This is a genomic window from Staphylococcus sp. HMSC14D10 (assembly GCF_001808125.1).
Lineage (GTDB): Bacteria > Bacillota > Bacilli > Staphylococcales > Staphylococcaceae > Staphylococcus > Staphylococcus haemolyticus.
Map to the genome: position 1 here is coordinate 1 of NZ_KV792265.1, position 57,671 is coordinate 57,671.

Genomic DNA, 57,671 nt, shown 5'->3' on the forward strand with positions numbered 1-57,671 from the left:
ACTCATCAGTCCGATTTGACGTAGAGCCTTTTTTATATGGAGCTAAACTTTCATTTTCTTATAAGTGATTTAAGTGATAAAAATATTAAAATTTTAATAGTATTTTTTATGATGTTTAGTATAAAATATATGTATATTAAATATTAGGAGAATACTTATGGGGAATTTATATTTAGTATTTATTTGTCTTGTTATTAGTCTTATGTTACTCCTTTTTAAAAAGAAGGTTGCCATTGCAAGTTTGTCGATTTTAATAGCGTTTACCTCATTATTAGTAGTAATGCCACAGCACATTGTTAATGCGCAAAGTAATGTATTAACGAAAGAGAAAGTTAAATTTGTGAAGGGTATTGACGGAGATACTGTTCAACTACTTTACAAAGGGAAGAAATCGACTTTTAGATTGTTGCTTATCGATACACCTGAAACTAAAGATCCACGTAAACCTGTTCAAAAATATGGTCCAGAAGCTAGTCGTTTCACGACAAATATGTTAGCGAATGCTCGTACTATTCAAGTGCAGTTTGATAGAGGGCAACGCACAGATAAATATGGTCGTTATTTAGCGTATGTTTATGCTGATGGTAGAATGGTTAATGAAGCCGTTGTAAGACAAGGATTAGCACGAGTAACATACATTTATCCACCTAATAATACGTTCGAACAGATGTTGAAGGTGAGTCAATCGAAAGCTCAAGCTGAAAAGTTAAATATTTGGAGTACGACAACATCGAACTCTAAAACCAAGACAGGTCAGACATCTACTGCCAACTCTACTGTGAAGCCAACAACACCAAAGACCTCACCTTCAAAAACAACAAAAAAGCAATCTAAAGAATATTATAAAAATTGTACTTTGATGAGAAAGAAATATCCCAATGGAGTTAAAAAAGTACATCCTGCTTATCAATCTAAGTTAGACCGTGATAAAGATGGATGGGCATGTGAAAGATAAACATTAATCATATAGTGAATTAGGGTGCGAAACAATGAATTCGTAATGAATATTGTTTCGTACCTTTTTTATAGTGCAAAAGGCGTAACAATCAATTAATCAGCCTAATCATGATAAAATAAAGATTAATATTACAAATACTAGGTGAGAAGTTATGACTAAAGTCAATTTAATAGAAAGTCCGTATCCGCTTCAAAGTATCAAAGGACTAGGACCAAAAAGAATTGCTTTATTGCAAGAACTGAATATTAACACGGTTGAAGACTTAGTACTCTATCTACCGACTCGTTACGAAGATAATACAGTTGTAGATTTAAATATGGCTGAAGATCAATCTACAGTCACAATTGTCGGAGAAGTTTATTCGATGCCAACTGTCGCATTTTTCGGCAGAAATAAATCAAAGTTAACAGTACACTTGATGGTAGATAACATCGCGGTCAAGTGTATCTTCTTTAATCAACCATACTTGAAAAAGAAAATTGAACTTCATGGGACGGTAACTGTTAAAGGAAAATGGAATCGTGCAAAACAAGAAATAAATGGAAACAGGATGTTTTTTAATGAAAAATCACAAGATACAAATGAAATTAAGTTAGAACCTGTTTATCGTATTAAAGAGGGCATTAAACAAAAACAAATGCGGGATATGATTTATCAAACTTTAGATGATGTTACAATCCATGAATGGCTTACAGAAGAACTTAAACAGAAATATAAATTAGAATCTTTAGAGGATACACTATATGCCTTACATCGTCCCAAGGATCGACAGGACTTATTACGTGCTAGAAGAACATATGCCTTTACTGAGTTATTTATGTTTGAATTAAGAATGCAGTGGTTAAATCGTTTAGAAAAGTCATCTGACGAAGCTATTGAGATAAATTACGATATTCAAAAAGTGAAAGATTTTATAGAAACTTTACCTTTTGAATTAACTGATGCACAAAAAAAGAGTGTGAATGAAATCTTTAGAGATTTAAAAGCGCCGATACGTATGCACCGATTACTACAAGGTGATGTAGGATCAGGTAAAACAGTTGTTGCAGCAATATGTATGTATGCGTTGAAAACAGCGGGCTATCAATCAGCATTAATGGTCCCTACGGAAATTTTAGCTGAACAACATGCAAATAGTTTAATTAAACTGTTCGGTGAGTACATGAATGTAGCATTGCTGACAGGTTCTGTTAAAGGTAAAAAAAGAAAAGTTCTATTAGAGCAATTAGAAAATGGTACTATTGATTGTTTAATAGGTACACATGCGCTTATTCAAGATGATGTAACATTTCAAAATGTAGGACTTGTCATAACAGATGAACAACATCGTTTCGGAGTCAATCAACGTCAACTTTTAAGAGAAAAGGGTGCGATGACGAATGTACTCTTTATGACAGCAACACCAATTCCTAGAACACTTGCTATATCTGTATTTGGTGAAATGGATGTGTCATCCATTAAGCAACTACCTAAAGGGCGCAAGCCAATTATTACAAATTGGTCAAAGCATGAACAATATGAGCAAGTGCTATCACAAATGACGTCTGAACTTAAGAAAGGACGTCAAGCCTATGTAATATGTCCGTTGATTGAGAGTTCAGAGCATCTTGAAGATGTGCAAAATGTAGTCGAGTTGTATGAATCACTTAAACTACATTATGGAGAGGAAAAAGTAGGGTTATTACATGGTAAAATGTCAGCTGAAGAAAAAGATGAGGTTATGATGCGATTCAGTCAACATGATATAGATATACTAGTTTCAACAACTGTAGTTGAAGTTGGCGTCAATGTACCAAACGCGACATTTATGATGATATATGATGCAGACCGCTTTGGTTTATCAACGTTGCATCAATTAAGAGGTCGTGTAGGACGTAGTGAACACCAAAGTTACTGTGTCCTTATCGCATCTCCCAAGACAGAAAATGGCATAGAACGCATGACTATTATGACGCAAACAACGGACGGTTTTGAATTGAGTGAGCGTGATTTAGAAATGCGTGGTCCTGGTGACTTCTTTGGAGTTAAACAAAGTGGTTTGCCTGAATTTATGGTAGCGAACATTGTTGAAGATTATCGAATGCTTGAAGTAGCTCGAGACGAGGCGGCAGAGTTGATACAATCAGGTGAATTTTTTACAGAAACATATCAGCACTTACGTGAATTCATTAATCAGAACTTGCTACATATGAGTTTTGATTGATACTTAAAAGTCACTATTGTCAAAAAATAAAATATAGCACTATGATATTTGTTGAGCTTATCAAACGGAAAGTGTTATGATATGTGAGGAATGTTTAAGACTTGGTACTAATTTCACTTTTAAGGAGGGATTTAATTGAAATTGAAAAAAGCAGAACGTCGTCAGGCGATTCAAAAAGCAATTGAATTAAATCCCTTTATTACGGATAGTGAATTATGTGAACAGTTTGAAGTTAGTATTCAAACCATACGGTTAGATAGAACAAACCTAAGTATTCCAGAACTACGAAAGCGTATTAAATTAGTAGCTGAGCAAAATTATGAACAAATTCGTGCTCTAGAGGCAAATGAAGTGGTTGGAGATTTAATTCAAGTTGAACCAAATATATCCGCTCAATCCCTCATTGAAATTACTGAAGAATCCGTTTTTACGAAGACTCAGATAGCACGAGGTCATGTGTTATTTGCTCAGGCAAATTCGCTTTGTGTAGCCTTAATACATAAATCAACAGTGTTAACACAGGAAAGTAATGTAGCATTCATTGAGAAAGTTAAACTTAATGATACAGTAAGGGCAGAAGCACACGTTGTAAATAAAACTTCGCACCATTTTGTTATAGAAGTAAACTCATACGTAAGAGACACAATAGTGTTTAAAGGAACGTTTAAAATGTTTTATATAAGCGAGGATGAATGACATGGTTAAAATTGCTATTGATATGATGGGTGGAGATGACGCACCCGGTATCGTCTTAGAAGCTGTTGAGAAAGCAGTTAATGATTTTAAAGATTTAGAGATTATTTTATTTGGTGATAAAAATCAATACACACTCAATCATGAACGTATAGAATTTAGACATTGTTCTGAGAAAATAGAAATGGAAGACGAACCTGTAAGAGCTATTAAACGTAAGAAAGACAGTTCAATGGTAAGAATGGCAGAAGCAGTGAAAAATGGTGAAGCGGATGGATGTGTGTCTGCAGGTAATACCGGTGCGCTTATGTCAGCAGGTTTATTCATTGTTGGTCGTATTAAAGGTGTGGCAAGACCAGCACTTGTAGTCACTTTACCAACAATTGATGGAAAAGGATTTGTATTTTTAGATGTGGGTGCCAATGCAGATGCGAAACCTGAACATTTATTGCAATATGCACAACTTGGTAATATTTATGCTAAAAAAATACGTGGCATTCAAAATCCTAAAGTATCATTATTAAATATCGGTACAGAACCAGCTAAAGGTAATACATTGACTAAGAAATCTTACCAACTACTTAAAGGCGATCAAAGCTTTAACTTTGATGGTAATATTGAAGCTAAAACGTTAATGGAAGGTAATACTGATGTAGTAGTAACTGATGGATATACGGGTAACATGGTACTTAAAAATATCGAAGGTACTGCAAAATCAATAGGTAAAATGTTGAAAGAAACATTTTTAGGAAGTTTAAAAAACAAACTAGCAGCTTTAGTATTAAAAAAAGACTTAGATACATTTACTAAGAAGATGGATTATGCAGAATACGGTGGATCAGTATTATTAGGTCTTGACGGAACGGTTGTTAAAGCGCATGGTGGATCTAATGCTCGTGCGTTTTATTCTGCGATTCGACAAGCTAAAATTGCTGGCGATGAAAAGATTGTCGAGATTATGAGAGAGACGGTAGGTGGTAAGGATGAGTAAGGTAGCAATTATTTTCCCAGGTCAAGGTGCACAAAAAGTTGGCATGGCAAGTGATTTGTTTAATAAGGATACGAAAGCGACAAATATTCTAAATACAGCTCAAGAAGCAATGGACTTTGATTTATTGGAAACGATGTTTACAGATAATGAGAACAAACTAGGTGAAACTGAACATACACAACCAGCTTTATTGACGCATAGTATAGCGTTATATAGTGCATTAGATAATATTAATGCTGATTATACTATGGGACACAGCTTAGGTGAATATTCTAGTTTAGTTGCTGCAGGAGTATTAAAATTTGAAGATGCAGTTAAGATTGTTCGCAAACGTGGTCAATTAATGGCTCAAGCTTTTCCAAATGGTGTTGGTAGTATGGCTGCAGTATTAGGTTTGAGTTATGAAGAAGTAGACCGAATATGTAAAGAATTATCTACAAATGATGAATTGGTCGAACCAGCAAACATTAATTGTCCGGGTCAAATTGTAGTTTCAGGTCACAAATCACTTATTGATAAATTTGTTGAAGAAGGAAAATCGTTAGGTGCTAAACGTGTCTTACCTTTAGCGGTTTCTGGACCTTTCCATTCTTCAATGATGCAAGTGATTGAAAAAGACTTTGAGTCATTCATTAATCAATTTGAGTGGCATGATGCATCGTTACCGATAGTTCAAAATGTTAATGCACAGGGTGAAACTGATGCAGCAACAATTAAGTCCAATATGATTAAACAATTATATGCACCCGTTGAATTTATCGATTCAGTAGAATGGTTAATTGCGCAAGGTGTAAATCATTTTATAGAAATTGGTCCTGGTAAGGTCTTATCTGGTTTAATTAAGAAAATAAATCGCGATGTTAAATTGACATCAATTCAAACATTAGAAGATGTGAAAGGATGGAATAATCATGACGAATAAAAATGCATTAGTGACTGGTGCTTCAAGAGGTATTGGTCGTAGTATCGCATTACAATTGGCTGAAGATGGTTTCAATGTAGCCGTAAACTATGCAGGTAATAAAGAAAAAGCTGAAGCAGTTGTTTCTGAAATTAAAGCTAAAGGTGTTGAAAGTTTTGCGATTCAAGCAAATGTAGCTGAAGGCGACGAAGTTAAAGTTATGATTAAAGAAGTCGTTAGTCAATTTGGTTCGTTAGATGTACTTGTAAATAACGCTGGTATCACTCGGGATAACTTATTAATGCGCATGAAAGAACATGAATGGGATGATGTTATCAATACTAATCTTAAAGGTACATTTAATTGCATTCAAAAGGCTACACCTCAAATGCTTCGTCAACGTGGTGGTGCAATCATTAACTTATCAAGTATTGTAGGTGCCATGGGTAATCCAGGACAAGCTAACTATGTTGCTACTAAAGCAGGCATAGAAGGTTTAACGAAATCAAGCGCACGTGAACTTGCATCACGTGGTATTACTGTCAATGCGGTAGCACCTGGTTTCATTGTTTCGGATATGACAGACGCACTGAGTGATGATTTAAAATCACAAATGTTAGAACAAATACCTTTATCTCGATTTGGTGAAGATACAGATATAGCGAATACAGTAGCATTTTTAGCATCTGATAGAGCGAAATATATTACTGGCCAAACAATCCATGTCAATGGTGGCATGTACATGTAATTGAAGTACTTGAATTTTATTATCAGTGTTTAAGAAATGCTTGTATTTTACCCATTAAAATGGGAAAATATAGTAGTCTATGGATAGACACTTTTAAAGGAGGTGAATCGACGTGGAAAACTTCGATAAAGTAAAAGATATCATCGTTGACCGTTTAGGTGTAGATGCAGATAAAGTAACTGAAGACGCATCTTTCAAAGATGATTTAGGCGCTGACTCACTTGATATCGCTGAATTAGTGATGGAATTAGAAGATGAATTTGGTACTGAAATTCCTGATGAAGAAGCTGAAAAAATCAATACTGTTGGTGATGCAGTTAAATACATCAATAGTCTTGAAAAATAAAAACTTACATCTGAGTCGTCTACAAGATGGCTCAGATTTTTTTCTTAAGAATCAAACAAAGTATAAACATATGGGAGGTTCTAATGTGACTAATCCAAAAAAAATAGAAATGGTTAATGACTTTCAACAACAGTTTGCGAAGAAAATGAATGAGTTGGGATTTACATATTCAAATATTGACTTGTATCAACAAGCTTTTTCTCATTCAAGTTTTATCAATGACTTTAATATGGATCGTTTGGCACATAATGAGCGACTCGAATTTCTAGGCGATGCGGTATTAGAATTGACGGTATCACGCTACCTTTTTGATAAACATCCGGATTTACCAGAAGGTAATTTAACAAAAATGCGTGCAACAATTGTATGTGAGCCCTCACTTGTAATATTTGCTAACAAAATCGAGTTAAATCAACTTATCTTATTAGGTAAAGGTGAAGAAAAAACGGGTGGGAGAACACGCCCTTCATTAGTGTCCGATGCCTTTGAAGCTTTTGTCGGGGCTTTATATCTTGATCAAGGATTAGATATAGTTTGGCAATTTGCTGAGAAAGTGATTTTTCCATTTGTTGAGGATGATGAATTGGTTGGTGTTGTTGATTTTAAAACACAATTTCAAGAGTATGTTCATAGTCAAAATCGTGGAGATGTGATTTATCGTTTAATTAAAGAAGAAGGTCCAGCGCATCATCGATTGTTTACGTCGGAAGTCATTTTAGAGAATGAAGCAGTAGCAACAGGTCAAGGTAAAACTAAAAAAGAATCAGAACAAAAAGCGGCAGAGAGCGCTTATTCAAAATTAAAAAGCAATAATAATCTTTAACATATATTAAAGAAAACCATTAAACGGTAAAATATTGTCCTCCTCTCAACTAGAATGAGTGGAATGATTAACAAGGAGAATAGTATGGTGTATTTAAAATCAATTGATGCCATAGGTTTTAAATCATTTGCAGATCACACAGATGTTCAATTTGACAAGGGTGTAACTGCAATTGTTGGGCCTAATGGTAGCGGAAAAAGTAATATCACTGATGCCATTAAATGGGTATTAGGTGAACAGTCCGCCAAATCATTACGTGGCTCTAAAATGGAAGATATTATTTTTTCAGGAGCAGAACATCGAAACGCTCAGAATTATGCAGAAGTACAATTGAAACTTGACAATAAAGCTAGAAAGTTACAAGTTGATTCAGATGATATCGTTGTGACACGTCGTTTATATCGTAGTGGTGAGAGCGAATACTACCTTAATAATGATAAAGCGCGTTTAAGAGATATCACTGAATTATTCCTGGATTCTGGTTTAGGAAAAGAAGCATTTAGTATTATATCTCAAGGTAGAGTAGATGAAATTTTAAATGCTAAACCTATTGATAGACGACAAATACTTGAAGAATCAGCTGGTGTATTAAAATATAAGAAGCGAAAAGCTGAATCATTACAAAAGTTAGACCACACTGAAGATAATCTTACACGCGTAGAAGATATTTTATATGATTTAGAAGGACGCGTTGAACCATTAAAAGCTGAAGCATCAATTGCAAAAGAGTATTTAAAATTGTCTGAAGAGATGAAACAAAGTGATGTTATTGTTACTGTACATGATATCGACCAATATTCAGAGGATAATCGTCAACTGGATCAAAAATTAAATGATTTAAAAAGCCAACAAGCAGATAAAGAAGCAAAACAAGCTCAGATTAATAAATATATTCAAAAGCAAAAGTCTCAACGTCAACAAATTGATAATGACATTGAACAATTAAACTATGATTTAATCAAAGCTACTGAAGAATATGAAAAGTTCACAGGTCGATTGAATGTTTTAGAAGAAAGAAAACGAAATCAATCAGAAACGAATGCTCGTTTTGAAGAAGAGTTAGATAATTTACATCAAGAATTAAAAAATGCTCATAATGAAAAAGCTGATATTACTCAACAAATTACTGCCTTACAAGAAAAACAAAAAGAGTTGAATAATAGTATTCATCAATTAGAATCAAAACTGTATGTTTCTGATGAACAACATGACGAAAAATTGGAATCAATCAAAAATGAATACTATGAATTAATGTCTGAACAATCAGATGTAAATAATGATATTCGCTTTTTAGAGCATACGATTAAAGAGAATGAAGCGAAAAAATCACGCTTAGATTCTCGCTTGGTTGAAGCGTTCAATCAACTTAAAGCGTTGCAAAGTGAAATTTCTAATACAGAACGCAACCATCAAGCTACTGTTAAACAATTGAGCGATATTGAGACTCAAATAAGTCAACTAGAACAGCAGTTATCAAAAGCTAAACAAACTCAAACTGAATATGAAGATAAACTTTATCAGGCTTATCGATACACTGATAAAATGAGAGCTAGAATAGAGAGTTTAGAAACTCAAGAAGAGGATTATACTTATTTCTTTAATGGTGTTAAACATGTGTTAAAAGCTAAAAATAATTACCTACAAGGTATTCATGGTGCTGTTGCAGAAGTGATAAATGTGCCATCTGAATTGACTCAAGCGATTGAGACCGCATTAGGTGCTTCATTACAACATATCATAGTTGATAGTGAAAAAGATGGACGCCAGGCAATACAATTTTTAAAACAAAAGGGTCTTGGTAGAGCCACATTCTTACCATTAAATGTTATAAGATCGAGACAATTATCTAATAATATTAGACACATCGCTGAAAATACAAATGGATTTATCAATGTAGCTTCAGATGCGATTAAAGTTAATTCACAATATCAAGCTGTAGTTGAAAATTTAATAGGTACTACTATTATCGTAGACAATTTGAAACATGCTAATGAACTGGCAAGAGCTATCCAATATAAAACACGCATTGTAACTTTAGAAGGAGATATTGTTAATCCTGGTGGTTCTATGACCGGTGGTGGTGCGCGCAAGACGAAGAGTATTCTTTCACAAAAAGATGAACTGACAACTATGCGTAATCAATTAAAAGATTATGAATCACAAACACAAGATTTCGAGAAACAGCTACAAAAACAAAAAAATGAAGTTGAACATCTCAGCGAAACTTATTTTAAAATGAGTCAGAAATATAATGAAGTAAAAGAACAATCTCATAACGAAGCGTTAGAATTAGATCGACTTAAAACACAAGAAGCGCACATTAAAGATGAACATGAGGAATTTGAGTTCGAGAAAAATGATGGCTACCAAAGTGAAAATAGTCGCATTACTTTAACTGAAAAACAAGAGCGTTTAACTATTATTCAAGGTAAGTTAAAACAACTTGAAACAGATATTGAACGTTATACTCAATTATCTAAAGAAGGTAAAGAGAATACCACTCAAGTGCAACAACAATTAAACCAAAGACGTTCTGACTTAGCTGTAATTAAAGAACGAATAAATGCTCAAAAAGCGTCATTAGAACGTACAGATAAACAGATAGAGACGATTAACAAACAATTAACAAATGTTGACGATAAAATTAAACTCTTCAATTCTGACGAAATGATGGGGGAACAAGCATTTGAAAAATTACAACAACAGATAAAATCTAAAGAAAATGACCGACAATCCATCACTGATCAGTTAAAACAATTGAAAAAAGAACGTATTGATGTCAATGAACATGTTGAGTCACATGAAGCTACATTGCAAGAATGTCATCAAGATTTATTGTCAATTGAAAGTTTTTATCAAGATATAAAAGCACAACAATCGAAATTAGATGTATTGATTAACCATGCAATTGATCATTTGAATGATGAATATCAACTAACCGTTGAGCGGGCTAGAAGTGAATTCTCTTCAGAAACGCCAATTGATGCGTTGAGAAAGAAAGTCAAACTAACTAAAATGTCAATTGAAGAACTAGGGCCAGTAAATATAAATGCTATTGAGCAATTTGAAGAATTAAATGAGCGTTATACTTTCTTAGATGAACAACGTACAGACTTGCGTGAAGCGAAACAAACACTTGAACAAATTATAAGTGAGATGGACCAAGAAGTGAAAGGTCGTTTTAAAGAAACGTTTTTACAAGTGCAATCTCATTTTACGACAGTATTTCAGTCGTTATTTGGAGGTGGACATGCTAAATTAGAGTTAACAGATGATGATTATTTATCAGCTGGTGTCGATATTATTGTTCAACCACCTGGTAAGAAATTGCAACACTTATCTTTATTAAGTGGTGGTGAGCGTGCATTAAGTGCTATTGCACTACTATTTGCTATCTTGAAAGTAAGATCTGCTCCATTTGTTATACTAGATGAAGTAGAGGCTGCACTCGATGAAGCGAATGTAATTCGATACGCTCAATTTTTAAAAGAATTATCTATTCAAACTCAATTTATTGTTATTACACATCGAAAAGGAACTATGGAATATTCAGACCGTTTATATGGTGTGACGATGCAAGAGTCAGGTGTTTCAAAATTAGTAAGTGTCAACTTAAATACAATTGATGAGGTTATGAAGGAGGAACAAGCATGAGTTTCTTTAAACGATTAAAAGACAAATTTTCAACGAAATCTACTGAAGATATAGAACAAGAATTATCAGAAGAAGAAGGTTATCAAAGTAGCGCAACTCATGATGACAATGATGAAGTACAGATAGAACCGAAGAAAAAACCACGTAAATTAAGTGAAGCGGACTTTGATGACGATGGATTAATTTCAATTGAAGACTTTGAAGAAATTGAAGCACAAAAAATGGGTGCTAAATTTAAAGCGGGACTTGAAAAATCACGTCAGAACTTCCAAGAACAACTTAATAATTTGATCGCGCGTTATAGAACAGTAGATGAAGATTTCTTCGAAGCACTTGAAGAAATGTTAATCACTGCAGATGTTGGTTTCAACACAGTGATGCAATTAACAGAAGAATTACGTACTGAAGCTCAACGTCGAAATATACAAGAAACTGAAGATTTACGTGAAGTTATTGTTGAAAAGATTGTTGAAATTTATCATCAAGAAGATGACCAATCAGAAGCAATGAATCTCGAAGACGGCCGTTTGAATGTCATTTTAATGGTTGGCGTAAATGGTGTTGGTAAAACAACTACAATCGGTAAATTAGCACACAGATATAAAATGGAAGGCAAAAAAGTAATGCTTGCTGCTGGAGATACATTTAGAGCTGGTGCAATTGATCAACTACAAGTTTGGGGAGACCGTGTAGGTGTTGAAGTAATTCGTCAAAGTGAAGGTTCAGATCCTGCTGCAGTTGTATATGATGCAATTAATGCCGCTAAAAATAAAGGTGTCGATATATTAATTTGTGATACTGCAGGACGTTTACAAAACAAATCTAATTTAATGCAAGAATTGGATAAAATGAAACGTGTCATTAGCCGAGCTGTACCAGATGCACCACATGAAGCTTTATTATGCTTAGATGCAACAACAGGTCAAAACGCATTATCTCAAGCACGTTCATTTAAAGAAGTTACAAACGTATCAGGTATAGTATTAACTAAATTAGATGGTACTGCTAAAGGTGGTATTGTACTTGCGATTAGAAATGAACTTCATATACCTGTGAAATATGTAGGATTAGGTGAGAAACTTGATGACTTACAACCATTTAACCCAGAAAGTTATGTATATGGCTTATTTGCAGATATGATTGAACAAAATGAAGATATTCCAGATGAAGTTGCTGAATTAGATTTTAATAATGAGGATAATCCAAATGGGGAAAAATGATTTAGTTAAAACTTTGCGAATGAATTATTTGTTTGATTTTTATCAAACATTATTAACTGAAAAACAAAGAAATTATATGGAACTGTTTTATTTGAGAGACTATTCACTAAGTGAAATTGCAGAGACATTTGATGTGAGTAGACAAGCAGTTTATGATAATATAAGAAGAACTGGCGATTTAGTAGAAGATTATGAAGCTAAATTGAATTTGTATGAAAAATTTGAACAACGTCGTAAAATTTATGACGATATGAAACAAACATTAAATGATTCTAAGAAGTTAGAACAATACATTAATCAATTAGAAGAATTAGAATAAATAGAGATAAAGGAGGGCAATTGATATGGCATTTGAAGGATTATCTGATCGTTTGCAAGCTACGATACAGAGAATGCGTGGTAAAGGTAAAGTTACTGAAGCGGATATTAAAGCAATGATGCGTGAAGTACGATTAGCATTATTAGAAGCCGATGTAAACTTTAAAGTAGTTAAAGAATTTGTTAAGACAGTGTCAGATCGTGCCTTAGGATCAGATGTAATGCAATCATTAACACCTGGTCAACAAGTCATTAAAATTGTACAAGATGAATTAACTCAATTAATGGGTGGCGAAAACTCAACGATTAAAATGGCAAACAAGCCACCTACTGTTGTTATGATGGTTGGTTTACAAGGTGCAGGTAAAACAACAACAGCCGGTAAACTAGCATTATTAATGCGTAAAAAATATAATAAAAAGCCAATGTTAGTTGCAGCGGATATTTATCGTCCAGCGGCAATTAACCAATTACAAACGGTAGGTAAACAACTTGACGTTCCTGTTTATAGTGAAGGGGACCAAGTTAAACCGCAACAAATCGTTGAAAATGCATTAAAACATGCCAAAGAAGAACATTTAGATTTTGTAATCATTGATACAGCAGGTCGTTTGCATATTGATGAAGCGTTAATGAATGAACTTCAAGAAGTTAAAGAAATTTCTAAACCTAATGAAATCATGTTAGTTGTAGATGCTATGACTGGGCAAGACGCTGTTAACGTTGCTCAATCATTTGATGACCAATTAGACGTTACGGGTGTTACGTTGACTAAATTAGATGGAGACACTCGTGGTGGTGCTGCTTTATCTATTCGTTCAGTAACTCAAAAACCAATTAAATTTGTTGGTATGAGTGAGAAGATGGATGGACTTGAACTGTTCCACCCAGAGCGAATGGCTTCTCGTATACTTGGTATGGGAGATGTTTTAAGTCTTATTGAAAAGGCACAACAAGATGTTGACCAAGAAAAAGCTAAAGATTTAGAACAAAAAATGCGTAATTCTACGTTCACATTGGACGATTTCCTTGAACAATTGGATCAAGTTAAAAATCTTGGCCCACTTGATGACATCATGAAAATGATTCCAGGAATGAATAAGATGAAAGGCATGGATAAGTTAAATATGGATGAAAAGCAAATTGACCATATTAAAGCAATTATCCAGTCTATGACACCAAGTGAAAGAGAAAACCCAGCAGTACTAAATGTTTCAAGAAAAAAACGTATCGCCAAAGGTTCTGGGCGTTCACTACAAGAAGTGAATCGCTTGATGAAACAATTTAATGATATGAAGAAAATGATGAAGCAATTCAGTGGTGCTGGCCGTAAAGGTAAAAAAGGCAAACGTAGTCAAATGGAAAATATGTTAAAAGGTATGAACTTACCATTTTAATTAAGTGAAAATATCGAACGCTTCTCAAATAGTGTTCGATATTTTGATGTTTATTGAAAAAATAAATGTACTACCAAACATTTAGCAAAAGGTTCGGCCTAGCTAAAGCTAGTCCATAACCAAATCTACGGTTTTAAAAAAACCTAGATTTGGTAAAGAAAAAAGTCTTTACAAAATATCAAGTTACTGTTAATATTATTTCTTGTAGAAAATAAAAAGTAAAAGATATAAAGGAGAGTTTTATATATGGCAGTTAAAATTCGTTTAACTCGTTTAGGTTCAAAAAGAAATCCATTCTATCGTATCGTAGTAGCAGACGCACGTTCACCACGTGATGGTCGTATTATCGAACAAATCGGTACTTACAACCCAGCTAGTGTTAATGCTCCAGAAGTTAAAATTGATGAAGAATTAGCATTAAAATGGTTAAAAGACGGTGCTAAACCAACTGATACAGTTCATAATATCTTATCTAAACAAGGTATTTTAAAAACTTTTGATGAACAAAAACACGCTAAATAATTAGCTTAAACTTTATAAGTAAAGTAATAGAGGCGCCAACTGATGGCGCCTTTTTAAATACTGAAAAATCATGATATGATAAACAAAATGACATTAATGGATTAAATGAGGTGCAAATATGCAAGTTGAAGTTGGTCAAATCGTAAATACACATGGAATTAAAGGTGAAGTTAAAGTGAAATCTAATTCCGATTTTACGGATACCCGTTTCCAACCAGGTGAAGTATTGACGGTAAATCATCAAAATCATGAAGAACAATTGACGGTCTTATCTTACCGTGTTCATAAAGGATTTCATATGTTGAAATTTGAGGGAATAAATAACATTAATGACGTCGAACAATATAAAGGTGACTATTTGTACCAAGAACGCGATCATGAAGATATTGAATTAGCTGAAAATGAATATTACTACTCTGACATCATTGGAAGTACTGTATTTGATAATGACAATCAACCTATCGGCAGAGTTATCAATATTTTTGAAACAGGTGCAAATGATGTTTGGGTTGTTAAAGGAGAAAAGGAATATCTCATTCCTTATATAGCTGATGTAGTTAAAGAAATTGATATTGAAAATAAAACGATTCGTATAACACCTATGGAAGGGTTGTTAGATTAATGAAAATTGATTATTTAACTTTATTTCCTGAGATGTTTGATGGCGTACTCAATCACTCCATTTTAAAAAGGGCACAGGATAAAGAAATCATTAGTGTGAATACTGTGAATTTTAGAGATTATGCCATTAATAAACATAATCAAGTGGATGATTACCCATTTGGTGGTGGACAGGGTATGGTCCTAAAACCTGAACCAGTCTTCAATGCTATGAAAGATTTACAACGAACTGATCAAACGCGTGTCATTTTAATGTGTCCTCAAGGTAGACCTTTTTCACAAGAAATTGCACAAGAATTAAGCGAAGCTGAGCATATCGTATTTATTTGTGGACATTATGAAGGTTATGATGAACGTATAAGAACGCACCTAGTGACGGATGAAATTTCAATTGGGGATTATGTATTAACTGGAGGAGAATTGCCAGCGATGACGATGACAGATGCGATTGTGCGATTAATACCAGGTGTATTAGGAAATCAACAATCACATCAAGATGATTCGTTCTCAGATGGTCTATTAGAATTCCCTCAATATACGCGTCCAAGAGAATTTGAAAATATGACCGTTCCAGATGTATTATTATCAGGTAATCATGCAAATATTGAACAATGGCGACATGAACAAAAATTAATCCGTACTTATCATAAGCGACCGGACTTACTTGATCGATATCCTTTAACAGAAGACGATGAAAAATTTATAGAAAGCTATAAAAAGCAATTGAAAAACAATTAGTATTATGCTAATATATATCAAGTGTGAAAAGACACTAATTATCACTATGATCCGCTGCTATATGAATGTCTAGGCAAGAACATAGGTTGAAGGAGAGTATATCAATGAGTAATCATAAGTTAATCGAAGCAGTTACAAAATCACAATTACGTACAGACTTACCAACATTCCGTACTGGTGATACTTTACGTGTACACGTACGTATCGTAGAAGGTTCACGTGAACGTATCCAAGTATTCGAAGGTGTTGTAATCAAACGTCGTGGTGGAGGAATTTCTGAAACTTTCACAGTTCGTAAAATTTCTTCAGGTGTAGGCGTGGAACGTACATTCCCATTACACACTCCAAAAATCGAAAAAATCGAACTTAAACGTCGTGGTAAAGTACGTCGTGCTAAATTATACTATTTACGTAGTTTACGTGGTAAAGCTGCTAGAATCCAAGAAATTCGTTAATCAGCAAACTGAGTATAATAATAAGACAGAGATTAGATACAACGTTTGTCTTACAAATAAAGCTTCCAATCTTCTTCTTTCAAGTTGAGATTGGAAGCTTTATTATTTTTATTCACATTTAAAACAATTAAAGTTTAATTTATTAACTATCTTAATTTATCGTTTTTTCTTAACCCATAAACTAAATAATATACTACCGATAACACCAATGAAACTCATAATAGCAAGTAGATAGAATTGAGGAGGGGTGTATGTGAGTTTAATCACTTTATCTCCTTTATTAACTGATATTGCTGTCATGATACCATTAGCTTGGTGAACAGGTATTTCTTTCCCATCGACTTTCGCATGCATACCATTTGCATATACTGTTGGTAAAATGACATAGCCTGTTGCGTTCTTTGGTTTCTTGACGACATAACCATTTCTCATGTCTTTAACTTTCACAGGTGTTAATTCTTTTGAAGCTTTTTTAAGTGTGCTGTAGTCCTCACCATAAATACCTTTTACAGATAAACGATAATTCCCTTTAGATAGATGAATATTTAGCTTATCAGACGCTTTAACACGCATTGTAACTGGTGTAACTAAGCGACGATATTTGTAGCTCAGTTCATTTCGATTTTGCGAATATTCATTAACACCTACTGAATGCGCTTTGTCAGGCGAAAGTAGTTCAACATCCATTTCTACGTACATATCTTTATACTGATTAGCGACAGATTCAGGTAATTTTAATGTAACCCCACCATTATCTTTGTGTACTTTAAGATGATTTTGATTTTTCCAAGTCGCATTTTTTGTAGACATTTTTGACTTGTTTAAAAGGTTTTTATTAGCTTTAAATGAAGTATTTGCTTTTTCTGAATTGTCGTTTAATACGATCCCTTTTAACATAGCTTGTTCACGATCTAAAGGTGACTTTAAATCATCACTATTATATATATGATTAGTTACATGAGCTGATGGATAGTCAATCATGTTTTTAGAATGGATAAGCGTATTTTTACCATTCAATATCATATCTTTCTTTTCAAAACCGTAAGTCATATTTTGATCTTCAGGATGACGTAGTCGATCTTGAACATTCCATAAAGCAGTTAAGTTTGCACGATTTCCTAAAAAGCGATACGTACTATTTTTATCAACAGGCATATTAATTTGCATTAATTTATCATAATATTTCAAAATTCCTCCATCAAAAATGCTTGAGTATAACGAAATACCATTGTAGTGATAAAGAAAAGGAGAATTTAATGCATATGCCGACATATAATCAATACGATGAAATGGATCATCATGATGTTCTTTGATAGAATCAATTTTTTTAGCAATAGTATCATTATAGTATGAAGGATCGCTCAATGTATTGATTGTCGTTGAATATGGGTCTATCGTTCTTTGTCTTGAATCATGTGTCATTATAATTTGTTGACCGAAAAATAGCACAATCAACGATAACATAATAATTGGTTGTTTCAGTAAAGATTTGTGATAGATAAATATTCCTAGCACAACGATGATAATTAAAGCAATTACCATCCAATCTACAAAGTTGTCAGCTATGATATATCTACACAAACCACCAATAAATACGGGCACAGCTGCAAATAGAAACTGTTTCATAGTCAACTCTGATAAGTGATAAATATATAAAGCAATCAGTCCACTTGTAGATAACACTAAGAAATAAACCCACCGTCGTTGTGGTAATGAGAATCCATTAAAAGCACTGTCAAAGTACTGTGATAATGAACCAATAAGTAAGAACCACGTTATAATAGCAAAAATTTTATAGTAATAGTGTTTATATAACTTTGGCGTTAATAATGCTACCAATGCAATAAGTGATATTGTTACATAAAAGCCATTTGAAAATATATAATAATTATTTTTAGTTAGATCAGTAAATAGAGAGAGGTTGAAATCAGAATTTTGTTGGCGATCATTATTTAGGAAAGATGATACACCAGTGTAAAAACCTAATATGCTTGATAGGAGCGCAAACATAGCCCCTATAATTAGTAAATAACATTTTTGCCAACGAGATACGATGTCATAGCGATACTGGAATACGACACGTAATATAAAATAAATACCTAACACAATGGCTTGATAATAAGTAAAGTAAAAATTTGAAAATAGTGTGATTGCCACTGCAAAGATGAACAAACCTATCTTTCTACGTTGAAAGAAACGTTCCATTCCCCATAATGATAATGGCAATATAATTAACAAATCTCCATAAAATGACCAAGTAAAATTGTAATATAACACTACTGTTGATGCCCCATATAAAATTGTTGCTATCAACAGAGGTGTAGAACTTAACTTTAAATATCTAAAATAATAAAATGCACAAATAAAAGTAATTATTGTTCGTACATAAGCAACAATTAATTGATTCGTTGGCCAAAAGCGAATGTTTTGCGGTTGCCAATGGAATAAATGTTCACCAATCCATACAATAATAAAATTGACCCACATAATTGGTGTAAGGGAATAATAATAGGCTAACCCTTTAACATAATCACCGCCTAGTCCAAATGAATGATCGTAAAATCCTTTTAATTGTGTGAAGTGTTCATATAAATATAATTGGAACGGCATCATTTGTCTAAAACCATCACCAGAGCCACTAAATACCACGCCATCTTTTATGTAATCTCGGATAAATGGATAATAAATGGTTAGTGTTACGATATTAGCTATGATGAAAATGAGACCAAACGTCCAAAAGGGTTTTGACCATATTTTTTTAATCAAATTACTTCCTCATCTTTCGTTTTTTTGAATTAATAATTTTTACAAAAACAGCACTAAGAATCATACTCATTAATGAAATGAATATCATAGTATTCCAGTAAGGAGGTTGATATTTAATGACAATTTGTTTTGCATTTTTTTCGACTGGAACACCGGTCATCATATAATTTACTTTTTGGATTTTTGCAGGTTGTCCATCAACATATGCACGCATTCCTTTTCGATAAGGAATGTTTATTGAGGCTATACCACTCTCATGGTGACTGAGTTGGACTTGTATACCATTTTTAATATCATGATAACTTGTATCAAAATTAGCATTATCATGCACCTTTTTAAGCGTATCATAATTTTCGCCATTTAATTGTTGTAAATCGACATAAAATTCACCATCAGGCGAAAGGGTAATAGTGATATCACCATTTTTATCTGGATGAGTGCGATAAAGTTGAGTGTCTACACCTGTTCGATAGGTAGAATTATTAAACAATCGATGATTAGCGTAATTATTGATAGCGACTGTGTAATTACTATCTGGATTACCTCTCTTAATCTTCATCGTTAAATAAAAATCATCATATTTATCACGTATTTGTTTTGGAAGATGTAATTTTATAGTACCACCTTTGCCACCAATAACCTTATAGCGATTTTTTCCAATTTGCTTAATATTTTGTTGTTGCATATCAACTTTTGATAGTAAATTAGATGCTGGTTGTTTGAAAGATTTTCCTGCATTATCCATGATCACACCATTTAACATCGCATGCTCACGATCTATAGATGTTTTTAAAGATTTACTATTATAAACATTTTTCGTAACTTTAACACTCGGCAAATTAAGTGTATTTTCATAGATAGAATATTGTCCACTTGTTTTAACCTTTTTAAAATAGGCGGGTAAATTTCCCTGATAATCTTTTAGCATCATATAACGTACTGAGAAAAGACTTGCTATATTTTGTCGACCATTTATTGATTGATAGCGACTTAGTGACTCCTCGGCAAGATTAATTTTTAGTGCATCATAATAGTAATCGAGAATATTATGATGGAAGATACTTGAATATAAACTTAGTCCTTTAAAGTGTTGGTACATAGGTGTGTTATCTTGCTCATTCACTCGCCAATCGATACGTTCATCTTCTCGCTTACTATTCTCCATTGTATTAACTAATGAACGTTGTAAGTCTGAACTATATAAACTTGAGTTAATATAAAATGTATTAGCTCGTTCTTGATGATCTTTAAAATAAATTTGATTTTTAATAAAGACGAAAGAAACCATTAAATTGAGTAAGATTATAGAAATGCCGAATATATAGCTTAGATTAATGCGATAACGTCTATCTTTTAAAATTAAAATAAGTAACCCTATTAAAGAAACGATTGGTACAAGTACAAGCCAAGCTACAAATTTATGATAGGTAATAGCACTAGCGAAAATGATAATTTCAGCAATAATATTACTAATTAAATATGATTTGATTTTTAGTGTTCTAAAATATTTTAGAAATAGACCAATTAATATGGCTGAATTAAAAGACAATATAAAATGCCAACGTTTTTGTGGTGCAGAAAATCCATTAAACAATTGATCGATAAATGGTACAAAGCTTAATAGAATAAATGCGAAAGTTAAAATTGCGAATAAGCGATAATAAAAGTGTTTATAAAGTTTAATACATAATAATGCTTGAATAGTTAGAAATAACAATACGATTAAATAATTATCAAAGAAGATATTTGTGTTAATATCTAGCTTTTCGAAGGTATTTACTGTTCCTGAAAAAGGGACACGACGATTATTTAAAAAACTTTGAACACCGTGGAAGAACATAAATAAACTATTACCTAATCCTAAAATGGCACTGATAGCAAATAATAGTAAAGCTTTGCCACGTGGAATAATATCTTTAGAGTGTCTAAAAATTATACGAAGAAGTATGTAACTTGCACCTATAAGACAAAGATAATATGCAAAGTAGAAATTATTTATCATTATTAGTGTAATTGTGACAATAAATAGACCAAACTTTTGTTTTTGAAGTGTGCGTTCTATAGAAAATAGTAACAATGGCATCCAAATAAATACATCACTAAAGAATGGCCAATAAACAGTAAAGCGATAATAAAGCGGCGACATAACAAATAGAAATGCCATAATAATACTAATCCAAGTATTACGTGAAATAAATTTACTATAGAGATAGGTACAATACATCGCTAATGCAGCTTTAATAATGGAAATAACTAGCGCATTTACCATCCAAAATAGTAATCCCTGAGTATTTATATGAATAATTGTTTTTAATAGAATGATACATAGTACATTAATAATAAATAGTATGTTTGTTGAGAAATAATAGCTTAAATCCGTAAAAAAATCTCCACCTAGACCAAAATCAGTAGCATAAAAAAGATTGCCAACGCTCCATTTATCAAATAGAAACATTTGAATAGGTATCATCTGTTCGATACCATCGTTGGGTCCTGTAAATAAAACGCCGTCGTGAATAAAGCGAAAAATTATATAGCTATGTCCTATGAAAGACAGAGTTAAGAATATACCTATATATATTAATATTTTCTTCATAATTTACCTCTAAGCGATAGGATTATAATTGTAACAGTATAATTAAATTGTAGGGGATAGATTGTGCGATTAAAAGTAATTATGCTTTTCTGACATTATAAACTTATTGTACTTTATCGTTTTAATTAATGAATGATAAAATAAATGATGAACTTAGAAAAAAAGTGGCTCTCAAATAAAAATTCAATTATAATCAACAAGTTGAATTAAAATATATCGAAAGTAAGGTGACAATTAATGGCAATTCAATGGTATCCAGGACATATGGCAAAAGCTAAACGAGAGGTAACAGAACAATTAAAAAAAGTAGATGTTGTATTTGAATTAGTTGATGCACGTATTCCATATAGTTCTCGTAACCCAATGATTGATGAAGTAATTAAACAAAAACCGCGCGTAGTTATTCTTAATAAAAAAGATATGTCCAATTTAAATGAAATGCAAAAATGGGAACGCTTCTTTATAGATAAAGGATATTATCCTGTGTCAGTAGATGCTAAGCATGGCAAAAATTTAAAAGGTGTAGAAACTGCAGCCATAGCAGCAACAAAAGAAAAATTTGAACGTGAGAAAGCTAAAGGACTTAAACCTAGAGCAATTAGAGCAATGATTGTTGGCATACCTAACGTTGGTAAATCAACATTGATTAATAAATTAGCACGAAAAAATATTGCACAAACTGGTAATAAACCAGGTGTAACCAAACAACAACAGTGGATTAAAGTTGGGCAATCTTTACAATTATTAGATACACCTGGAATTTTATGGCCTAAATTTGAAGATGAAATTGTTGGTAAAAAATTAAGTTTAACAGGCGCAATAAAAGACAGTATTGTACATTTAGATGAAGTTGCTATCTATGGTTTACAGTTTTTAATTAACCATGATTTAGAAGGTTTTAAGCAACATTATAAGATTGATTTACCTGCAGATGCTGAAATATTAGAATGGTTTGATGCAATTGGACGTCGACGTGGACTTTTACAAAGAGGCAATGAAGTAGATTACGAAGCGGTTATTGAACTGATAATTAATGACGTTAGAAATGCCAAAATTGGAACATACTGTTTTGACTTATATTCAGAAATGAAGAGTGAATTAGATAATGACACAAACAATTAATGAAGCAAAGCACATATTATCTGAAATTAACTCAATTGAAGTTTTAGAACAACATGAATTAAATCAAGACGCTCGTAAAGGGGTACAACAAGCTATTACAAGACGTCGTAAACAACTTTTAAAAGAACAAGAAATTTTAGACCATTACAATACAATGAATCAATTTGAAAATGAGTTGCTGAATAACAATCCTCAAGCATTAATCTGTGGTATTGACGAGGTTGGACGTGGTCCGCTAGCAGGTCCTGTTGTTGCATGTGCAGTGATTTTAAATGAAGGGCATCGCTATTTAGGACTTGATGATTCTAAAAAAGTAACAGCGAGAAAAAGACAAATACTTAATAAAAAGCTTAAAGACGGGGTGTTGGAGTATGCCTATGGTTTAGCTAGACCAGAAGAGATCGATGAACTGAATATATATAATGCAACTAAAGTAGCAATGAATCGAGCTTTGAGTCAATTAGTAAATCGTCCAGATCATTTATTAATAGATGCAATGTCTTTAGATACAACAATTCCTCAAACATCTATTATTAAAGGCGACGCAAAGAGTGTGTCTATTGCTGCAGCAAGTATAATGGCAAAAGAATACAGAGATGATTTAATGAAAGAGATTGCAGATGAATATCCAGGATATGAATTTGAGAAAAATGTGGGTTACGGAACTAAAGCACATTTAGAAAGCCTAAATAAACTCGGTATTACACCGTATCATCGTAAAAGCTTTGAACCAATCAAATCTATGATGTAATTATTTGAATTTTTAATTAATTGCAAAAAGTGGAACACTTTCAGTTTACAATAGCGCTTTCATTTTCTATAATTATAACTGAACTTAACCTAAGAAGTAGGAGGATGGAAGATGAATATCCACGAGTATCAAGGTAAAGAAATATTTCGTTCTATGGGCGTAGCCGTTCCAGAAGGACGAGTTGCATTTACTGCTGAAGAAGCAGTGGAAAAGGCTAAAGAATTAGACACAGAGGTTTATGTGGTTAAAGCACAAATCCACGCTGGGGGTAGAGGTAAAGCAGGTGGAGTTAAGATTGCTAAATCATTATCTGAGGTTGAAACTTATGCCAATGAATTATTAGGTAAACAATTAGTTACACATCAAACTGGACCTGAAGGTAAAGAAGTTAAACGTTTGTATATTGAACAAGGTTGCGATATTCAAAAAGAATATTATGTAGGTTTTGTAATTGACCGTGCAACTGATCGTATTACTTTAATGGCTTCAGAAGAAGGCGGTACTGAAATTGAAGAAGTAGCTGCTAAAACACCAGAAAAAATCTTTAAAGAAACAATCGACCCAGTTGTAGGTTTATCACCTTATCAAGCGCGTCGTATTGCTTTCAACATTAACATTCCAAAAGAATCTATTAATAAAGCAGCGAAATTCTTAATTTCTTTATACAATGTATTTATCGAAAAAGATTGTTCTATCGTTGAAATTAACCCATTAGTTACTACTGGTGAAGGTGAAGTTTTAGCTTTAGATGCTAAAATCAACTTCGATGACAATGCATTATTCAGACATAAAGATATCCAAGAATTACGTGATTTAGAAGAAGAAGATCCTAAAGAGATTGAAGCATCTAAATATGACTTATCTTACATTGCATTAGATGGAGATATTGGTTGTATGGTTAATGGTGCTGGTTTAGCGATGGCTACAATGGATACTATTAATCATTTTGGTGGAAATCCAGCTAACTTCCTAGACGTAGGGGGCGGCGCTACAAAAGAAAAAGTTACTGAAGCATTCAAAATCATCTTAGGTGATGACAATGTTAAAGGTATCTTTGTAAACATCTTCGGTGGAATCATGAAATGTGATGTTATTGCTGAAGGTATCGTAGCAGCAGTTAAAGAAGTTGAATTAACTTTACCATTAGTAGTTCGTTTAGAAGGTACAAATGTAGAACGCGGTAAAGAAATCTTAAACGAATCAGGTTTAGCAATTGAACCAGCAGCTACAATGGCTGAAGGCGCTCAAAAAATTGTTAAGCTTGTTAAAGAAGCGTAAGGAAAGGATGGGAACACTAAGATGAGTGTATTTATAGATAAAAATACTAAAGTAATGGTACAAGGTATTACAGGGTCTACTGCCCTTTTCCATACAAAACAAATGCTTGATTATGGTACACAAATTGTTGCAGGGGTAACACCAGGTAAAGGTGGACAAGTTGTTGAAGGCGTACCTGTATATAATACTGTTGCAGAAGCTAAAGAAGAAACAGGTGCTAACGTATCTGTAGTTTATGTTCCAGCGCCCTTTGCAGCAGATTCTATTTTGGAAGCAGCAGATGCAGATTTAGATATGGTTATTTGTATTACTGAACATATTCCTGTTGTTGACATGGTTAAAGTTAAGCGTTACTTAGAAGGAAGAAAAACACGCTTAGTTGGACCAAACTGCCCAGGTGTTATTACTGCTGATGAATGTAAAATTGGTATCATGCCAGGATATATTCATAAAAAAGGTCATGTAGGTGTTGTATCACGTTCTGGTACGTTAACTTACGAAGCGGTTCATCAATTAACTGAAGAAGGCATTGGTCAAACTACAGCTGTAGGTATTGGAGGCGACCCTGTCAACGGTACTAACTTTATCGATGTACTTAAAGCGTTTAATGAAGATGAAGATACTAAAGCTGTTGTAATGATTGGTGAAATTGGTGGTACTGCTGAAGAAGAAGCAGCTGAATGGATTAAAGCGAATATGAACAAACCAGTTATTGGTTTCATTGGTGGTCAAACAGCACCTCCAGGTAAACGTATGGGTCACGCTGGTGCGATTATTTCTGGTGGTAAAGGTACTGCAGATGAAAAAATTAAAACATTAAATGAATGTGGTGTTAAAACTGCGGATACACCTTCAGAAATCGGTACTACATTAATCGAAGCAGCTAAAGAAGCTGGTATTTATGAGGAATTATTAACAATTAAATAATCATCATTAAAATTTGAATTGATTTTATTGTCTAAGACCTGATTTCTAATATTGGAAATCAGGTCTTTTGTTTAATTTATTATAAAATATATAATGATGGTGCGTTGATAAAAGGAGTGAGCATCATGAATAAAATATCATATCATCAAATTTTTCTATTCGGAAAATAACTATCAGTGTAGTGTCTTTTGTAGTAGGTTCTTTATTTTTTATTAATCAAAATTATAGTGCATATGCAAGTGAGATAAAATCTAACGATAAAGTAGTAATAACTTCACAGGATGATTTTAATAAAAATATAGTTGTGATAAATGAAACAAGTTCTAAAAAACAATATGGAAATGTGAAAATTGAATATAAAAACACTTCTACTTTAGAAGCTAAACCTGGAGATGTTGTAGTTTTTAGTGGAAGGTATGATGGTGGATTTGGACATACAGCAATAGTGTTGGATGGTAATTATGATGGTAAACTCATGTAGTTTCAAAGTTTAAATCAAAATTGGAATTTAGGTGGTTATAAAAAAAGTAGTAGCACATCGTGTGATACATAATTATAACTACGATATGATTTTTATAAGGTCTAATAAAGAGGCATAAATGAATTTGAGGAAAGAGAGTATTAATGATTTGAATTTTACAACTTTAGAATTAAATGAATTTGAAATTTTTATGAGAAAATAATTTTTCGCATTATACTCAGATTGTAGAGTTATATAAATATAGGAAAGCTCGAAATTTAGTGGTTCATATTGTCGGTGTCAAAGAAAACGGTAACGTAGTTGCTGCCTGTATATTAACTGATGCTCGTATATTTAAGGTGTTTAAATACTTATATACCCATCGAGGACCGGTGATGGATTTTACTAATTTAGAGTTAGTTGAATTTTTCTTTAAAAAATTTACGCATTATGTAAATATGCGAAGAGATGTTTTTATACTAGTTGACCCTTATGTCTTGGAGAATATAAGAAGTGCTGATGGTGAGATTATAGAACACTTTAACAATAAACAGTGATTCAAGGTGATGAATAAATTAGGATACCAACATCAAGGTTTTACAACTGGCTATTCAGCTATGAGTCAAATAAGATGGCATTCTATATTAGATTTAAAAGATAAAAGTGAACAACAATTATTAAAAGATATGTCATATCAAACTAGACGTAACATTATGAAGACAATTGAAATGGGTGTGCAAATAAAAACTTTATCAATTAAAGAAACGAATAGATTTTATCGACTGTTTCACATGGCTGAAGAAAAATATGGTTTTCATTTTCAAGAAGAACCTTATTTCAAACAAATGCTTGATATTTATGGTGGTAAAGCATGTATGAAGCTAGCTTTTATTGATTTAAATAAGTATATAAATTTATTAAAGCAACGAGCGATAGAATTAGAAGAGAAAGTGACTGAAATTAAACAATCATTTAAAGTGAATGCTAATTCAAAAAAGGCAAAAATAAAATATCACCAATTCAATCAACAACTAGAGAGCTTTTATAATAAAATAGCAAAAACTGAACAAGTAATCATTACGGATGGTACATTACTTGATTTAGCTGCTGCATTGTTTATTTATAACAATCACGAAATGTGCTATTTATCAAGTGGTTCTAATCCTAAATACAATGAATTTATGGGTGCCTATTGTCTGCAATGGGATATGATACGCTACGCAAAAGAGAAAGGCTTAGAGCGTTATAATTTCTACGGCATAACTGGCGACTTTGGTGAGAATGCAGAAGATTATGGTGTCCAACAATTTAAAAAAGGATTCAATGCGTTTATAGAAGAATATGTTGGTAATTTTATTAAGCCAGTAAATAAATTGCTCTATAAATTATATCAAAAGTAAGTGAATCGATTTATTTAGTGCTAAGGTAACAAAATTTAAAGTAATCTGGGGATTTTAGGTTTCAGATTTATGTATAAAATGAGCATGAAGACAGTTTACATAATTCAATATTAAAATTACTCATTAAAAGTTATTAAATTTTATCCATCAAATGTCTTTTAATTGAAATGTGATATACGACATAGTTGTCTTATAATGTTTTTAAAGGAGACGACTTCATGACTAACAACAACATATTACTTTTGAAATTAATTTGGCTAGGTTATACGACCCAACATATTCATCATTTATTAAAATTAAATCCTGATTTTTTTAAATTCTCTTATACTGATCAAATAGATACAATAAGAAATTGGGACAGAATGTTTCATAATGACGATTTTATTGATAAATTTAATAATTTAAATGAAAAAGATATTTTGTCATTTTTGCAGAATCACAAAGTAAGTTTTACAACACCGTTTAACACTAATTATCCTCGACTGTTAAAAGAAATTTATGATTATCCGTTTGTCCTATTTTACCAAGGTGACCCCCTTTTATTAACATTCTCCAATACATTAGGTGTGGTGGGCTCAAGAAATGCAACAGAATACTCAGCTAAAGCCATGCAATACTTATTTCCTAAATTTAAACAAATTCCACTAACTATTATTTCTGGTTTGGCAAAAGGTGCTGATAGCATAGCACATCATTTTGCTATAGAGTATCAATTACCTACAATAGCTGTTTTAGGTTTTGGTCATATGATGCATTACCCTAGAGAAACGCAAAAATTACGCAACATAATTGAAGAAAAAGGTTTAGTTATTAGTGAATATCCGCCACTTACTAGTGTTAGGCGATATCACTTTCCGCAACGCAATCGTTTGATAAGCGGTCTTTCAAAAGGGGTTTTAATAACTGAAGCAAGTGTTAGAAGCGGTAGTCAAATTACAATTGATTGTGCATTAGAGCAAAATAGAAATATATATGTATTACCAGGTTCAATATTTAATCCACTAACAAAAGGTAATTTGAAACGAGCTCAAGAAGGTGCGATGATTGTAACCTCTGCTGATGATATCCTATGTGATTATAAATAGATATCATTAATGATTCATTCTAGAGTATTAAAAATCTATATTTAATTCTAATTGATAGCTAAAAATAATATTAAAAAGTGTTTAAAATGAACGTTAATAGAATTTAAACATTGACAAAATCAAAATTGACCGTTTATCATTTATCTTTAGTAATTGAAATAGCAAGGGGGAATTCACTTTGGCAGATAATTTAGTCATAGTTGAGTCGCCTGCAAAAGCGAAAACCATTGAAAAATATTTAGGTAAAAAATATAAAGTTATAGCTTCTATGGGACATGTTAGAGATTTACCAAGAAGTCAAATGGGTGTCGATGTAGAAGATAATTATGAACCGAAATATATTACGATACGCGGTAAAGGTCCAGTTGTTAAAGACTTAAAGAAATATGCTAAGAAAGCAAAAAATGTCTTTCTTGCGAGTGACCCTGACCGTGAAGGTGAAGCGATTGCTTGGCATTTATCAAAAATTTTAGAACTTGATGATTCAAAAGAAAACAGAGTAGTATTTAATGAAATTACAAAAGATGCGGTAAAAGAAAGTTTTAAACATCCACGTGGCATTGAAATGGATTTAGTCGATGCACAACAAGCACGCCGTATATTAGATAGATTAGTTGGATATAATATTTCACCAGTATTATGGAAGAAAGTGAAAAAGGGGCTGTCTGCAGGGCGAGTTCAATCTGTAGCTTTAAGATTAGTAATAGATAGAGAGAATGAGATTCGTAACTTTAAGCCTGAAGAGTATTGGTCTATAGAAGGTGAGTTTAGATATAAGAAATCTAAATTTACTGCTAAGTTTCTTCATTATAAAAATAAACCATTTAAATTAAAAACAAAAAAAGATGTTGAAAAAGTTACAGCTGAATTAGATGGAGACAAATTTGAAATTACAAATGTTAATAAAAAAGAAAAAACTAGAAATCCTGCTAATCCATTTACCACTTCAACATTACAACAAGAGGCAGCTCGTAAATTAAATTTCAAAGCGCGTAAAACTATGATGCTCGCGCAACAATTATATGAAGGTATTGATCTAAAACGACAAGGTACAGTTGGATTAATCACATACATGAGAACTGACTCTACACGTATATCACAAACCGCTAAAGACGAAGCGAAACAATATATTGAAGATAAGTATGGTAAAGATTATCTTTCAAATAGAACTGCTAAGGGTAAACAGGGTGACCAAGATGCCCATGAAGCAATTCGACCAACAAGTACTTTACGTACACCTGATGAAATGAAAGCATACTTAACTAGAGATCAGCATCGTTTGTATAAATTAATATGGGAAAGATTTGTAGCAAGTCAAATGGCACCAGCAATTTTAGACACTGTTGCTTTAGATGTTACCCAAAACAACATTAAATTCCGAGCTAATGGTCAAACAATCAAATTCAAAGGTTTCATGACGCTTTATGTAGAAGCCAAAGATGATAAAGATAATGAAAAAGAAAATAAATTACCTAACTTGAATAAAGGTGATGAAGTGACTGCAACTCAAATTGAACCAGCGCAACACTTCACTCAGCCACCTCCACGTTATACAGAAGCACGTTTGGTTAAAACGTTAGAGGAATTAAAAATTGGTAGACCTTCTACCTATGCACCTACGATTGACACAATACAAAAACGTAATTATGTAAAACTTGAAAGTAAACGATTTGTACCTACTGAATTAGGTGAAATTGTATATGAACAAGTAAAAGACTATTTCCCTGAAATAATTGATGTAGAGTTTACTGTTAATATGGAAACGCTATTGGATAAAATTGCTGAAGGAGATATCGGCTGGAGAAAAGTAATTGATAACTTTTACGGAAGTTTCAAATTAGACGTTGAACGTGCTGAGGAAGAAATGGAAAAAGTTGAAATTAAAGATGAACCTGCTGGCGAAGATTGTGAAGTTTGTGGCTCTCCTATGGTTATTAAAATGGGACGATATGGTAAGTTTATGGCGTGCTCAAATTTCCCAGACTGTAGAAATACGAAAGCAATCGTGAAAACTATTGGCGTAACTTGCCCTAAATGCAAAGATGGAGATGTCGTTGAAAGAAAATCTAAGAAAAATAGACTTTTCTATGGTTGTTCAAACTATCCTGAATGTGACTTTATTTCTTGGGACAAACCTGTTGGTCGTGATTGTCCTAAATGTAATCATTATTTAATGGAACATAAGAAAGGACGCAGTTCACAAGTTATTTGCTCAAACTGTGACTATAAAGAAGAAGTTCAAAAATAGATAATAAATTAAGGAGGAAAACCATGAGTCAAACTGTAAATATAGTTGGCGCTGGACTAGCTGGTTCAGAAGCCGCTTATCAATTAGCTCAACGAGGTATCAAAGTGAATTTGATTGAAATGCGCCCAGTTAAGCAAACGCCAGCACACCATACTGATAAATTTGCAGAATTAGTATGTTCTAACTCACTACGAGGCAATGCATTAACTAATGGTGTGGGTGTATTAAAAGAAGAAATGAGAAGATTAGACTCATTAATTATCTCTGCTGCTGACAAAGCAAGAGTTCCTGCTGGTGGTGCATTAGCAGTTGATCGACATGATTTTTCTGGTTATATTACTGAAACTTTAAGAAATCATCCTAATGTTACTGTTATTAATGAAGAAATTAATAGTATCCCTGAAGGATATACAATTATTGCTACTGGTCCATTAACTACAGAAAATTTAGCTAAAGAAATCGTAGATATTACAGGTAAGGATCAACTTTATTTTTATGATGCAGCTGCTCCAATCATTGAAAAAGAATCGATTGATATGGATAAAGTGTATCTAAAATCACGTTATGATAAAGGTGAAGCAGCCTATCTTAATTGTCCTATGACAGAAGAAGAATTTAATCGCTTTTATGATGCAGTACTTGAAGCAGAAGTTGCACCAACAAATGAATTTGAAAAAGAAAAATATTTCGAAGGATGCATGCCTTTTGAAGTAATGGCTGAACGTGGACGCAAAACACTATTATTTGGTCCTATGAAACCTGTTGGTCTTGAAGATCCAAAAACAGGTAAACGTCCATTCGCTGTCGTTCAATTACGACAAGATGATGCAGCTGGAACGCTATATAATATTGTAGGTTTCCAAACTCATTTAAAATGGGGCGCACAAAAAGAAGTAATTCAACTTATCCCTGGTTTAGAAAATGTTGATATCGTACGGTATGGTGTGATGCATAGAAATACATTTATAAATTCTCCAGATGTATTAAATGAGAAATATGAGTTGATTAAAGAAGATAGAATTCAATTCGCAGGTCAAATGACTGGTGTTGAAGGATATGTTGAAAGCGCAGCAAGTGGACTTGTTGCTGGGATTAACCTAGCTCACAAATTACTTGATAAAGGTGAAGTTATTTTCCCTAGAGAGACAATGATAGGAAGTATGGCTTATTACATCTCCCATGCTAAAAATGAAAAGAACTTCCAACCTATGAACGCTAACTTTGGTTTATTACCTTCACTTGAAAAACGGATTAAAGATAAAAAAGAGCGTTACGAAGCACAAGCTAACAGAGCGCTCGAATATTTAGAGAATTATAAGAAAACACTATAATTATAGTGATTGAACTAGAATAGAATTTATTTCGAATTCATTGTTTTAGTCGCACGTTCAAGTTATTTCAATCTTTTAAGTAATTCTCAAAAGATTTTGAATTCTATAGCTAATTATTTTAGTCCCTTTCATGTTATATGCTACAATGCATATGATGGAGGGGATTTTTAAGTGGAAGAAATCCAAGTTACATTCTTAAATATGCTCAAAGTTGAGAGAAATTTCTCCGCCCATACATTAAAATCATATCATGATGATTTAGTACAATTTAATCATTTTTTAGAACAAGAATTACTAAATCTAAGAACATTTGAATATAAAGATGCTAGAAATTATTTAAGCTATTTATATTCACAGAATTTGAAACGTACTACTGTATCAAGGAAGATTTCAACTTTAAGAACTTTCTATGAGTTTTGGATGACACAAGATGAGACAATTATAAATCCTTTTGTACAACTCGTTCATCCTAAGAAGGAGAACTACTTGCCACAGTTTTTTTATGAAGAAGAGATGGAAGCATTATTCGAAACTGTAGCAAAAGATACAAAAAAAGGATTACGGGATCGCGTTATTCTAGAATTATTATATGCAACGGGTATACGTGTTTCTGAGTTAGTAAATATCCAACTTAAAGATATTGATATGTCTTTACCTGGTGTGAAAGTACTAGGAAAGGGAAATAAGGAACGGTTTGTTCCGTTTGGAGAATTTTGTCGTCAAAGCATTGAACAATACTTAAGCGAATTTAAGCCTATACAACATACCAAACATTCATTTTTATTAGTTAACATGAATGGCGCCCCTATAACAGAGAGAGGTGTTAGGTATGTTTTAAATGATGTTGTTAAACGTACAGCAGGGATTACGGAAATTCACCCCCACAAATTAAGACATACGTTTGCAACACATTTACTTAATCAAGGTGCAGATTTAAGAACGGTACAATCTTTGTTAGGACATGTTAATCTTTCGACAACTGGAAGATATACACATGTTTCTAACCAACAATTACGTAAAGTGTATTTAAATGCACATCCTCGAGCGAAAAAGGAGAGTAAATAAATGAGTAAAACATCATTACATGCAACAACTATTTATGCCGTTAGACATAACGGTGAAGCAGCGATGGCTGGTGATGGACAAGTTACACTAGGTGAGCAAGTTATTATGAAGCAAACAGCGCGCAAGGTCCGCAGATTATATGAAGGTAAAGTGTTAGCTGGATTTGCTGGTAGTGTAGCTGATGCCTTCACTTTGTTTGAGAAGTTTGAAACAAAATTACAACAATTTAGTGGTAATTTAGAACGTGCAGCTGTTGAACTAGCTCAAGAGTGGCGTGGTGATAAACAATTACGTCAATTGGAAGCTATGTTAATTGTAATGGATAAAGATGCAATATTAGTGGTTAGCGGAACTGGAGAAGTCATTGCACCTGATGATGATTTAATTGCGATTGGCTCAGGAGGCAACTATGCTTTAAGTGCTGGAAGAGCATTGAAGCGTCATGCAAGCCAATTATCTGCTAAAAAAATGGCTTACGAAAGTTTAAAGGTTGCATCTGACATTTGTGTGTTCACAAATGATAATATTATAGTGGAAACACTTTAACTTTTAAAAATATGGAAATGAATATAAATGGATGTTAATTAGGTTGGAGGTAAAATATATGGATGCAAACGGTATAAAATTAACACCTAAAGATATCGTATCTAAATTAGATGAATATATAGTTGGGCAAGATGATGCTAAACGAAAAGTTGCCATTGCTCTAAGAAATCGCTATAGAAGAAGTTTGCTTGATGAAGAAACCAAACAAGAAATCGCACCTAAGAATATTTTGATGATCGGTCCAACTGGTGTTGGTAAAACTGAAATAGCAAGACGTATGGCTAAAGTTGTAGGAGCGCCATTTATTAAGGTGGAAGCTACTAAGTTTACTGAAGTAGGATACGTTGGACGCGATGTTGAGAGTATGGTTCGTGATCTAGTCGATGTAGCTGTAAGACTTGTTAAAGATCAAAAGAAAGATTTGGTTAAAGACGAAGCAGTTAATAAAGCTAATGAAAAGTTAGTTAAATTACTTGTACCTAGTATGAAGAAAAAAGCGTCAAATAATAGTAATCCTTTAGAGTCATTACTTGGTGGTGCAATTCCAAACTTTGGTAATAATGATGATGATGAAGAGGAAACACCTACAGAAGAAATTAAAACTAAACGTTCAGAAATCAAAAAACAATTATTAGATGGTAAACTTGAAGAAGAGAAAGTTAGAATTAAGGTAGAACAAGATCCAGGTGCGCTAGGCATGCTCGGTACAAATCAAAACCAACAAATGCAAGACATGATGAATCAACTCATGCCTAAACGTAAGGTTGAACGTGAGGTGCCAGTTAAAACAGCTCGTAAGATTTTGGCCGATGATTTTGCCGATGAATTAATTGATCAAGAAACTGCAAATCAAGAAGCGCTTGAGTTAGCAGAACAAATGGGTATTATCTTCATCGATGAGATTGATAAAGTAGCAACGAATAACGCTAATAGTGGTCAAGATGTTTCAAGACAAGGTGTACAACGAGATATCTTACCAATTTTAGAAGGTAGCATGATTCAAACTAAGTATGGTACTGTAAATACTGAACATATGCTATTTATCGGTGCTGGCGCGTTTCACGTATCGAAACCAAGTGATTTAATACCTGAATTACAAGGACGCTTCCCAATTAGAGTAGAATTAGAAAGTTTAACTGTTGACGATTTTTACAGAATATTGACTGAACCTAAGCTATCACTCATCAAACAATATGAGGCATTGCTTCAAACAGAAGAGGTCACTGTGAACTTTACTAAGGAAGCGATTACAAGATTAGCTGAAATAGCATATCAAGTTAACCAAGACACTGATAATATTGGTGCACGTCGTTTACACACAATCTTAGAGAAAATGCTTGAGGATTTATCTTTCGAAGCCCCTAGCATGCCAAATGCTGTAGTTGATATAACACCACAATATGTTGATGATAAGTTGAAATCTATTTCAACAAATAAAGATTTAAGTGCATTTATTTTATAATATAAATAAAGGAGAAATTTTATGAGCTTATTATCTAAAACTAGAGAATTAAATACACTATTACAAAAACATAAAGGTATTGCAGTCGACTTTAAAGACGTTGCTCAAACAATTAGTAGCGTTACAGTAACGAACGTATTTATTGTTTCACGTAGAGGTAAGATTCTAGGTTCAAGTTTAAATGAACTTTTAAAAAGTCAAAGAATTAACGAAATGTTAGAAGGTAAACACATTCCTAGTGAATATACAAAACTATTAATGGACGTTAAACAAACTGAATCTAATATTGATATTGATAATGAATTAACTGTATTCCCACCTGAAGATAAAGAAGTATTTAGTAGCAGTCGTACAACTGTATTTCCAATACTTGGTGGTGGCGAAAGATTAGGAACATTAGTACTTGGTCGTGTTAAAGATGACTTTAACGAAAATGATTTAGTATTAGGCGAATATGCTGCAACTGTTATTGGAATGGAAATACTTCGTGAGAAACATAATGAAGTAGAGAAAGAGGCGCGTGATAAAGCGGCAATCACTATGGCAATTAATTCATTATCTTATTCTGAAAAAGAAGCAATTGAGCATATTTTTGAAGAATTAGGTGGTAATGAAGGCCTATTGATAGCTTCAAAAGGAGCAGATAGAGTAGGTATCACTCGCTCAGTAATCGTGAACGCGTTACGTAAACTTGAAAGTGCTGGTGTAATCGAATCACGATCCTTAGGGATGAAGGGTACCTTTATAAAAGTTAAAAAAGAAAAATTCCTTGATGAATTAGAACGAAATAAATAATTTTGATTTAAATCGATAATGCAATAACCAACATTCAACTGTTGCAAGTATGTAATATTATTTGTAACAGTTTTTATTATGAAAAATGTGTATTGCATTATTTCTTTAATGAAATTAACATTGCGCATTATATAGAAATATGATATTATTGTTTTCGGCTATAAAAGCCAATATACACATGATAAACGTACATTTAAAGGGTGCAATTAAATTAATTGTCTTTATATGAGTTTATTATGGAGGTAAATAACCACTAGGAGGAATTTAAAATGGCAGTAATTTCAATGAAACAATTACTAGAAGCCGGTGTTCACTTCGGTCACCAAACACGCCGTTGGAACCCAAAAATGAAAAAATATATCTTCACTGAGAGAAATGGTATCTATATCATTGACCTACAAAAAACAGTGAAAAAAGTTGAAGAAGCTTATAACTTCATCAAACAAGTATCTGAAGATGGCGGTAGAGTCTTATTCGTAGGTACAAAAAAACAAGCACAAGAGTCAGTTAAAGCTGAAGCAGAACGTGCTGGACAATTCTACGTTAACCAAAGATGGTTAGGCGGAATTTTAACTAACTACAAAACAATTTCTAAACGTATTAAACGTATTTCTGAAATTGAAAAAATGGAAGAAGACGGTTTATTTGACGTTTTACCTAAAAAAGAAGTTGTTGAACTTAAAAAAGAATACGACCGTTTAATCAAATTCTTAGGCGGTATTCGTGATATGAAATCTATGCCTCAAGCATTATTCGTAGTTGACCCTCGTAAAGAGCGTAACGCGATTGCTGAAGCACGTAAATTAAATATTCCAATCGTTGGTATTGTTGACACTAACTGTGATCCAGATGAAATTGATTACGTTATCCCAGCGAACGACGATGCTATTCGTGCCGTTAAATTATTAACTGGTAAAATGGCTGACGCTGTCTTAGAAGGTCAACAAGGTGTTTCTAACGATGAAGTAGCTGCAGAGCAAAACATCAATTTAGATGAAAAAGAAGAATCTCAAGAAGCAGAATCAACTGAAGAAAATACTACTGTTGAATCAAACTAAGATATAGTTTAAATGGGTGATAAGATGTAATGCTTATCGCCCTTTTTTCAAATAATAAAAAATAATAATTAAAGTTTACTAGAGTATTGGAAATTATAGTGACTTTAATGGTAATATTTAGGTAACATCTATTATTACAATTAGAAATATTGGAGGAATAATTAATGGCAATTTCAGCAAAACTTGTTAAAGAATTACGTGAAAGAACTGGCGCTGGTATGATGGATTGTAAAAAAGCGCTAACAGAAACTGATGGTGACATCGATAAAGCGATTGATTACTTACGTGAAAAAGGTATCGCTAAAGCAGCTAAAAAAGCAGACCGTATCGCAGCTGAAGGTTTAGTACATGTTGAAGTTAAAGGAAATGAAGCTGCTATCGTTGAAATCAACTCTGAAACTGACTTTGTAGCTCGTAATGAAGGCTTCCAAGAATTAGTTAAAGAAATTGCTAATCAAGTTCTTGATAGCAAAGCTGAAACAGTAGATGCTTTATTAGAAACTAAATTATCAAGTGGTAAAACAGTTGATGAAAGAATGAAAGAAGCAATCTCAACAATCGGTGAAAAATTAAGTATCCGTCGTTTCGAAATGAGAACAAAATCTGATAACGATGCATTTGGTGCATACTTACACATGGGTGGACGTATCGGTGTGTTAACTGTAGTTGAAGGTTCTACTGATGAAGAAGCTGCTAAAGATGTTGCTATGCACATCGCAGCTATCAATCCAAAATATGTTTCTTCAGAACAAGTTAAAGAAGAAGAAATCAATCACGAAAGAGAAGTATTAAAACAACAAGCATTAAATGAAGGTAAACCTGAAAACATCGTTGAAAAAATGGTTGAAGGTCGTTTACGTAAATATCTTCAAGAAATTTGTGCAGTTGATCAAAACTTCGTTAAAGATCCAGATCAAACAGTTGAAGCTTTCTTAAAATCTAAAGGTGGTAAACTTGTTGACTTCGTTCGCTATGAAGTAGGCGAAGGTATGGAAAAACGTGAAGAAAACTTCGCAGATGAAGTTAAAGGTCAAATGAAATAATCTGTCGACAAGATTTACAAGAAAGAAGACACCTTTGAGGTTTTCTATTATAAAGTGATACTTTATGTTAGAAGGCGCGTCAGTGTCTTCTTTACTTGTATATATTACATATTTTTACAATAGAGAGGAAAAAACAATGGCGCAAACTTCTAAATATAAACGTGTAGTATTAAAACTTAGTGGTGAAGCACTCGCAGGAGACAAAGGTTTTGGTATTAATCCAATCATTATTAAAAGCGTGGCACAGCAAGTAGCTGAAGTTGCTAAGATGGATTGCGAAATTGCAGTTATCGTTGGTGGTGGCAATATTTGGAGAGGTAAAACAGGTAGTGATTTAGGTATGGACCGTGGTACAGCGGACTACATGGGTATGCTTGCTACAGTTATGAATGCTCTTGCACTCCAAGATAGCTTAGAACAATTAGAATGTGACACACGTGTGTTGACATCAATTGAAATGAAACAAGTTGCTGAACCATATATCCGTCGAAGAGCTATTAGACATTTAGAGAAGAAACGTGTTGTTATTTTTGCAGCAGGAATCGGTAATCCATACTTCTCTACAGATACAACTGCAGCGTTACGTGCAGCAGAAGTCGAAGCCGATGTTATTTTAATGGGTAAAAATAATGTTGATGGAGTATATTCAGCAGACCCTAAAGTAGATAAGAATGCAGTTAAATATGAACACTTGACGCACATTCAAATGTTACAAGAAGGGTTACAAGTAATGGACTCAACTGCATCATCATTCTGTATGGATAATAATATTCCTTTAAATGTATTTTCAATCATGGAAGAAGGCAATATTAAACGTGCAGTTATGGGTGAAAAAATAGGTACGTTAATAACTAAATAATTAGAGGTGTAAACAATATGAGTGACATAATTCAAGACACTAAAGTTAGAATGAGCAAATCTATCGATAATTTATCAAGAGAATTAGCAAATATCAGTGCTGGAAGAGCCAATTCAAATTTATTAAGTGGCGTAACTGTTGACTATTATGGTGCACCAACACCAGTTCAACAATTAGCGAGCATCAATGTGCCTGAAGCACGTTTATTAGTTATTTCTCCTTATGATAAATCTTCAGTAGCTGATATTGAAAAAGCAATTTATGCAGCAAATTTAGGTGTAAATCCTACAAGTGATGGTGAAGTTATTCGTATCACTGTCCCAGCTTTAACAGAAGAACGTCGTAAAGAATTAGTGAAAAACGTTAAGAAAATTGGTGAAGATGCGAAAGTATCTATCCGAAACATCCGTCGTGATATTAATGATCAATTGAAAAAAGATGAAAAAAATGGGGACATTACTGAAGATGATTTAAGAAGTCAAACAGAAGATGTTCAAAAAGCTACAGATAATTCTATTAAAGAAATTGATCAATTAGTAGAGGACAAAGAAAAAGACATTATGTCTGTTTAATTAGTTCGACAATAAATTAATTCATTTAATAATGTTTAAGTATTATTATAAATATACTTTCTACATTACTATAAATTATTTTAGTCTAAACTGTGCCAATTCAGACTTTGGTACAGTTTTTTCATTTGCTTATTCAATGCCATTATCGAGTATGATAAAATGATAGATGATTTCTTAAATAACTAATATAATATAATAGAGATGATCAGGCTCGGAGGAAAGACCATGTTTAAAAAGCTAATAAAAAGAAATAAGACTAAAATCAGTCATAACGATGATTTAGATTTACATAATTTACCTGAACATGTAGCGATAATCATGGACGGAAATGGACGTTGGGCCAAAAAGCGTAAAATGCCTAGAATTAAAGGACATTACGAAGGTATGCAAACCATCAAAACTGTAACGCGAGAAGCAAGTGATTTGGGCATTAAATACTTAACACTATACGCTTTTTCAACTGAAAATTGGTCTAGACCTGAAAATGAAGTTAATTATATCATGAATTTGCCTGTTAATTTTTTAAAAACATTTTTACCCGAACTCATTGAAAAAAATGTTCAAATAGAAACGATTGGATTTTTAGATGCAGTTCCTAAATCGACGATTGAAGCAATACAACATGCAAAAGAAAAAACAAAAAATAATACAGGTCTGAAATTAATATTTGCCATCAATTATGGTGGACGAGCTGAAATTGTTCAAAGTATGAAATCAATTTATGATGAACTTCAACGCAATGGTCAAGACAGTAAAGATATTGATGAATCAATGATTAACAATCATTTAATGACGCATTCATACCCAGATCCTGAGTTATTAATTCGCACTTCTGGTGAACAACGTATTAGTAATTTCCTTATTTGGCAGTCTTCTTATAGTGAATTTATATTCAATGAGAAATTGTGGCCAGACTTTGACGGTGAAGAATTTAAAAATTGCTTAAAAATATATCAATCTCGCCAAAGACGCTTTGGAGGGTTAAGTAAGGAGTAGCGTATGAAAGTTAGAACTTTAACCGCAATTATAGCATTGTTAATTTTTCTACCCATTCTATTAATGGGTGGTACAACCTTAATGTTGTTTGCGTTCTTACTAGCTTTAATTGCATTAAAAGAACTTTTAAATATGAATATGATTAAATTAATTTCAGTCCCTGGTATTTTTAGTGCTTTAGCATTAATTATTATTATGTTACCTCAATCAGCAGGTGACTGGGTTAGTGACATTCAGTTAAAAAGTTTAATCGCAATGAGTTTTATTTTACTAAGTTACACTGTACTGTCAAAAAACAGATTTAGTTTTATGGATGCTGCTTTCTGTCTTATGTCAGTTGCATATGTCGGTATTGGATTTATGTATTTCTATGCAACACGTTCAGATGGATTACATTACATACTTTATGCATTCTTAGTGGTGTGGTTAACAGATACAGGTGCTTATATTTTCGGTCGACTAATGGGTAAACATAAATTATGGCCAGTAATTAGTCCGAACAAAACTATTGAAGGTTTTATTGGCGGATTAATTTGTAGTTTAATTGTGCCAATTGTTATGTTGTTCTTTGTTGATTTCAACTTAAATATTTGGTTACTATTATTAGTAACAATCATCTTGAGTATCTTTGGTCAACTTGGTGATTTAGTTGAATCAGGATTTAAACGTCATTTTGGTGTTAAAGATTCTGGTAGAATTTTACCGGGTCACGGTGGTATATTAGACCGATTTGATAGTTTCATGTTTGTTTTACCATTACTCAACATTTTATTAATACAAATGTAGTGCGATTTTAATGTTTTATTTATATATGAAAAATGTATAGTGCTATAATTGAGGAGTTATTGAGTGCACATTTGACTAGACATAGTAGATGATGTAATTCTTAACTCCTTTTATTAAAAGTAAAATTCTTGAATAATTTAACCAAATCATAGATAATCTACATCGTTCTAATGAAAAAAGTAGAAATTTAATTTAATTGAGGTGTATCATGTGAGCTATTTAATCACTATTGTCTCATTTATGATCGTGTTCGGTGTACTTGTTACGGTACATGAATATGGTCACATGTTCTTTGCGAAGCGTGCTGGAATAATGTGTCCTGAATTCGCGATAGGTATGGGACCAAAAATATTTAGTTTCCGTAAGAACGAAACTTTGTATACCATCCGTTTATTACCTGTAGGTGGTTATGTAAGAATGGCTGGAGACGGTTTAGAAGAACCACCAGTTGAACCAGGTATGAATGTTAAAGTAAAACTTAATGATAAAGATGAGATTACGCATATAATTTTAGATGATCAGCATAAATTTCAAAAGATAGAAGCAATTGAAGTTAAACAATGTGACTTCAAGGATGATTTGTACATTGAAGGTATTACTTCATATGATAATGAGCGACATCATTTTAATATTGCTGAAAAAGCATATTTTGTTGAGAATGGTAGTTTAATTCAAATCGCTCCACGACATCGACAATTTGCACATAAGAAACCTTTACCCAAATTTTTAACGTTATTTGCAGGACCATTATTTAACTTTATATTAGCCTTAATATTATTTATCGCATTAGCTTATTTCCAAGGAACACCTACTACCTCAGTGGGACAATTAGCTGATAACTATCCAGCTCAACAAGCAGGATTAAAATCTGGAGATAAAATCGTTCAAGTAGGTCAATATAAAACTAAGAGTTTTGATGACATTCAGTCTGCAGCAAATAAAATTAAAGATAATAAAACAATGATAAAATTTGAAAGAGATAATCAAACAAAGACAGTGGATATAACTCCTAAAAAGCAAGTTATTAAGCAAACTAAATTAAATTCTGAGACGACGTACATTTTAGGTTTCCAACCTCAGAAAGAACATACTTTAATAAAACCAATTGCGCTAGGGTTTGATCAGTTTGTTAGTGCCAGTACATTAATCTTTAAAGCTGTAGGAACAATGATTGCAAGTATATTCACAGGTCAATTCTCATTTGATATGTTAAATGGTCCAGTGGGTATTTATCATAATGTTGACTCTGTAGTTAAACAGGGTATCATTGCATTAACATACTACACTGCACTATTAAGTGTTAACTTAGGTATAATGAACCTATTACCAATTCCAGCACTTGATGGTGGTCGAATTTTATTTGTTATCTATGAAGCAATTTTCAGAAGGCCAGTTAATAAAAAAGCAGAGACAATTATAATAGCTGCTGGTGCTATTTTTGTCTTAATTATAATGGTTCTAGTAACTTGGAACGATATACAACGTTATTTCTTGTAGAATAAGGAGGATTAAGTGATGAAACAATCGAAAGTTTTCATACCAACTAGGAGAGATGTCCCTGCTGAAGCAGAAGCATTGAGTCACCAATTATTATTAAAAGCAGGATTAATCAAACAAAGTACAAGTGGTATTTATAGCTATTTACCATTAGCCTCTCGTGTGTTAAATAATATTTCTAAAATCATACGTGAAGAAATGGAAAGCATTGATGCCGTTGAAATTTTAATGCCTGCACTTCAACAAGCAGAACTTTGGGAAGAATCAGGTCGTTGGGGTGCATACGGTCCAGAGTTAATGCGCTTAAAAGATCGTAATGGACGTGAATTTGCTTTAGGTCCTACACATGAGGAAGTAGTGACTTCTATCGTTAGAGATGAACTTAAATCATATAAACAATTACCTTTAACGTTATTCCAAATACAATCTAAATTTCGAGATGAGAAACGCCCACGCTTTGGTTTGTTAAGAGGTAGAGAGTTTATTATGAAAGATGCGTATTCATTCCATGCTGATGAAGCATCGTTAGATGAAACATATCAAGATATGTACAATGCTTACGATCGTATATTCAAACGTGTTGGCATCAATGCTCGACCAGTGGTTGCAGACTCAGGTGCAATTGGCGGTAACCACACACACGAATTCATGGCCTTAAGTGAAATTGGTGAAGATACTATCGTTTATAGTAAGCAAAGTGATTATGCAGCTAATATTGAAAAAGCGGAAGTCGTTTATCATCCAAATGAAAAGCATTCAGAAGTAGCAGAACTAGAGAAGATTGAAACACCTAATGTTAAAACTGCTCAAGAATTAGCTGATTTTTTAAACCGTCCGGTTGATGAAATTGTTAAATCAATGATATTTAAAATTGATGGAGAATTCATTATGTTCTTAATACGTGGTCATCATGAATTAAATGATGTCAAAGTAAAAGCATTCTTTGAAACAGATAACGTTGAAATGGCCACTCAAGATGAGATTGTTAATTTATTAGGTGCTAATCCTGGTTCACTGGGACCAGTTCATGATAAAGATATTAGAATTTTTGCAGATAATTATGTCAAAGATTTAAATAATTTAGTCGTTGGTGCTAATGAGAATGGATTCCACTATATTAACGCTAATTTAGACCGAGATTTCAAGGTTGATGAGTTTGGAGATTTCCGTTTTATCTTAGAAGGAGAACCATTAAGCGATGGCTCTGGCGAAGCGAAATTTGCTGAAGGCATTGAAGTAGGTCAAGTATTTAAGTTAGGAACTAAATACTCAGAAGCAATGAACGCAACATTCTTAGATAACCAAGGTAAAGCTAAGCCATTAATCATGGGGTGCTATGGAATAGGCGTTTCAAGAACGCTAAGTGCCATTGTTGAACAAAATAATGATGAAAATGGTATTATTTGGCCTAAATCAGTTACACCATTTGATTTACATCTAATTACTATTAATCCTAAAAAGGATGAACAACTAGAATTAGGTGATCAATTGTATAAAGAATTACAACAACAATATGATGTACTTTATGATGATCGTAAAGATCGAGCTGGCGTTAAATTTAATGATGCAGATTTAATCGGTCTTCCAATAAGAATTGTAGTTGGTAAAAATGCTAGTGAGGGTATCGTTGAAGTTAAAGTACGTCAAACTGGTGAAAGCGAAGATGTTCATATTAACGATTTAAACACTCATATCGCTACACTTTATAGTAATTTATAATTTGCATAGACTAAGTTGAATTTGATGAATGTACTTGATTTCATTTGTTCAACAAGGATATTCAATGCATAATGCTAAATGAGGTTAAGACAATTTCATATTTGTCTAAACCTCTTTTTTTACTAAAAATTTTAAAACGAAACATATGAAAAGCACATGGCAAAGTAGTATAATGGATATCAAGTTTGCAGTTAGATCATAACACGTTACGTATACATATAATTGAGAAATTAGTTAGATATAAGGGTGGTTATCTGTCATGGCAATGACGAATCAAGAAAAATTCAAAGTACTCGCTGACCAGATTAAAGTTTCCAATCAACTAGATCAAAAAATCATTGAAAAAGGTGAATTAACGCGAGTAGATGTGTCAAATAAAAATAGAACGTGGGAATTTCAAATTACATTGCCATATTTTCTATCACATGAAGATTATTTAATATTCACTAATGCGATTACTGAAGAATTTAAAGAAATTGCCAAAGTTGATTGGCATTTTACAATTCAAGATACAAGTAATCAAGATGAGCATGCTATCAAATATTTTGGTCATTGTATAGAACATACTGCACTTTCACCTAAAGTAAAAGGTCAACTTAAACAGAAGCGTTTAATTATGTCTGGTAATGTGTTGAAAGTAATGACCTCTAATGACATCGAAAGAAATCACTTTGACAAAGTATGTAATGGTAGCTTAGTAAAGGGTTTTCGTAAATGTGGTTTTGATATTGATAAAGTTGTTTTTGAAACGGACGACTCAAGTTCTTATGATGATTTAGCTTCATTAGAAGCACATATTCAAGAAGAAGATGAAAAAAGTGCTCGTGAAGCTACTGAAAAAATTGAAAAAATCAAAGCAGAAAAAACGAAACAACAAGATAACAATGAAAGTAATGTTGATAAGTGTCAAATTGGTAAACCGATACAAATTGATAATATAAAACCAATTGAATCAATCATTGAAGAAGAGTTCAAAGTAGCGATTGAAGGGGTTATATTTGATATTAACCTAAAAGAATTAAAGAGTGGTCGTCATATTGTTGAGTTAAAAGTCACAGACTACACAGATTCTCTTGTACTTAAGATGTTTACAAGAAAAAATAAAGATGATTTAGATCACTTTAAGGCACTAAGTGTAGGTAAATGGGTACGCGCTCAAGGACGTATTGAAGAAGACACGTTTGTAAGAGATTTAGTAATGATGATGACTGATATAGAAGAAATCAAAAAGACACCTAAGCAAGATAAAGCAGAAGAAAAGCGTGTAGAGTTTCATTTACATACATCAATGAGTCAAATGGATGGTATTCCTAATATAAGTGCATATATTAATCAAGCTGCAAAATGGGGACATAAAGCGATAGCAGTTACAGATCATAATGTCGTTCAAGCCTTTCCTGATGCTCATGGTGCCGCTGAAAAAAATGGTATTAAAATGATTTATGGTATGGAAGGTATGCTCGTAGATGACGGAGTACCTATTGCTTACAAACCAACAGATCGAGATCTTAAAGAAGCAACTTATGTTGTATTTGACGTTGAAACAACTGGACTTTCAAACCAATACGATCAAATTATAGAATTGGCCGCCGTTAAAGTTAAAGACGGGGAAATTATTGATAAATTTGAACGATTCAGTAATCCACACGAAAAATTATCAGAAACAATCATTAATTTAACTCACATTACTGATGATATGTTGACTGATGCACCTGAGATTGAGGAAGTATTGACTGAATTTAAAGAATGGGTAGGAGATGCTATATTTGTAGCACATAATGCATCATTTGATATGGGGTTTATTGACACTGGATATGAAAGGCTTGGCTTTGGGCCATCAACGAATGGTGTCATAGATACTTTAGAACTATCACGTACGATTAATACTGAATATGGTAAACACGGATTAAACTTTTTAGCGAAAAAGTATGGTGTAGAATTAACTCAACACCATAGAGCCATTTATGATACTGAGGCTACAGCGTATATCTTCATTAAGATGGTTCAGCAAATGAAAGAGTTAGGAGTTACAAATCATAAAGACATTAATCAAAAACTGTCTAATGAGGATGCATATAAACGTGCACGTCCGACACATGTGACATTAATTGTTCAAACACAAGAAGGCTTAAAGAACTTATTTAAAATTGTAAGTGCCTCATTAGTTAAATATTATTATCGAACTCCTAGAATTCCACGTTCATTATTAAATGAATATCGTGAAGGCATACTAGTTGGAACAGCTTGTGATGAAGGTGAATTATTCACTGCTGTAATGCAGAGAGACCAATCGGAAGTTGAAAAAATCGCTAAATATTATGATTTTATTGAAGTACAACCACCTAAACTGTATCAAGATCTTATTGATAGAGAACTCATAAGAGATACTGAAACACTTTATGAAATTTATGAACGTATATTAAAAGCAGGAGAAAGTACAGGTATTCCAGTAATAGCGACAGGAAATGCGCATTATTTGTATGAACATGACGCGATTGCTCGTAAAATCTTAATCGCATCTCAACCTGGTAATCCTTTGAATCGCTCAACTCTACCAGAAGCGCATTTTAGAACGACAGATGAGATGTTAGATGAGTTTCACTTTTTAGGTGAAGAAAAGGCACATGAAATAGTTGTTAAAAACACAAATGAATTAGCAGACCGAATTGAAAAAGTTATTCCAATTAAAGATCAATTGTTTACGCCACGTATGGATGGAGCAAATGAAGAAATTCGTGAACTAAGCTACACAAATGCCAAAAAATTATACGGTGAAGATTTACCACAAATCGTAATCGATCGTCTTGAAAAAGAACTAGCAAGTATCATCGGAAATGGATTCTCGGTTATCTATTTAATTTCACAACGTCTTGTTAAAAAATCTCTAGATGATGGATATTTAGTAGGTTCGCGTGGTTCGGTTGGATCTAGTTTTGTGGCAACAATGACTGAAATAACTGAAGTTAATCCCTTGCCACCTCATTACATTTGTCCTAACTGTAAAACGAGTGAATTCTTTGATGATGGGTCTGTAGGTTCTGGGTTTGACTTACCTGATAAACAATGTAGCACTTGTGGTGCTGAACTTATTAAAGAAGGGCAAGACATACCATTTGAAACATTCTTAGGATTTAAAGGAGATAAAGTTCCTGATATTGACTTGAACTTTAGTGGTGAGTACCAACCAAACGCTCATAACTATACTAAAGTGCTTTTCGGGGAAGACAAGGTGTTCCGTGCAGGAACAATAGGAACAGTTGCCGAAAAAACGGCGTTTGGATATGTCAAAGGCTACTTAAATGACCAAGGTATTCATAAACGTGGTGCGGAAATCGATCGTCTGGTTAAAGGATGTACAGGTGTAAAACGTACAACAGGACAACATCCAGGTGGGATTATAGTAGTTCCTGATTACATGGATATTTATGATTTCACCCCGATACAATTTCCTGCAGATGATCAAAGCGCTTCTTGGATGACAACGCATTTCGACTTCCACTCCATCCATGATAATGTTTTAAAACTTGATATATTAGGACATGATGATCCTACAATGATTCGTATGTTACAAGATTTATCTGGTATAGATCCTAAGACCATTCCAGTAGATGATAAAGAGACAATGCAAATCTTTAGTAGTCCTGAGTCATTAGGTGTAACTGAAGAGGAGATACTTTGTAAGACTGGAACGTTCGGTGTACCTGAATTTGGTACAGGATTTGTTCGACAAATGTTAGAAGATACGAAACCAACAACTTTTTCAGAACTTGTACAAATATCAGGATTATCTCATGGTACTGATGTTTGGTTAGGTAATGCACAAGAATTAATTCGTTCAGGTATTTGTGATTTATCAAGCGTTATAGGTTGTCGTGATGATATCATGGTTTATTTAATGTATGCAGGATTAGAACCCTCAATGGCCTTCAAAACAATGGAGTCAGTGCGTAAAGGTAAAGGTTTAACTGAAGAAATGATAGATGCTATGAAAGAGAATGATGTACCAGATTGGTATTTAGATTCTTGTCTGAAAATTAAGTACATGTTCCCTAAAGCCCACGCGGCTGCATATGTATTAATGGCAGTGAGAATTGCATATTTCAAAGTACATCATCCGCTTTATTATTATGCATCTTATTTCACAATTCGTGCATCAGACTTTGATTTGATTACTATGATTAAAGACAAAGAAAGCATAAAGAATACAGTCAAAGATATGTATTCAAGATACATGGACCTCGGTAAAAAAGAAAAAGACGTTCTTACTGTCTTAGAAATTATGAATGAAATGGCTCATCGCGGATTCCGTATGCAACCAATTAGTCTAGAGAAAAGTCAGGCATTTGACTTTATTATTGAAGGAGATACCTTAATTCCTCCATTTATTTCTGTACCTGGACTTGGAGAGAATGTTGCTAAACGTATTGTTGAAGCGCGAGAAGATGGACCATTCCTATCTAAAGAAGATTTAAATAAAAAGGCTGGATTATCTCAAAAAATAATTGAGTATCTTGATGATTTAGGTTCTTTACCTAATCTTCCAGATAAGGCACAATTGTCTATTTTTGATATGTAATTTTATATTCCAAGCTCAAAAGTATTTTATTAGTCTCTGTGATGCAAGAGATAGACATTTGTTTAAGGAATTAAAGTGTGATATACTTAATGTGCGTAAAAAATTAGACTCAGGCAGAAAGAGTGGGCATATACCCGCTCTTTTCTATTTGCCGAAAAAGGAGGCCTGTATGAGTAAAATCACTGAAGAAGTAGAAACAATCATAACTCCTATTTTAGACGAATTGAATTTTGAATTAGTTGAAGTTGAATACACTAAAGAGGGGAAAGATCATTTTTTAAGAATCTCTATTGATAAAGAGGGCGGTGTCGATTTAAATGATTGCACACTTGCATCTGAAAAAATCAGCGAGGCAATGGATGAGAATGATCCAATTCCAGATATGTACTACTTAGACGTAGCATCACCAGGTGCGGAACGTCCAATTAAAAAAGAAAAAGATTATCACAATGCAATTGATAAACCAGTATTTGTATCATTATATGTGCCAATTGAAGGCGATAAAGAGTGGCTTGGAATTTTAAAAGCTGTTGATGAAGACACAATCACGATGGAAGTTAAAGAAAAAGCTAAAACAAAACAAATTGAAATACCAAGAAATAAAATTGCAAAAGCACGTCACGCTGTAATGATTTAACGTGATGAGGAGGAATAATTGTGGCAAGTAATGAACTTTTATTAGCAACTGAATATTTAGAAAAAGAAAAGAAAATCCCTAGAGAAGTATTAATTGATGCAATTGAAGCAGCTTTAATAACTGCATATAAAAAGAACTATGATAGTGCTAGAAACGTACGTGTAGAATTAAATATGGATGAAGGTACTTTTAAAGTTATAGCACGTAAAGAAGTTGTAGAAGAAGTATTTGATGACAGAGACGAAGTAGATTTAAGTACAGCATTAGTTAAAAATCCAGCATATGAAGTTGGTGATATTTACGAAGAAGATGTTACACCAAAAGATTTTGGTCGTGTTGGTGCACAAGCTGCTAAACAAGCAGTAATGCAAAGACTAAGAGATGCTGAAAGAGAAATTCTGTATACTGAATTTATTGATAAAGAAGATGATATTTTAACAGGTGTTATCGATAGAGTTGACCATCGTTACGTTTATGTTAACTTAGGTAGAATTGAAGCGGTCTTATCTGAAGCTGAAAGAAGTCCTAACGAAAAATATATTCCTAACGAACGTATTAAAGTCTATGTTAATAAAGTGGAACAGACAACTAAGGGACCACAAATTTACGTTTCTAGAAGTCATCCAGGCTTGTTAAAACGTTTATTTGAGCAAGAAGTTCCTGAAATTTATGATGGAACTGTTATTGTGAAATCAGTAGCACGTGAAGCTGGTGATCGTTCTAAGATTAGTGTTTATTCTGATAATCCAGACATCGATGCGGTAGGCGCATGTGTTGGTGCAAAAGGTGCTCGAGTTGAAGCTGTAGTTGAAGAACTTGGTGGAGAAAAAATCGACATTGTTCAATGGAATGAAGATCCTAAAGTATTTGTACGTAATGCTTTAAGTCCATCACAAGTATTGGAAGTTATCGTTGACGAAGACAATCAATCTACTGTTGTTGTAGTTCCTGACTATCAATTGTCACTAGCTATTGGTAAGAGAGGTCAAAATGCACGATTAGCTGCAAAGTTGACTGGATGGAAAATTGATATTAAATCAGAAACTGATGCTCGTGAAGCGGGAATTTATCCTGTGATTGAATCTGAAGAATTAGCTGAAGACATCGTTTTATCAGAATCAGATGATGAAGATATCGAAATTGAAGATGTTAATCTAGAGGAATCAAATTTAACTACTGCAGAATTAGCGGCAGATATCGATGAACCTTCTGAAAATATCGAAGAAGCAGACAGTGAAGAAAAAGACGTATAAGCAGATAATTGGGGTGAGTAATTAAGTGAAGAAGAAAAAGATTCCAATGCGTAAATGTATTATTACAAATGAAATGCGTCCCAAAAAAGATATGATTCGCGTTGTTATTAACAAAGAAGGCGACATTTTTGCTGATGGTACTGGCAAACAACAAGGTAGAGGCGCTTATGTTTCAAAAGATGTTGAAAGTGTAGAAGCAGCCCAAGAAAAAGGCGTACTTGAAAGATATTTTAATGCAGATTCTGAGAAGCTAGACCCTGTTTATAAAGAAATTATACGTTTGATTTATAGAGAAGAGATTCCTAAATGAGCAAAGAACAAATTTTAAACTTTTTAGGTTTAGCAATGAGAGCCCGTAAAGTAAAGTCTGGCGAGTCTGTATTGCTTACTGAAATCAAGAAAAATAATATAAAGCTTGTTATCATGGCATCTGATGCCTCAGAAAACACTTTAAAGAATATAAAAAATAAATGTGAAACATATCATGTTCCATTTAGAATCTTTAGTACAAGAGCAGAATTAGGACAATCTTTAGGCAAGTCGGAACGTGTGAACATTGGAGTAATAGACTCTGGGTTTGCGACTAAGCTTACGTCGATGATAGATGAATATTGTAAGGAGTGATTATATGAGTAAAAAAAGAATTTACGAATATGCGAAAGAATTAAATGTTAAAAGTAAAGAGATTATAGATGAGTTAAAAAATATGAATGTAGAAGTATCAAACCATATGCAAGCGTTAGAGGACGATCAAATTAAAACGCTTGATAAAAAGTTTAGACCACAAGAAAGTAACAAGAATACAAAACAAAACACTCAAAATAATCACCAAAAACAAGAAAACAATACTAAAAATAATAACAAACAGAACAACAAAGGTAACGCGAATCAAAAAGGCAATAGTAACAACAAAAATAATGCCAAAAACAACAAAGGTAACAAAAATAATAAGAACAATAAAAGTAATAAAAACAATAAAGGTAACAAAAATAATAAACCAGCAGCAGAACCAAAAGAAATGCCATCTAAAATCACATATGAAGAAGGCATTACAGTTGGCGAGTTAGAGGATAAATTAAATATTGAATCATCAGAAATTATTAAAAAATTATTCTTATTAGGCATCGTTGCTAATATTAACCAAGCACTTGATGAAGAAACACTAGAATTGATTGCGGATGATTATGGTGTTGAAATTGAAAAAGAAGTCGTTGTAAATGAAGAAGATTTATCAATTTACTTTGATGAAGAAGAAGTTGATCCAGATGCAATTGAACGACCAGCCGTAGTTACAATTATGGGACATGTTGACCATGGTAAAACAACATTACTTGATTCAATTCGTCATACTAAAGTTACAGCTGGAGAAGCAGGCGGTATCACGCAACATATTGGTGCTTATCAAATTGAAAATGCTGGTAAAAAAATTACATTCCTTGATACACCTGGACACGCAGCATTTACTACAATGCGTGCACGTGGTGCTCAAGTAACGGACATCACAATTTTAGTTGTTGCAGCTGATGATGGTGTTATGCCACAAACAATTGAGGCAATTAACCATGCTAAAGAGGCTAACGTTCCTACGATAGTAGCTGTAAATAAAATTGATAAACCTACTGCAAACCCAGAACGTGTTATGCAAGAATTAACAGAGTACGGTTTGATCCCTGAAGACTGGGGCGGTGAAACAATTTTCGTTCCACTTTCAGCATTAAGTGGTGAAGGTATTGATGATTTATTAGAAATGATTGGCTTAGTAGCTGAAGTCCAAGAATTAAAAGCTAATCCTGATAAACAAGCTGTAGGTACTGTGATTGAAGCGGAGTTAGATAAATCACGTGGTCCAGCTGCTTCACTATTAGTTCAAAACGGAACATTAAATGTCGGTGACTCAATAGTTGTAGGTAACACATATGGACGAATTAGAGCGATGGTTAATGATTTAGGTCAAAGAATTAAATCAGCAGGTCCTTCTACACCTGTAGAAATTACAGGTATCAATGATGTGCCATTAGCAGGTGATCGCTTTGTTATCTTTAAAGACGAAAAACAAGCACGTCGCATTGGTGAAGCGCGTCATGAAGCAAGCGTTATCCAACAACGTCAAGAAAGTAAAAATGTCTCATTAGACAACTTATTTGAACAAATGAAGCAAGGTGAAATGAAAGATCTTAACGTGATTATCAAAGGTGACGTTCAAGGTTCTGTTGAAGCACTTGCAGCTTCTCTTATGAAAATTGATGTAGAAGGCGTTAATGTACGTATTATTCACACTGCTGTTGGTGCTATTAATGAATCAGATGTTACATTAGCTAATGCGTCAAATGGTATTATTATTGGTTTCAATGTGCGTCCAGACGCAGGTGCTAAACGTGCTGCAGAAGCTGAAAACGTTGATATGAGACTTCATCGCGTTATTTATAATGTTATTGAAGAAATTGAATCAGCTATGAAAGGTTTACTTGATCCTGAATTCGAAGAACAAGTTATCGGACAAGCTGAAGTACGTCAAACATTCAAAGTGTCTAAAGTTGGCACAATTGCTGGTAGTTATGTTACTGAAGGTAAGATTACTCGTAATGCAGGTGTTCGTATTATTAGAGACGGAATTGTTCTATTCGAAGGTGAATTAGATACATTGAAACGTTTCAAAGACGATGCCAAAGAAGTTGCTCAAGGTTATGAATGTGGTATTACAATTGAAAAATTCAATGATATTAAAGAAGGCGACATTATCGAAGCATTTGAAATGGTTGAAATCGAAAGATAAGACTTAACAATATATGTTTAGGTGGACGTGGAGAAACCGTCCACCTTTTTAAATGATGAACATTACAATATATTGTTTCTTTAAGATAATGCGTTTAAATCTAACTTAAATAGTGAATAAAATAACAAAGAAGAGTAACATCAAATATTGAGGTGACATAAATGAGTAACATGAGAGCAGAACGCGTAGGCGAACAAATGAAGAAAGAAATAATGGATATCGTTAATAATAAAGTTAAAGATCCTAGAGTAGGGTTTATCACAATTACTGACGTTGACTTAACAAATGACTTATCTCAAGCAAAAGTTTACCTTACAGTCTTAGGTAGCGAGAAAGAAGTTAATGATACGTTTAAAGCTTTAGACAAAGCGAAAGGATTTATTAAATCTGAATTAGGTTCAAGAATGAGATTGCGTATCGTTCCAGAATTATTCTTTGAATATGATGAATCAATTGAGTATGGTAATAAAATCGAGAAAATGATTCAAGATTTGCATAAGCAAGATAGATAATTATTTATTATCTTAATTACAGCAAATTTACTAAATAGTTAAGGGGTAGGACATTGAAATTAGTATAATTTCAGTTCTACTCTTTTTCAAATTAAAGTAATTAAAAATTTACCAATTTAGCTATATGATATACGAATTAGTGTTATTACTTTTATATTAAATAACACAAGTTAAGTCAGATAAGTTATGATACATAAGTGTACTTAAAACTGAAGGATGTGAAAAAATGTATAATGGTATTTTACCTGTATATAAAGAGCGTGGATTGACGAGTCATGATGTCGTCTTTAAGCTAAGAAAAATCTTAAAAACTAAGAAAATAGGTCATACTGGGACATTAGATCCTGAAGTTTCTGGGGTATTGCCAGTATGTATTGGTACTGCCACTCGTGTAAGTGATTATGTGATGGATATGGGAAAATCTTATAACGCTACCATAACTCTAGGGGAAAGTACGACTACGGAAGATCAAACAGGAGAAGTTATTGATAAAATAGATGTACAAGAAAATGCAATAAATATTAATAAAGTAGACGCTGTTTTAAAACAATTTGAAGGAATTATAGAACAAGTTCCACCTATGTATTCATCTGTTAAAGTAAATGGTAAAAAGTTATATGAGTATGCACGAAAAGGTGAAACTGTTGAACGACCAGTTCGTAAAGTAAATATAGATTCGATAGCACGCACATCTGAACTTCAATTCGAAGACGGGAAATGTCATTTTAATATTGAAGTTAAATGTGGTAAAGGTACATATATTCGCACATTAGCAACGGATATTGGTAAACAATTAGGGTATCCAGCTCACATGTCGCTATTGACACGAATAAATTCAGGTGGGTTTGACATTAAAGATAGTATAACATTAGATCAAATCTCACAATTACATGAGCAAGACACATTACAATCAAACTTATTTCCTTTAAAATATGGTTTGAAAAGTTTGCCGAAAATTTATGTATCTGATGAAAATATAAAAACTAGAATATTAAATGGACAAAAGTTTAATAAAAAACAATTTAATCAAACGATTGAACAACAACTCGTCTTTATTGATTCTGAGACGGAGGAAGTAATGGCAATTTATATTCAACATCCGGATAAAAATCATGAAATAAAACCTAAAAAAGTATTTAATTAAAGGAGTCTAAAGTTATGAAAGTGATAGAAGTAACCCATCCAATTCAAGAAAATCAGTTGATAAAAGAAGACGTTGCGATGGCATTTGGCTTTTTTGATGGCATGCATCGTGGTCATCATAAAGTGTTTGAAGCATTGGATGAACGTGCTGCAGCGCAAAATCTAAAAAAGGCAGTAACAACATTCGATCCTCATCCTTCTGTTGTGTTAAATCCTGAACGTAAACGCACAGATTATTTAACACCACTTTCAGATAAACTTGAAATGATTGAACAACACGACGTGGATTATTGTATTGTTATTAATTTTTCTTCACGATTTGCGAGTGTAACAGCAGAAGAGTTTGTTCAAGACTATATTATTAATAATCGCGTTAAAGAAGTGATTGCTGGTTTTGACTTTACTTACGGTAAATTCGGAAAAGGTAACATGTCCGTATTAAATGAAATGGATGAATTTAGCACTACAATAGTTGGTAAACAAGAAATGGATACTGAAAAAATCTCTACTACTGCAATTAGGGAAGCTTTGAAAGAAGGAAATTTAAAAAAGGCCAATGAGCAGTTAGGTTATCTCTATCGAATTAAAGGCACTGTAGTTCAAGGAGAGAAACGTGGACGTACAATTGGCTTTCCTACGGCAAATGTTCAACCAAGTGATGATTATGTTTTACCTAAAAAAGGGGTTTATGCTGTTAGTATGGCGATAGGTGCTGAAAATAAAATCTATCGTGGTGTAGCTAATGTTGGTGTTAAACCTACTTTTCACGATCCTTCTAAAGCTGAAGTAGTGATTGAAGTTAATATCTTTGATTTTAATGACAACATATATGGTGAACGCGTCATTGTTTATTGGCATCATTATTTAAGACCAGAAGTTAAATTTGATGGTATTGATCCATTAGTTGAACAAATGAATAATGATAAAGAAAAAGCGAAATACTTACTTTCAGTTGATTTCGGTGATGATGTATCGTATAATATTTAAAGTTGAGTTCTAGAAAATCGAATTCAACTTTAAATATTATTCCTTTATCTTGGCTGGTTGAGACTCCGACGCCTAGCTCAGATTAAGGTGTATACAAATTTTAGGAGGAATTTAATTATGGCAATCACTCAAGAACGTAAAAATGAAATTATCAAAGAATATCGCGTGCACGAAACTGACACTGGTTCACCAGAAGTACAAATCGCTGTTTTAACTGCAGAAATCGCTGCGTTAAACGAACACTTACGTGAACACAAAAAAGACCACCATTCACGTCGAGGATTATTAAAAATGGTAGGTCGTCGTCGTCATTTGTTAAACTACTTACGTAGTAAAGATATTCAACGTTACCGTGAATTAATTAAATCATTAGGTATCCGTCGTTAATTTTTATATATTAAGAGGAAAGCACCATTTAGTTTGGTACTTTCCTTTTTTTATCGTTTAATATAAATCACTAATATAAAATTTGAAAAATAAATGCTATGATGTAGTTAATAGATTTCAGAGAGGAGATTCATAATGTCTCAAGAAAAGAAAGTGTTTAAAACTGAGTGGGCTGGAAGATCGTTAACGATTGAGACAGGACAATTAGCAAAACAAGCTAATGGTGCAGTTTTAGTGCGTTATGGAGATACGGTTGTATTATCTACGGCTGTAGCATCTAAAGAACCGCGTGATGGTGACTTTTTCCCATTAACAGTTAATTATGAAGAAAAAATGTATGCTGCTGGTAAAATTCCAGGAGGATTTAAAAAACGTGAAGGTCGTCCAGGAGATGAAGCAACATTAACTGCACGTTTAATTGATAGACCAATTCGACCACTTTTCCCTAAAGGA

48 protein-coding genes and 2 pseudogenes (1 of these 50 running past the window's edge) are annotated in these 57,671 nt (G+C 33.1%); 48 read left to right on the forward strand and 2 right to left on the reverse strand.

Annotated features, from left to right (window positions below):
- Positions 1–157 precede the first annotated feature (157 nt).
- The 16 genes from HMPREF3134_RS08855 to rplS all read left to right on the forward strand — a co-directional run bounded on the left by HMPREF3134_RS08855 (position 158) and on the right by rplS (position 16,588).
- Entirely contained in the window at positions 158–955 is a 798-nt protein-coding gene (locus tag HMPREF3134_RS08855; RefSeq protein ID WP_070442258.1) for a thermonuclease family protein, read from the forward strand.
- A 154-nt stretch (positions 956–1,109) separates the two neighbouring features.
- Positions 1,110–3,161, forward strand: a complete 2,052-nt coding sequence (gene recG, locus HMPREF3134_RS08860; RefSeq protein WP_070442260.1) for an ATP-dependent DNA helicase RecG — start codon at positions 1,110–1,112, stop codon at positions 3,159–3,161.
- A 135-nt stretch (positions 3,162–3,296) separates the two neighbouring features.
- On the forward strand, positions 3,297–3,857 hold the full coding sequence (gene fapR / locus HMPREF3134_RS08865) for a transcription factor FapR (protein ID WP_070442263.1): 561 nt from the start codon (positions 3,297–3,299) through the stop codon (positions 3,855–3,857).
- Between the two features lies 1 nt (position 3,858).
- Positions 3,859–4,845, forward strand: a complete 987-nt coding sequence (plsX, locus tag HMPREF3134_RS08870; RefSeq protein ID WP_070442266.1) for a phosphate acyltransferase PlsX — start codon at positions 3,859–3,861, stop codon at positions 4,843–4,845.
- Positions 4,838–5,767, forward strand: a complete 930-nt coding sequence (gene fabD / locus HMPREF3134_RS08875) for an ACP S-malonyltransferase (protein ID WP_070442268.1) — start codon at positions 4,838–4,840, stop codon at positions 5,765–5,767. The genes plsX and fabD overlap by 8 nt, the downstream gene beginning before the upstream one ends.
- Entirely contained in the window at positions 5,757–6,494 is a 738-nt protein-coding gene (gene fabG, locus HMPREF3134_RS08880; protein ID WP_070442271.1) for a 3-oxoacyl-[acyl-carrier-protein] reductase, read from the forward strand. Before fabD ends, fabG begins: the two co-directional genes overlap by 11 nt.
- A 112-nt stretch (positions 6,495–6,606) precedes the next feature.
- Entirely contained in the window at positions 6,607–6,840 is a 234-nt protein-coding gene (locus HMPREF3134_RS08885; protein WP_001830184.1) for an acyl carrier protein, read from the forward strand.
- A 70-nt stretch (positions 6,841–6,910) separates the two neighbouring features.
- Positions 6,911–7,663 (forward strand): ribonuclease III, encoded by a 753-nt coding sequence (gene rnc, locus HMPREF3134_RS08890; protein WP_370739552.1) that lies wholly within the window; start codon positions 6,911–6,913, stop codon positions 7,661–7,663.
- 84 nt (positions 7,664–7,747) lie between these two features.
- Positions 7,748–11,317, forward strand: a complete 3,570-nt coding sequence (smc, locus tag HMPREF3134_RS08895; RefSeq protein ID WP_070442276.1) for a chromosome segregation protein SMC — start codon at positions 7,748–7,750, stop codon at positions 11,315–11,317.
- Complete coding sequence (ftsY, locus tag HMPREF3134_RS08900) at positions 11,314–12,537, forward strand: signal recognition particle-docking protein FtsY (RefSeq protein WP_070442279.1); 1,224 nt, start codon at positions 11,314–11,316, stop codon at positions 12,535–12,537. Before smc ends, ftsY begins: the two co-directional genes overlap by 4 nt.
- Entirely contained in the window at positions 12,524–12,856 is a 333-nt protein-coding gene (locus tag HMPREF3134_RS08905; protein ID WP_011275964.1) for a putative DNA-binding protein, read from the forward strand. Before ftsY ends, HMPREF3134_RS08905 begins: the two co-directional genes overlap by 14 nt.
- A 25-nt stretch (positions 12,857–12,881) precedes the next feature.
- Positions 12,882–14,252 carry a signal recognition particle protein gene (ffh, locus tag HMPREF3134_RS08910; RefSeq protein ID WP_011275963.1) on the forward strand — a complete coding sequence of 457 codons (1,371 nt, stop codon included), beginning with the start codon at positions 12,882–12,884 and terminating at the stop codon, positions 14,250–14,252.
- A gap of 246 nt (positions 14,253–14,498) precedes the next feature.
- Positions 14,499–14,774 carry a 30S ribosomal protein S16 gene (gene rpsP / locus HMPREF3134_RS08915; protein WP_011275962.1) on the forward strand — a complete coding sequence of 92 codons (276 nt, stop codon included), beginning with the start codon at positions 14,499–14,501 and terminating at the stop codon, positions 14,772–14,774.
- Between the two features lie 118 nt (positions 14,775–14,892).
- A complete protein-coding gene (gene rimM, locus HMPREF3134_RS08920) occupies positions 14,893–15,396 on the forward strand; it encodes a ribosome maturation factor RimM (RefSeq protein ID WP_011275961.1) in 504 nt (167 codons plus the stop codon).
- Positions 15,396–16,133, forward strand: a complete 738-nt coding sequence (gene trmD / locus HMPREF3134_RS08925; RefSeq protein ID WP_011275960.1) for a tRNA (guanosine(37)-N1)-methyltransferase TrmD — start codon at positions 15,396–15,398, stop codon at positions 16,131–16,133. Before rimM ends, trmD begins: the two co-directional genes overlap by 1 nt.
- A 104-nt stretch (positions 16,134–16,237) precedes the next feature.
- On the forward strand, positions 16,238–16,588 hold the full coding sequence (gene rplS / locus HMPREF3134_RS08930; RefSeq protein WP_011275959.1) for a 50S ribosomal protein L19: 351 nt from the start codon (positions 16,238–16,240) through the stop codon (positions 16,586–16,588).
- A gap of 156 nt (positions 16,589–16,744) precedes the next feature.
- Here the strand turns inward: rplS and HMPREF3134_RS08935 are convergent, their stop codons facing one another.
- Together HMPREF3134_RS08935 and HMPREF3134_RS08940 are read right to left on the reverse strand one after the other, a co-directional pair.
- Complete coding sequence (locus HMPREF3134_RS08935) at positions 16,745–19,354, reverse strand: YfhO family protein (protein ID WP_070442282.1); 2,610 nt, start codon at positions 19,352–19,354, stop codon at positions 16,745–16,747.
- A gap of 1 nt (position 19,355) precedes the next feature.
- Complete coding sequence (locus tag HMPREF3134_RS08940) at positions 19,356–21,950, reverse strand: YfhO family protein (protein WP_070442285.1); 2,595 nt, start codon at positions 21,948–21,950, stop codon at positions 19,356–19,358.
- A gap of 237 nt (positions 21,951–22,187) precedes the next feature.
- On the opposite strand from HMPREF3134_RS08940, the gene ylqF reads away from it, so the two are divergent.
- The 32 genes and pseudogenes from ylqF to pnp all read left to right on the forward strand — a co-directional run.
- Positions 22,188–23,072: a ribosome biogenesis GTPase YlqF gene (ylqF, locus tag HMPREF3134_RS08945; RefSeq protein ID WP_070442290.1), complete on the forward strand. Its 885-nt coding sequence runs from the start codon at positions 22,188–22,190 to the stop codon at positions 23,070–23,072.
- Positions 23,056–23,823: a ribonuclease HII gene (locus tag HMPREF3134_RS08950; protein WP_070442293.1), complete on the forward strand. Its 768-nt coding sequence runs from the start codon at positions 23,056–23,058 to the stop codon at positions 23,821–23,823. Before ylqF ends, HMPREF3134_RS08950 begins: the two co-directional genes overlap by 17 nt.
- 111 nt (positions 23,824–23,934) lie before the next feature.
- Positions 23,935–25,101 carry an ADP-forming succinate--CoA ligase subunit beta gene (gene sucC, locus HMPREF3134_RS08955; RefSeq protein ID WP_053017080.1) on the forward strand — a complete coding sequence of 389 codons (1,167 nt, stop codon included), beginning with the start codon at positions 23,935–23,937 and terminating at the stop codon, positions 25,099–25,101.
- Between the two features lie 21 nt (positions 25,102–25,122).
- The gene (gene sucD / locus HMPREF3134_RS08960; protein WP_037551652.1) at positions 25,123–26,028 is read left to right on the forward strand and encodes a succinate--CoA ligase subunit alpha; all 906 of its coding nucleotides are present in this window, start codon (positions 25,123–25,125) and stop codon (positions 26,026–26,028) included.
- Between the two features lie 355 nt (positions 26,029–26,383).
- Positions 26,384–26,627, forward strand: a pseudogene (locus HMPREF3134_RS12555) (CHAP domain-containing protein); the annotation flags it as partial.
- A gap of 30 nt (positions 26,628–26,657) precedes the next feature.
- Positions 26,658–27,888 (forward strand): annotated as a pseudogene (locus tag HMPREF3134_RS08970) (aminoacyltransferase).
- Positions 27,889–28,106: 218 nt separating this feature from the next.
- Positions 28,107–28,973 carry a DNA-processing protein DprA gene (dprA, locus tag HMPREF3134_RS08975; protein WP_070442298.1) on the forward strand — a complete coding sequence of 289 codons (867 nt, stop codon included), beginning with the start codon at positions 28,107–28,109 and terminating at the stop codon, positions 28,971–28,973.
- Positions 28,974–29,151: 178 nt separating this feature from the next.
- Entirely contained in the window at positions 29,152–31,221 is a 2,070-nt protein-coding gene (topA, locus tag HMPREF3134_RS08980) for a type I DNA topoisomerase (protein ID WP_070442300.1), read from the forward strand.
- 23 nt (positions 31,222–31,244) lie between these two features.
- Positions 31,245–32,552, forward strand: a complete 1,308-nt coding sequence (trmFO, locus tag HMPREF3134_RS08985) for an FADH(2)-oxidizing methylenetetrahydrofolate--tRNA-(uracil(54)-C(5))-methyltransferase TrmFO (RefSeq protein ID WP_037537326.1) — start codon at positions 31,245–31,247, stop codon at positions 32,550–32,552.
- Between the two features lie 201 nt (positions 32,553–32,753).
- Complete coding sequence (xerC, locus tag HMPREF3134_RS08990) at positions 32,754–33,617, forward strand: tyrosine recombinase XerC (protein ID WP_276311345.1); 864 nt, start codon at positions 32,754–32,756, stop codon at positions 33,615–33,617.
- Positions 33,618–34,163, forward strand: coding sequence for an ATP-dependent protease subunit HslV (gene hslV / locus HMPREF3134_RS08995; protein WP_070442306.1), 546 nt, complete (start codon positions 33,618–33,620; stop codon positions 34,161–34,163). It abuts the gene before it with no gap.
- Between the two features lie 58 nt (positions 34,164–34,221).
- Complete coding sequence (gene hslU, locus HMPREF3134_RS09000; protein ID WP_070442307.1) at positions 34,222–35,625, forward strand: ATP-dependent protease ATPase subunit HslU; 1,404 nt, start codon at positions 34,222–34,224, stop codon at positions 35,623–35,625.
- A gap of 21 nt (positions 35,626–35,646) precedes the next feature.
- Positions 35,647–36,420 (forward strand): GTP-sensing pleiotropic transcriptional regulator CodY, encoded by a 774-nt coding sequence (gene codY, locus HMPREF3134_RS09005; protein ID WP_070442309.1) that lies wholly within the window; start codon positions 35,647–35,649, stop codon positions 36,418–36,420.
- Positions 36,421–36,689: 269 nt separating this feature from the next.
- Complete coding sequence (gene rpsB / locus HMPREF3134_RS09010; RefSeq protein WP_011275944.1) at positions 36,690–37,478, forward strand: 30S ribosomal protein S2; 789 nt, start codon at positions 36,690–36,692, stop codon at positions 37,476–37,478.
- Positions 37,479–37,642: 164 nt separating this feature from the next.
- Positions 37,643–38,521, forward strand: coding sequence for a translation elongation factor Ts (gene tsf, locus HMPREF3134_RS09015; RefSeq protein WP_070442311.1), 879 nt, complete (start codon positions 37,643–37,645; stop codon positions 38,519–38,521).
- A gap of 136 nt (positions 38,522–38,657) precedes the next feature.
- Positions 38,658–39,380 carry a UMP kinase gene (pyrH, locus tag HMPREF3134_RS09020; RefSeq protein WP_011275942.1) on the forward strand — a complete coding sequence of 241 codons (723 nt, stop codon included), beginning with the start codon at positions 38,658–38,660 and terminating at the stop codon, positions 39,378–39,380.
- A 17-nt stretch (positions 39,381–39,397) separates the two neighbouring features.
- On the forward strand, positions 39,398–39,952 hold the full coding sequence (gene frr, locus HMPREF3134_RS09025; protein WP_070442314.1) for a ribosome recycling factor: 555 nt from the start codon (positions 39,398–39,400) through the stop codon (positions 39,950–39,952).
- Between the two features lie 225 nt (positions 39,953–40,177).
- A complete protein-coding gene (locus HMPREF3134_RS09030; protein ID WP_037551640.1) occupies positions 40,178–40,948 on the forward strand; it encodes an isoprenyl transferase in 771 nt (256 codons plus the stop codon).
- A 3-nt stretch (positions 40,949–40,951) separates the two neighbouring features.
- Positions 40,952–41,734 (forward strand): phosphatidate cytidylyltransferase, encoded by a 783-nt coding sequence (locus tag HMPREF3134_RS09035; RefSeq protein WP_070442317.1) that lies wholly within the window; start codon positions 40,952–40,954, stop codon positions 41,732–41,734.
- Between the two features lie 210 nt (positions 41,735–41,944).
- Positions 41,945–43,231: an RIP metalloprotease RseP gene (gene rseP / locus HMPREF3134_RS09040; RefSeq protein ID WP_070442319.1), complete on the forward strand. Its 1,287-nt coding sequence runs from the start codon at positions 41,945–41,947 to the stop codon at positions 43,229–43,231.
- A gap of 18 nt (positions 43,232–43,249) precedes the next feature.
- On the forward strand, positions 43,250–44,950 hold the full coding sequence (locus HMPREF3134_RS09045) for a proline--tRNA ligase (RefSeq protein WP_070442322.1): 1,701 nt from the start codon (positions 43,250–43,252) through the stop codon (positions 44,948–44,950).
- Positions 44,951–45,209: 259 nt separating this feature from the next.
- Positions 45,210–49,526: a PolC-type DNA polymerase III gene (locus HMPREF3134_RS09050; RefSeq protein WP_070442325.1), complete on the forward strand. Its 4,317-nt coding sequence runs from the start codon at positions 45,210–45,212 to the stop codon at positions 49,524–49,526.
- A 169-nt stretch (positions 49,527–49,695) separates the two neighbouring features.
- Positions 49,696–50,163, forward strand: a complete 468-nt coding sequence (gene rimP, locus HMPREF3134_RS09055; RefSeq protein ID WP_070442328.1) for a ribosome maturation factor RimP — start codon at positions 49,696–49,698, stop codon at positions 50,161–50,163.
- Positions 50,164–50,183: 20 nt separating this feature from the next.
- The gene (gene nusA / locus HMPREF3134_RS09060) at positions 50,184–51,416 is read left to right on the forward strand and encodes a transcription termination factor NusA (protein WP_070442329.1); all 1,233 of its coding nucleotides are present in this window, start codon (positions 50,184–50,186) and stop codon (positions 51,414–51,416) included.
- Positions 51,417–51,441: 25 nt separating this feature from the next.
- Complete coding sequence (gene rnpM, locus HMPREF3134_RS09065) at positions 51,442–51,726, forward strand: RNase P modulator RnpM (protein WP_070442330.1); 285 nt, start codon at positions 51,442–51,444, stop codon at positions 51,724–51,726.
- The gene (locus HMPREF3134_RS09070; protein ID WP_037537314.1) at positions 51,723–52,040 is read left to right on the forward strand and encodes a YlxQ family RNA-binding protein; all 318 of its coding nucleotides are present in this window, start codon (positions 51,723–51,725) and stop codon (positions 52,038–52,040) included. The genes rnpM and HMPREF3134_RS09070 overlap by 4 nt, the downstream gene beginning before the upstream one ends.
- A gap of 4 nt (positions 52,041–52,044) precedes the next feature.
- A complete protein-coding gene (infB, locus tag HMPREF3134_RS09075) occupies positions 52,045–54,189 on the forward strand; it encodes a translation initiation factor IF-2 (RefSeq protein ID WP_070442331.1) in 2,145 nt (714 codons plus the stop codon).
- A gap of 161 nt (positions 54,190–54,350) precedes the next feature.
- The gene (rbfA, locus tag HMPREF3134_RS09080) at positions 54,351–54,701 is read left to right on the forward strand and encodes a 30S ribosome-binding factor RbfA (RefSeq protein ID WP_037551622.1); all 351 of its coding nucleotides are present in this window, start codon (positions 54,351–54,353) and stop codon (positions 54,699–54,701) included.
- A 226-nt stretch (positions 54,702–54,927) separates the two neighbouring features.
- A complete protein-coding gene (gene truB, locus HMPREF3134_RS09085) occupies positions 54,928–55,845 on the forward strand; it encodes a tRNA pseudouridine(55) synthase TruB (protein ID WP_070442332.1) in 918 nt (305 codons plus the stop codon).
- A 14-nt stretch (positions 55,846–55,859) separates the two neighbouring features.
- A complete protein-coding gene (ribF, locus tag HMPREF3134_RS09090) occupies positions 55,860–56,831 on the forward strand; it encodes a riboflavin biosynthesis protein RibF (RefSeq protein WP_037537305.1) in 972 nt (323 codons plus the stop codon).
- A 117-nt stretch (positions 56,832–56,948) separates the two neighbouring features.
- Positions 56,949–57,218, forward strand: a complete 270-nt coding sequence (rpsO, locus tag HMPREF3134_RS09095) for a 30S ribosomal protein S15 (RefSeq protein ID WP_053018906.1) — start codon at positions 56,949–56,951, stop codon at positions 57,216–57,218.
- A 135-nt stretch (positions 57,219–57,353) separates the two neighbouring features.
- Positions 57,354–57,671, forward strand: the start of a protein-coding gene (pnp, locus tag HMPREF3134_RS09100) for a polyribonucleotide nucleotidyltransferase (protein WP_070442333.1). The gene runs 1,785 nt beyond the window's last position; 318 of the gene's 2,103 nt are visible here — the first part of the coding sequence; its start codon is at positions 57,354–57,356; its stop codon lies beyond the right edge, outside the window.

Bases quoted from the DNA above. Each gene is read 5' to 3' on its own strand.
- hslV (WP_070442306.1), top strand. From the start codon at position 33,618: ATGAGTAAAACATCATTACATGCAACAACTATTTATGCCGTTAGACAT.
- rpsB (WP_011275944.1), top strand. From the start codon at position 36,690: ATGGCAGTAATTTCAATGAAACAATTACTAGAAGCCGGTGTTCACTTC.
- rimP (WP_070442328.1), top strand. From the start codon at position 49,696: ATGAGTAAAATCACTGAAGAAGTAGAAACAATCATAACTCCTATTTTA.
- fabG (WP_070442271.1), top strand. From the start codon at position 5,757: ATGACGAATAAAAATGCATTAGTGACTGGTGCTTCAAGAGGTATTGGT.
- sucD (WP_037551652.1), top strand. From the start codon at position 25,123: ATGAGTGTATTTATAGATAAAAATACTAAAGTAATGGTACAAGGTATT.
- ribF (WP_037537305.1), top strand. From the start codon at position 55,860: ATGAAAGTGATAGAAGTAACCCATCCAATTCAAGAAAATCAGTTGATA.
- ylqF (WP_070442290.1), top strand. From the start codon at position 22,188: ATGGCAATTCAATGGTATCCAGGACATATGGCAAAAGCTAAACGAGAG.
- plsX (WP_070442266.1), top strand. From the start codon at position 3,859: ATGGTTAAAATTGCTATTGATATGATGGGTGGAGATGACGCACCCGGT.
- truB (WP_070442332.1), top strand. From the start codon at position 54,928: ATGTATAATGGTATTTTACCTGTATATAAAGAGCGTGGATTGACGAGT.
- rpsO (WP_053018906.1), top strand. From the start codon at position 56,949: ATGGCAATCACTCAAGAACGTAAAAATGAAATTATCAAAGAATATCGC.
- ffh (WP_011275963.1), top strand. From the start codon at position 12,882: ATGGCATTTGAAGGATTATCTGATCGTTTGCAAGCTACGATACAGAGA.
- HMPREF3134_RS08940 (WP_070442285.1), bottom strand. From the start codon at position 21,950: ATGAAGAAAATATTAATATATATAGGTATATTCTTAACTCTGTCTTTC.
- recG (WP_070442260.1), top strand. From the start codon at position 1,110: ATGACTAAAGTCAATTTAATAGAAAGTCCGTATCCGCTTCAAAGTATC.
- HMPREF3134_RS09035 (WP_070442317.1), top strand. From the start codon at position 40,952: ATGAAAGTTAGAACTTTAACCGCAATTATAGCATTGTTAATTTTTCTA.
- HMPREF3134_RS09030 (WP_037551640.1), top strand. From the start codon at position 40,178: ATGTTTAAAAAGCTAATAAAAAGAAATAAGACTAAAATCAGTCATAAC.
- smc (WP_070442276.1), top strand. From the start codon at position 7,748: ATGGTGTATTTAAAATCAATTGATGCCATAGGTTTTAAATCATTTGCA.
- rnc (WP_370739552.1), top strand. From the start codon at position 6,911: ATGGGAGGTTCTAATGTGACTAATCCAAAAAAAATAGAAATGGTTAAT.
- HMPREF3134_RS08950 (WP_070442293.1), top strand. From the start codon at position 23,056: ATGACACAAACAATTAATGAAGCAAAGCACATATTATCTGAAATTAAC.
- HMPREF3134_RS08855 (WP_070442258.1), top strand. From the start codon at position 158: ATGGGGAATTTATATTTAGTATTTATTTGTCTTGTTATTAGTCTTATG.
- rpsP (WP_011275962.1), top strand. From the start codon at position 14,499: ATGGCAGTTAAAATTCGTTTAACTCGTTTAGGTTCAAAAAGAAATCCA.
- xerC (WP_276311345.1), top strand. From the start codon at position 32,754: ATGCTCAAAGTTGAGAGAAATTTCTCCGCCCATACATTAAAATCATAT.
- infB (WP_070442331.1), top strand. From the start codon at position 52,045: ATGAGTAAAAAAAGAATTTACGAATATGCGAAAGAATTAAATGTTAAA.
- rplS (WP_011275959.1), top strand. From the start codon at position 16,238: ATGAGTAATCATAAGTTAATCGAAGCAGTTACAAAATCACAATTACGT.
- rbfA (WP_037551622.1), top strand. From the start codon at position 54,351: ATGAGTAACATGAGAGCAGAACGCGTAGGCGAACAAATGAAGAAAGAA.
- rimM (WP_011275961.1), top strand. From the start codon at position 14,893: ATGCAAGTTGAAGTTGGTCAAATCGTAAATACACATGGAATTAAAGGT.
- ftsY (WP_070442279.1), top strand. From the start codon at position 11,314: ATGAGTTTCTTTAAACGATTAAAAGACAAATTTTCAACGAAATCTACT.
- HMPREF3134_RS08905 (WP_011275964.1), top strand. From the start codon at position 12,524: ATGGGGAAAAATGATTTAGTTAAAACTTTGCGAATGAATTATTTGTTT.
- HMPREF3134_RS09050 (WP_070442325.1), top strand. From the start codon at position 45,210: ATGGCAATGACGAATCAAGAAAAATTCAAAGTACTCGCTGACCAGATT.
- dprA (WP_070442298.1), top strand. From the start codon at position 28,107: ATGACTAACAACAACATATTACTTTTGAAATTAATTTGGCTAGGTTAT.
- trmD (WP_011275960.1), top strand. From the start codon at position 15,396: ATGAAAATTGATTATTTAACTTTATTTCCTGAGATGTTTGATGGCGTA.
- codY (WP_070442309.1), top strand. From the start codon at position 35,647: ATGAGCTTATTATCTAAAACTAGAGAATTAAATACACTATTACAAAAA.
- frr (WP_070442314.1), top strand. From the start codon at position 39,398: ATGAGTGACATAATTCAAGACACTAAAGTTAGAATGAGCAAATCTATC.
- fabD (WP_070442268.1), top strand. From the start codon at position 4,838: ATGAGTAAGGTAGCAATTATTTTCCCAGGTCAAGGTGCACAAAAAGTT.
- HMPREF3134_RS09070 (WP_037537314.1), top strand. From the start codon at position 51,723: ATGAGCAAAGAACAAATTTTAAACTTTTTAGGTTTAGCAATGAGAGCC.
- HMPREF3134_RS09045 (WP_070442322.1), top strand. From the start codon at position 43,250: ATGAAACAATCGAAAGTTTTCATACCAACTAGGAGAGATGTCCCTGCT.
- trmFO (WP_037537326.1), top strand. From the start codon at position 31,245: ATGAGTCAAACTGTAAATATAGTTGGCGCTGGACTAGCTGGTTCAGAA.
- sucC (WP_053017080.1), top strand. From the start codon at position 23,935: ATGAATATCCACGAGTATCAAGGTAAAGAAATATTTCGTTCTATGGGC.
- pyrH (WP_011275942.1), top strand. From the start codon at position 38,658: ATGGCGCAAACTTCTAAATATAAACGTGTAGTATTAAAACTTAGTGGT.
- tsf (WP_070442311.1), top strand. From the start codon at position 37,643: ATGGCAATTTCAGCAAAACTTGTTAAAGAATTACGTGAAAGAACTGGC.
- hslU (WP_070442307.1), top strand. From the start codon at position 34,222: ATGGATGCAAACGGTATAAAATTAACACCTAAAGATATCGTATCTAAA.